Genomic DNA, 57,671 nt, shown 5'->3' with positions numbered 1-57,671 from the left:
CATGAAGCTTTATATGGAGCTATCTTCGTCGTTCTGATCATCGCGCTTTTTTTGCGCAATCTCCGAGCAACGATTATTGCCCTTATTTCCATCCCGCTTTCCATTTTAGTCACACTAACCCTAATGGAGCCAATGGGATATACATTGAATATCATGACACTAGGTGGTATGGCAGTCGCCGTGGGGCGGATTGTCGATGACAGCATCGTAGTGATTGAAAATATTTTTCGTTGGAAACAACAAAAAAGAGAAACATTATCACAAAAGCAACTTGTATTACACGCGACCAAAGAAGTGGGGACAGCAGTCGCATCTTCTACTTTTGTTACGATAGCTGTTTTTCTGCCACTCGTTTTTGTAACAGGCATGATTGGAGAGATCTTCCGTCCATTTGCTTTGACAGTGGCTATTTCCATCCTCGTATCCTTACTCGTTGCCTTTACCTTGATTCCACTACTTGGAGCATCGTTCTTTAAAAAAGTTCCACCTCATTCAGAGGACACTAGACTTTCCCGTATTTATGGAAAAATGCTGGATGGTGCACTACGTCAGAAAACGTTGGTCATCGCAGCATCACTATTTCTATTAATCGGTTCGCTTGCGATGATTCCGCGTTTAGGATTTTCGTTCCTGCCAACAGGAGATGCTGAGCTTGTAACATCTGAAATCACCTTACCTGCTGGTACAACTCTTGGAGCAACAGAAGAACTTGCCAAGAAGTTAGAGCAGAAAATAAAAGAAATGAATCTCTTTGACAAACGACAAGTTACCATTGGCATGTCCAATATGCTGCAAATCGTAGAAACAAATGAACAAAAAATAACTTTCTCATTAGAACGAAAAGAGGACATATCCCTTGATGATGCACTTACCAAACTAGAAAAAGAAATAACAAAAATCAGTCAGGGTAAGTATCCAAAAGCCAAAGTAAAAATATCGGAACAAACACAAGCAGGTCCAGGATCAGGTAACGATATCAAAGTCAATTTATATGGGAATAATCTAAAAAATCTAGCAGCGGCGTCCGGTCAAGTAGAGGATCTATTCAATCAAAACAAAGACCTGAAAAATATTTCTAACACCAGTCAAGAAACAAGAAAAGCATGGAATATTACCTTGAATCAAGAAGGGAAAGAATTAGGTCTAACACCAGAGCAAGTGATGGCAACGGTCCATGAACATCTTCAACTTTTAAAGGTAGGAACCTATAAGTTAGATGGATTAGATCAAAACATCGTACTCGAATACAATGAAAAAGTTTCAACTGAAGCAAAGTTAAAAGCAATTAAAATCCAAACTACTAAAGGTGAAAAAGCCTTATCTGATATTGCAGATATAAAATTGAGCAATGTCCCTGCTTCGATTCTTCATGAAAATGGCGAGACATACACGACAGTAAGTGCACTTATCAAAGGTGATGATCCATTAGGAGTAACGGATCAAGTCAAACAAGATATAGATGCCTTATCTCTGCCAAGTGGTGTGACCATACAAGTAGGCGGAGGAAATGAAGATATCACAGAAGGACTTACTAATCTTGGTATTTCGATTGTCATTGCCATTGGATTGGTATTTATCATTTTGAGTATCACTTATGGAGGCATACTTACTCCATTGGTCATCTTATCCTCACTCTTATTCGTCCCTATCGGCGCCATATCTGGATTATTACTGACTGGACAGCCGATATCGATGAGTGTGATGATTGGTCTACTCATGTTAGTTGGCATTGTTGTTACCAATGCAATTGTACTCTTAGACAGAGTGGAGACCAAACGAAAAGCTGGATTGGATCTAGGACAGGCCATCATGGAAGCAGCAAAAACACGTTTACGTCCTATCTTAATGACGGCACTAGCTACGATTTTTGCATTGATTCCATTAGCTATGTCTACCGATTCAAGTTTACTTATTTCACAGGGACTAGCCATCACGGTGATCGGTGGATTAACAACTTCGACCCTTCTTACCTTGTTCTTCGTCCCAGTACTGTATGCCATTGTTGGGAAGTATCGACGAATCGAAACTACTGATTCCATAAAAGAACTAGAAAAGGATAAAAAATAGGTCAAGAAATAGTAGAATCCTAAGATCTTAACATATAAAAAACCCCTTGATTCTAAGATAATACGAGAATCAAGGGGTTTTTGAATGAGATTTTGTATTTACGCACGTTTTTCCGTCTTACCAAGCAAACTCCCTAAGATACGGCTTTCTGGTCTCAGCGCCCATGAAGCCATACTGAGTGCAGCATAGAAAAGCGGAAGGATAATGTGAAATCCGTAATCACCATAATCGTTAGCAAGCACATGAGAGAAAGCCGCACCAGTCATTAAAAAGAAGATACCAGCATAAGCCCATTCTTTCAGCCGAGGAAAACCTGGCACAATGATCGCAATGACTCCAAGTATTTTCCAAATCCCGAGAACGTTCATGATGTATAACGGATAGCCAATATTCTTCACTAACTCGATATTTCCTCCTAATTGCATCAGTTGACCGACACCACTTAACGTAATGGATACTGCGAGTAATAGTGTGACTGTCCAATAAGCAATCATTTTTCCTTTTGTTTTCATCATCGATCCCGTCCTTTAATTATGATTTATTATTGCGGTAGTTCCTTACAAGCCTCACCTGTTTTAAAGGTTGGTCTTCTATAGGACACCATTTGGTTTCTTTTTTATTATAGGACACCAAACGGTGTCCTATCAACCTATTTTTATTATTAAATTCTTGCCTTAAAAAACCACTTTACATGTTATTATACTATTTTAAAATTTAATTATATTTTATTTGAATAAAAAAAAGCGACCTTCCTTATTGAAGAATCGTCTCTGTTTGTTGCATAACACTTTTATATATTTGGGATTTATGGGTTTTCTATCACTAGCTGACAAACCAGTTCTCTCTTAAAAGATGTTTTGTTTTAATCATTCTAATTTAATAATTTTGCTCAAGACATTGATAAACTGCCATCATATCTTGTTTGTTCAACTCACGAATACGATTGAAAATTGGAATGTCTTCAACAGCTTCTGTATATAAGCTTTCATCAACAACATCACTCACTTTTCCAGTTAACCATGTTTTTACGTGTACGCCTTCTACAAGTTCCTTAAGTCCATCATCATTGATACCACTTGCATAACAACTAACACATGGAATTGTTAATTTAAACACGCCATCATGCAAATTATCTTCTGATATAACTTTCTTTCCTTTACAGAATGGACATGCATGGCTTTTTTTAATTTTATTGATTTGGGTAACTAACTTTTTGTAACCAAAGGTTTCATATACATAGGTTAATTTTTTGTATTTTCCATTTGTGAAATATTTATCTATGATTGTTTCTCTTGTTTCATGGATATTAGGAAAATCACAAATGGTTACTAGATTATTGTTGCTAACGGATTCGATATTGTCTTTGATTGTATCCCAAAATGGTAATACATTTTGTAATACCATTTCATAACCCATAAAACTAGCTAGTTCTAATTCAAACATTTTCAATGCGACTTGTGTTTTTCTAGGCAGTAAAGAGACATCCTCCGTTAATAACATATCGCCCCCCACAATCGATTTCAGTTTGACCAGTGCAGGTAAATCACCTACTACTTTTAATACTTGGTCAATCGGCTGATTAATAATTTCACGAATATCTGTATCTCCAAATTTAAGCGGTTTATGGTGGTTTAACACGGTTCCCACACAAATAGGACATGTAATCATTTCTTTAGAAGCTTTTATTTGCTCTTTAATAATAGATTTTGAAACAAAAATATAAGTACCAATGATGGTATTAAAACCTACCCAAGTTCTTCGTGCCTTGCCTTTCTTATCATAAAAGGACTTTTCAAAATACCCATACCAAAATGTATGCTTTTCTTCATCAGATAGCTCATTGTAACTTTTCGTCAAGTCATGACCAAGCTCATTTTTGATTTCTTCAAATAGAAATTCTAATTTTGGATATTGATAAAATTTTAATACCTCCATTATTTCTGGATAGAATAGACCATCCCAAAATGGAAGATTTTTGTCTTGAATCACAAGATCTCTATCAAATATTTCAATCCCAAGACGTCCTGAGCATGACGGACAATGATTGTCTTGAGAAAAGAAATCAAAGCTACTCGTATCTCTATTGGTTGGATGTGATGCGATAATATGGTTGATCATTCCGCCAATTTCATAAAGAAAACTATATTGACTATACAAATGCCTTTCCAGATCAATAGCGATGACTGGTGCAATAGTTTCCGATTCGTATTCACCATAAATAAGACGGGCTATTGATGATAAGCTTTTTAAGATACCGCCCTTAAAGATATTTTCTGCATTTTTAAAATAGGCAATAGGATTTTCTTCTAAGTAGTGAATACCCTTTTGCTGCTTGAGTGCGGAAGAAATATGCAGTGGTTCCGCTTGGTCTGCACTCTGTGTTTGACGAAAATAATCATCATGATTGACAATGTCAAGATGCTTGACAGGTTCCAACTGTCTTTTACCAAAATCAATGATAAAATCTGAGCTTTCCAGCATGTAGGCGTTATGTTCAATCATCATGATGGAAACTGATTCATCTTGTAAAACACCCCTGATACTATCAATGAACTGATTTAAAATATTTTGTGATAAACCTTTTGAAGGTTCGTCGAAAATGAAAAGTGTATGTGGATTTCTAGAATTTGCAAATAGTTCTGAGACTAAATGCACACATTGAAATTCACCAGTTGATAATGTTTGCGTTTTTCTATTTAAAGTCAAATAACCGAGTCCAAGTTTGATCAATAATCCCAAACGTTTCTTTGCAATATCTTTTTCTGGTAGTTCATTAATGATATCTTCAATGGAGCGATCGAAAATATCATCTATTTCGTCACTGTATTTGGTGAGTTTCTTTTTAATATCAAGAAACGTCGCAACGGTTGAACGACTGGTAATCGATTGATTTCGGTCTTGTCCTACCATAACCAGTTTATCCTTTGGATATCGCTTTAGAAAATCTTTAGCTATACATTCATTCACAAGGGTCGATTTACCACATCCCGACTCACCTGTAACGGTTACAAGTCTATTTTGGGGAATCTGAATTTCAGCCACTTGAATATTACGGCAATACAGATCACGAAATTGGTAGTATTCGGTTGGTATTTCCTGATTTCGTTCCCAATCGATTGGTTGTGGGCGCGGGGATTCTTTGACTATTTTTCCGCCGTATTTCCCACTGCCAGGTCCAAAGAACAATTGCTCATCTGTTATATCAAGTACTGTGTCTGAATGATCAATGAGCCAAATTTGATTCTTATAACCCAATTGTTTAATCTGTTCTAAAATTTTCAATAGGGTTTGGTGATCAAGACCAACGGAGATTTCATCAATAATAATCATGGCATTTTCACTGGCTGCCATAAATTCCGCCAAGTAAAGCCGTGTTAGTTCCCCTCCAGACAATGTACCCATGATCCGATTAAATGTTAAGTAACCAATATTCATATGGATAATATTTTTAAGAATATGTTGTTTCGCTTCACTAATATGTAATTCCTCTGATAGCAAAAGAATACTTTCCATACTTAAGTTGTTTATTTCTGATATGCTATGCGGTTTGCCAAATAAGTCAATTGTATATTGCTCAACTTCTTCGTTAAAGCGCCTTCCATTACACTTAGGACATTCGACATTTTTGTTAGTTCCGCGGCCTTTACACTTAGGACACCAGCCTAATTCATTATTAAAGGAAAAGACTTCTGGAGAAAGATCATACTTTTCAGCGAGTCTTACACGAATCTCTGTAAATACGCCAGTATGCGTGCCAATTGTGGAACGCGGATTAGAAGAAATGGATGATTTACCAAGAAAAAGCACTAAAGGCATTTCTTCCATATTAATGGCACTGAAATTTGTTTCCATTATATTAGAAAATAAATACTGATATTCTGCCTTAGGCAATAAGGAAACGAGTCGCTTCTTGGATTCTTTACCAATGGTTTGACAAAAAGTAGTTTTACCAGATCCGGACAAACCAGCAATTCCTAACGATTGATCTTCTGGCAAAATTGTTTCTAAGCGGTTAATATTGTTGGCGATTAAATGATTTATTTTCATCGGATATCCTCTCCATTTAATATTTTAAGGTTGCTCATACTAAATCAACTCTCTTTCTCGTATGCTTATCATAAAGTAAAATAAAATAACGATTCAAAAATTGCGTTGTTCCATCTTACATATGAATAAAAAGAGCATTACTCCCTGCTTATAGTAATGCTCTCTTAAACGAGAAACCGATTTTAAATTTTATTATACAACCAACAATTTTTCAAGATCACCAGCCATTTTCACCCAACCATGTTTTGCACCACGGAAGGCTTGATCTTCTTTTTCGAATCCTGTTTGTTCCAGATGTAAGTAAGTTGTATCGACCTCGTGTTTTAAAGTCCATGTGATGGTAGTGTTTATCCCACTACCGACCCAAGTGTAAGATAACTTATATGGCTCATCTATTTCAAGAACTTCGGAATCAATAATCAAATTCCACTGATCGTTCCGAAACTGAAATTTGTGTCCGACGACAGGTTTAAAATCATTGTCCATAACCCATCTCGCAAGTGTACTAGCATCTGTTAATGCATGCCATACCTTTTCAATCGGGCTCTTAAAATTAAAATCTTGGGATACGGTTAAATTCATTTGTGTTCCTCCTGTAATATTTAATTCAAAAGTAATATTACCCGACTTCAGAATTGTCTGTTCTCTCAGTGGGTATGTTCAATAATTCAAAATGGATAATCATGCTTTTCAAGCAAACCAATCACATAACGATCTCGATCATTGAAATCCTTTAATATTTCGGTCTGAGTACAGTTTCGTATTCGCTTTACAAGATCAGCAACTTGTTCCCCTTGCTCATCACCAATTTCAAAAGCTATTAATTGTTTGTCAGCAGAAGGCAACTTTGCAATTTGTGCAGTGATTTCACGATAAGGATGGATTCCATCTTCGCCTCCATCTAAGGCAAGATGGGGTTCATACCTTTGTACTTCTTCATCTAACTGTTGAACCACAGTAGACGGAATATAGGGTGGATTAGAAACGAACAAATCTATTGTTTCTTGTTCCACAGGTTCTAAAAAAGAGCCCCGCAGGAAAGTGATTTTGTCCGCAACTCCATATGTTTTTGCATTTTGTTTTGCGACCCTTAGAGCATCTTCTGATAAATCAATAGTAGTAACAGACCAATGCGGACGCTCCAACTGCAAAGTGATCGAAATACAACCACTACCTGTACCTATTTCTACAACACGCACTGGCTGATCACCAAATACTTCATCCCCTTTTTTTATCACATGTTCAACCAATAATTCGGTTTCAGGTCGAGGAATGAGGACATCTGGTGTAACCAAGAAAGGCCGGCCGTAAAAATTTGCATCGCCAAATATGTATTGCAATGGTTCATGGAATGCTCTACGATTCAACCACTGTTGATATTTATCTATCTGTTCCTCTGTCAACTGCTTCTCCCAAAGGAGAAAAAAAGATGCTCGATCTATTTCTAATAACTCCCGAAGCATCCATTCTGCCTCAAATAGAGCATCTTCTATCCCATTTGTTTTTAAAAAAGAAGAAGCCTGCTCAAAGGCTTCCCGAATTGTATTATTCTGCATGCTTTAACTGCTCCGTTTGCTCATGTAAGATCAAAGAATCGATAACTTCTTCTAAGTCTCCATCTAAAATCATATCTAGCTTATGAAGGGTAAGTCCAATGCGATGATCGGTCACTCGACTTTGTGGGAAGTTATAAGTACGAATCCGTTCACTACGGTCTCCTGTTCCAACTGCTGATTTTCTCGCATCTGCATATTTGGCCATCTCTTCTTGTTGTTTCATATCATAGAGACGAGCACGTAATACACGCATAGCTTTATCTTTGTTGCTGATTTGCGATTTCTCATCTTGACAAGATACCACAATACCAGAAGGAATATGTGTAATGCGAACCGCTGATTTGGTCGTATTTACGCTCTGTCCCCCAGGGCCGCTGGAACAAAAAGTATCAATCCGCAAATCTTTGTCATGCACCTCAATTTCTACCTCTTCTGCCTCAGGCAATACTGCTACTGTAGCTGTAGAAGTGTGGATGCGACCGCCCGATTCCGTCGAAGGGACACGTTGCACACGGTGGGCTCCACTCTCATATTTAAGTCGGCTATATGCACCTTGTCCTTGGATAGAGAAAACAACTTCTTTCATTCCACCCAATCCGGTAGAGCTAGCCTCTAAAACTTCAATCTTCCAGCCATGTCTTTCAGCATAACGACCATACATCCGGTACAAAGAAGCCGCGAATAGAGCTGCTTCATCTCCACCTGCTGCTCCACGAACTTCTACGATAACGTTTTTATCATCGTTTGGATCTTTTGGAAGGAGCAAGATCTTGATTTCTTCTTCTAGCTGTTCTTTGCGCTCTGTCAACTCATCTAACTCTGCTTTGACAAGCTCACGCATTTCATCATCCAGCTTTTCTTCTAACATCGCCTTCGCTTCTTGCAGGCCTTCCATTACTTGTTTATACTCCAAGTAGGCATTGTTTTGATCTTCCAGACCACGTTGTTCTTTGGAATACGTCCGTAATTTATCAGGGCTATTTATCACATCAGGTTCACATAATAATGTACTCAGTTCTTCGTAACGATTATGAATGGACTGGAGTCGATCCAGCATATTTCTCACTCCCATTTTTTAACCATAAGTCAATTGATTGTAACATATCTATAATAGAGATGAAAGGAACAACAAATCTATCCCCAAAGGAGACACATGTGTGTTAGATATTTTATTGCAAATCGCACCTTTTTTGATCATATACTTCTTTCTCCAGTTTGGGGTCAAACAGCGAATCACACACCCACTACGATATGCGTGGATCACACGAGTCATTTGTTTAATTGTCATTTGTAGCTATGGCCTTATCGCCATTATGAATTCATCTGCTTTGCTACAGCTAGATCAGATACGAGAGAAAGAAGTTTTGCAATCCCTTGCTCTTTTTATTGTATCCATCGCTGCACTATTGGTCTTTGTCCCACCAATACGCAAGTTGATCGGGCAATCGATCCCGATTGATTCGAATGATGTAGTACATACGATCTCTCTCAGTCTTAGTTTTTTAGTATTTCATGTCTATATTCTAACCGCTTTTTCATTAGAAGAGCTGATTCAAGATTCTACACAAGGTACAACGATCGGAACTCTTTGGACACAAGATATTTTATTAGCTCTTATTGCTATCATAGGAGTAGGGTGGCTACAAAAAAGAAATACGAAGGAAACATTACAAAGGTTAGGTCTTGTTCGACCAACTTTTAAAATCGTTTTTACAGGTATCCTTTTTGCAGTTGGTTTTGTTATGGTCAATCTTATATTGGAACAATTAGCTAGCATTTCTGGATTCGGTATGGATCCAAATGTCGATAAAATTACGAATCAACAACTAGGCCCTCTCTTTGAAACTATCCCAGGAATCTTAACTTTGGGACTTGCAGCAGCACTAGGAGAAGAGCTAATCTTCCGCGGTGCTATGCTCCCAAGATTCGGCTTGATCTATACCAGTATTCTCTTTACCTTGGTTCATGCCAACTATGGTTTGAGTGTTGCTACGTTAATCGTATTTATACTTGCTATTATGCTTGGTATCCTTCGAATCCGGTATAATACAACGCTAACTATGGTCACACATGCAAGTTATAATATAATACTGGGCTTATTAGCATTACTTGGTTCCAAGCTCACCTAAAGGAAACCCGCCTACCCACAAGCCTTTTAAAGGCTTAGACAGAGGCTTAATTGCACTTATGTACCTCAGACCAGGGCACAAGTCTCGCTACGTCGCTATGCTCCTAGTCTCGCTTTGCACCTCAGACTAGGGCACAAGTCTCGCTACGTCGCTATGCTCCTAGTCTCGCTTTGCAGATAAGCTAAAATCTATACTTTCTTATCTACTAAAAAGTTGCTCTTATCCGAGCAACTTTTCTTTATTTCATTAAGTGTCCTCACCTATTATAAAAATCGCTGCCGCACTTCTGGTGTTGGTATCATACAACTTTCTTGCTGGCCAAACCAACGATACCGATTTCTAGCAAACCAGCGATAAAAAGAATCTCGGATAAATGATGGCATAATCCGGAAAACATGGAGTAAAGGCCACAAACCTGTTAATTTTCGGAATATTTTTAATATAGCTGTAGACTCTGTATAAACTTTTCCATTCTGCAATAGCACAATCGAATCCAAGGAAACTTTTTTGTCGAAATTTTGTAACAAAATTTTTGCTTCATCTGATTGTAGAGAAGCAAAGCGAATTTCCGCACTTGGGTCACGTTTGATGATAAACTGTACCCAATTGTTACATACATTACATACTCCATCGAATAACACATATGTACCAGAAGGATCTATATTGACTTCGGCTGACATCATTGTCATCCCCTTTGATTTTCTATCATTTTGATTCCCGCATGATCTATTTTTAAAACTACAGATACCTAAACTTGTCATATTCATTTTACTACTTACTTTTGCCGATTTGTGATATTTTAATATTACTCTATTTTTTAAAAAAAGGGAGAGAGAACTCCTTGTCACGGAAAATACTTGTTTTCACTACCAGTACGATACTGTCCATCGTCTTATTGATTCATTTTGCCATCACTTTTGTTTATCTTTCACCAGCTAATCAATTAAAAAGCAAAAATTGGGAATTTATTTTCTCCTATATGAACCCAGTATTCACACAAAATTGGAAACTTTTCGCACCCAATCCTTCTAGCCAACAATCGAATTTGGATATTCGTGTCCAATATGTGGACAAAGATGGTGCAACGAGACAAACAGAATGGAAAAGCATCACATTGCCTGTCATTCAAAAACTTCAATCGAATCACTTCTCTCCTAATGCTCGAATCTCTGAATTTCAAAGTGCGTTGATCAGTGATTTTGTATGGGGAGACAAAGACGATAAAGAAAGCGCTTTTCGTTCCATGCAAACATATGTGGACTATCTCTTAGATAAGAAACAATTTGAAGTACCTGGAGCTATCAATAAAATCCAGTTACGTGCAGTTGTGAACAAATTCCCCAATTATGAAAATAAGGACAAGCCTGATTCGAAAGGTAAAATCTACTATTATTTCACCAATTGGTGGGATCCATCAAGCCTGAATGCAGGAGGCACAAAAGCATGATCAATCGACTTACAAACTTTCTCACCACTCAACAAACCTTAATCGGTCTAAGTTTGGTGCGAATCATTTTTGGGATCGCTATGTTGTATGAACTGGCGATGAATATCCCAACTCGGTTCCTCCTTTGGGGTCCAAATGGAATTGTTTCCTACGAAGCCTATCAAAAAATACAAGAGTCTAATAACATCTATACATTGTTTGACTTAGGTTCCGAACTATGGGTCGTAAATGCCATTGTATTTGGCGGAATCGTCGTTTCTATTCTCTATATCATCGGTTTCCAGACAAGAATCATGGGTGTACTCATGGCGATCTTGATGTTTTCTATCTATACAAGAGACTATATGATCACACATGGCGGAGATAATATCCTTCGTTTGCTCTTTGTTTACCTGATGTTTGCAAATGTGGGAGCCTACTTTTCTGTAGATGCTTGGTGGAGAAAACGGCGTAAACGCAAATGGTTTGCCAAACTCCGTGATAACCAAGGTATACGTGACTTTGTCGCTATCATTCATAATTTTGCTTGGATTGCTTGCGTCGTTCAATTGTTCTTCATGTACTTCGCTTCAGGCAGCTATAAAATCATGGGAGAGCTCTGGCAAAATGGAACAGCCCTTTACTATGCCAGCCGTGTGCAAGAATTTTATACACCTGGCCTAAATGATTTACTCTGGAAATACGAGCCAATTCTGATCTTAGCAACCTATGCTACAACGATATTCCAAGTTGCTTTTCCATTCTTGATGCTCAATCGATATACCAAGTACTTCGCAGTCTTTTCCGCTTGTCTCCTTCACATCGGAATCGCTGTTTCCATGGGACTTGTCGATTTCTCTTGGGTGATGATCGGTTGCGAGTGTATGTTGCTATTTGATAAAGATTACCGCATCTTGGCTTCTTGGTGGAAACGTATTTTTAGCAAAAAACAAACAAAATCGGAATCTCCACCATCACAACCCGCTGTCTCAACGTAAATTAAAACCGCCGTTTAGAAAACGGCGGTTTTTGTATATCATTCAACGTATGAAAGTTTTCTTGTGTCCGTACAGCGATGAAAATGATTTCAATCACTCTACGGACATTGCTCAGAGGAATGCTCTCAGCATGTTTCCCCTCTGTTACCGGGTGCCTTTCGTCCGAGGCTTACTTGGGTTGGTAGATCCCTTGCCCGTACCTGGGTTGACAGGTCCTTTCGGCCTTTTGGGGGGACGCATCCATTTCCTCCTAACTAATGGGAACAAGACATATCACTTGTTCTTATTTATATTATATCGAACGAATCATATATGATTTAAATATGCGAACTCAAAAAATACTATTTTTTATTATGTAAAGTATTATTTAGAATAAACTGATATACCACGATGATAAAATAGCGGGAAAAAGAGTACGGATCAGATCATCTAAAACTCTCAACAATCTAAAAAGGAAAGGCGATGTTTAACGAACAGTTGGTTCTCTTCTTTATTTATAATATAATTGAACATGCAAGATTCCATTTTTTCGATCAAGGAGCAAGAATGTCTCTCTTTCGTAGGTTCCGTAGGCGTCCTCAGGGCCCTGTGACCCCTGTTCGCAGGGGTGGACGCATCATCCACTACACAGACGGCCGTAGGACCTATGACCTGGAGTTCCTGCGGTACCTCTCCAACAACGGTGAGCCGGTCTACTTCACCGAAACCGGTCACCACAGTGGAGACGTGTCCAGCAACAAGGACCACAGTGATGGCCCCGACTGCGACAGTGGCCCCAGCTNCGACAGTGGCCCCAGCTACGACAGTGGCCCCAGCTACGACAGTGGCCCCAGCTACGACAGTGGCCCCAGCTACGACAGTGGCCCCAGCTACGACAGTGGCCCCGGCTCCAGCAGTAGCTCCAGCTATGACAGTGGTTCCAGCTCCAGCAGTAGCTCCAGCTACGACAGTGGTTCCAGCTCTTCCTTCAGCTCTGACAGTGGTGGCGGCTTCTAGCCTACATCGCTTCTGAGCTGAAAGGGCTGGGCACTTTTGAAAGTGCCCAGCCCCAACCTTTTTCTAGATAATTTTTCGATTATGTCCTCCAATGAATGCTGAATAAAAAAAGGAAACCTCTCAAAAATCGACTCCAATCTTTTAAACCCAGCCTCTAGCAACCATCGCTTCTTCCACTCGCTTAATTGATTTGATATAGGCAGCTGTACGTAAATCTGTTTGATATTTCTTCGCGAGCTCACTAACTTGATGATAAGCATCGACCATGATCGTTTCTAGTTTGGAGTTAACTTCCTCTTCACTCCAATAGTAATTCATGGCGTTTTGTACACCTTCAAAATAAGAAACAGTAACACCACCAGCATTTGCTAAAATATCAGGTATGACCAATATGTCTTTTTCAAACAAAACTTTATCCGCCTCTGGCAAAGTAGGACCATTTGCTGCTTCTGCTATGATCTTGGCCTTAATCCGATTTGCATTATCCAATGTAATCACATTTTCTAAGGCGGCTGGCACTAAGATATCAACATCCAGTTCGAGCAACTTTTGTGGACCAATTTGATACTCTACCCCATAATCGAGAATGTTCCCTGCATCTTTCAGTTGCATGATGCGATCTACTTCAATCCCATTCTGATTATAAACCGCTCCTTTCGAGTCACTTATAGCAACAACTTTACTTCCTAACTCAGATAACAGTTTAGCCACATTACGTCCAGCATTCCCAAAACCTTGAATGGCTACAGTTGCATTTTTTAATGGCTTATTGAGTTGTTTCATTTCCTCCATAAGCGTAAATACAACGCCTTGTGCTGTAGCTTCACCTCGTCCTTTGGACCCACCAATGCTCACAGGCTTCCCAGTAATAACACCTGGAATATAGGATCCTTTTAATCCACTATAGGTGTCCATCATCCAACCCATGATCTGTGGATTGGTATATACGTCTGGTGCAGGGATGTCTTTATCCGGACCAATGATTTGAGCAATCGCTTCAAAAAACCTTCTACTCACTTGCTCTAATTCATTTTTGCTCAATGTTCGAGGATCTACAATCACTCCTCCTTTTCCACCGCCAAGAGGTAAGCCTACAACCCCTGATTTAAATGTCATCCACATCGATAAAGCTTTTACTTCATCTTCATTCACATCAGGGTGAAAACGAATACCGCCTTTCGTTGGACCCATTGCATCATTATGTTGGAAACGAAGTCCCTCAAAAACTCGGATCGAACCAACATCCATTTTCACAGGAAAAGTAACCTTTAAAACACGCATCAGACGCTTTAAAATTTCTATGACATGTTGAGCAAGTCCTATTTTATGTGTAGCTGTTTCAATTTGATGTTACGCGGTTAGAAAAGGGTTACTTTGCTGTGTCATTGAACATTCCTCTTTCTATTTCGTTTTTTGATAATACTATTTAGATTAATTATATTTTTACATTATATTAGAAATTAGAATAATTATATCCATGTTGATAAGACTGATCCAATAAGTGTTGAGTATGCTTAGCATCTCCGCTCAATGTTTCATATAAATACGCTACTTTTGATTTCTTAATTCCGACATATTCAGCTAATCCAACATTTAATTGATGTTCAATCATTTTATCGTAATCTCGTTTTTTGAGATCTTTTAGACCAGCTGCAGCTAAAGTCAGCCATAATACACGTTCGTGGTGAAGTTTGCTATTACCATATGCAAACCCATAATTCCATACTCGCTCGATGTATCCCCTCATCATAGCTGGCATGCTATACCACCAGAGCGGGAAAATATAGGCTAGAGCATCATGGTTCTTCATTCTGGCAATTTCTCTTTCTACTTCAGGAGAATACTTTTGTTCGACCTTGAACCAATCCGGTTCATCGGCTTCCCGCAATACTGGGTCAAACCCGATGCGATGAAGATCTACTATTTCGGTCTCATGACCTGCATCTTTTAAACCTTGCTCAAAACGCTCGGCGACTGCAAACGTTAAAGAATCTTTTCTTGGGTGAGAAACAACGGTCAACACTTTCATGCCATTCCCTGCTTTCTGTTTCTTTTTTTGTATCGTTAGCTTCAGATCGTAGAATTAGTGGAAAATACAGTAGGTTTAGTAGTCTATATATCTCCTTGGGTCAATTAATCACTATATTAAACGCATGTTTTCCATTATTATTTTTAAAAATGCTTTTAATCTAATGTTTGAGTAGTGCTTTTCTAATAACACAAGATATGTTAGTCCCAACTACCCCATATCCATCTGCTATTTAGATCTGACTTCATTTTAAAAGCTCCTCTAGAAAAACTTTCCCCTACTAACAAACTGTAGATCTATTATCAATGGTAATAATCCACCTTATACGGTTGTATTTCCAATACACTCACCTGTACAGCCATTAGACTATGTAATATAAGTTAGAAACTAGAGATGAAAATACAAATACCTTTTCATCCATACATCACCTCCCCTCAGTAAAGATCAGACATCTTCCCTGTATTATTTGCAATCTGCAACTTTTAGCCCATTAGAGCAAAAACGATTAAAAAAAAGAATAAATGCTGCCCTAGAATTGATTTGTGTCATTGGAACGTTGTTTGCTGTACACTTCCGTTATTTATTTGCAAAATGCAAGTATCTTGTCGTTAGGAAGGGATCACTTCCCTTTTAACGTTGGAGCATAGCATTCTTCTGTCTTAGTCATCGCCGAATTTAACAACTCAAGAGACCGAATTACCGTTTCTTTTTCAAATTCATTCATATGAGAAAATATTTCGATTAAATATTCATTGATCGTACAATCAACCATTGTCGTAACATACTTTCCTTCTACAGTCAGAGAAAGAATCATTACTCGTTTGTCCTCTGGAAGCGGGGTTTTCTTAACAAGATTCATCTTTACTAAAGACTGCACCTGCCTGCTAAAAGTCGTAATATCCATTCCGAGTGCATCTGCAACTTGTTGCATAGATGGTTGATGTTGACGATCAATCTCATATAAAATATGGCTTTGAGTAAGGGATAGATAAGATACTCCAGTGCTACAACTGTTTTTATCTAAAAAATGAAACCGACGAATCGTCATCTGAAATAACTCACGAATATTATCGATGAGGCATCCCACCTCTACTTTCTGCAACCCACTTTAATTATTTGCAAAATGCAACTTTTATAAACTTATAATACTTAGCATTTCACTTCTTGTCAAGGAACCATCAAAAATATATTTTGTAATTTTTAATGCATTCTAAATCTAAAAAGAATAAATGCCTTTGTCATATTCATTGTACTATTTTGAATATATTTATATAATGAATAAGTAAGTCTCCGACACACACAACAGGAGGAAAAATGGCTCGCAATGGTGGTGGAACTGGTGATGACTTCACCAGACCTCTGAATCCCACTGGGAAGGATCCTGACTTCACCAAGCCCCTGAATCCCGCTGGGGAGGATTCTGACCTCACCAAGCCCCTGAATCCCACTGGGACCGGTGGTGGAATCGAGGACTGCTAGTCCCCACTGAGTCACAAAAGCTGGGCGCTCGCAAGAGTTGCCCAGCCCCAGCTTTTTATGCATATTTCCTCATTCTATCCTCTCTTTTATCTATTCTTTCCACAATAGGACCATTCCATGGTTCTCCAAAACCATACGAAATGAAAGAATTATGCTAAAATATAGATATAAATAAAATATCTTCCGATCTTGGGAGGACCCATGGCTAGCATTCGTGAACGATCAGACGAGGATGATCTGCCCATATACCACAATGGGGAGATCGTCGGGTATACAGGATTGAGGGGTGCTTGGCTCCTGAATATCGATGCTGTATATTTGGAAGACCTTCTCAAAGGTTCGACAAAAGACGAGGAAAATCCCACTGCTGAACAAAGCGATTCCTGAGCTATAAGGCTGGGTGTTCCTTCGAACATCCAGCCAGCGATTTTTATTTTAACTCTACTTTCACCCAACCTCTCACACTATTGATCAACCAAATCGAAGTAGCATTGGATAACTCCATTTTATATATAATCCGTTCCTCTATTTCTCCTTTCTCCAAAAGTTCCTTCCGCATCGTACCTGCTAAAAGTCCAGATTCTTGAGGAGGGGTAACCAGTTTTCCATCTATCTCCACTACTACATTTCCTATTGTAAACTCTGTCAGTTCTCCTCTTTCGTTCCAAAGCAGGGTATCAAAGAAACCATCGACTCGTCGCTCTTCATATATTTGTCTCTCTGTTGTCTTATGATAAAGGAATATATCGTCACTAGAAACGAAATCTGTTGCTAACGTTACGTTAACAGGTTGTACTATTTCTTTGAGTGATTCTACCATAACCTCCAATCTTCCTAGAGAAGATAATAATAAACGTACTTTATAGATGTCACCTGGATACTGCTTTGCTAAATCTTTTAGTTGTTGCCTTATCGCTTGTTCTGAAAAGGGAAATCCAAAGTAGCTTGCACTCTCCCGCATCCTCGCTATATGCTCCTCTAACAAAGTATACGTCCCATTTTCTAGACGAATACTTTCCAATAACTGATGAGAAAACGGTTTAGACTCCAATATCTTCGCTTTGGTGATTACTTCCTCATACTCGCCACCACTCGTAGAATCCCATGTAATGCCTCCACCTACCCCATATGTTGCTTTCTTTTGTTCTTGATCTACCACGACCGTCCGAATCGCCACATTAAACACAGCTTCTCCTCCTGGTTTTAAATAGCCAATCGTTCCGCAATATGCTTCCCGCGGAGACTGCTCAAGTGATCGAATCAGTTCCATCGTTTTTCTTTTCGGAGCACCTGTGATCGATCCACAAGGAAAAAGTGCAGTGAAAATATCCGATAAAGAAGATTCGGGAGGAGTAATAGCTTCAATGGTAGATGTCATTTGCCATACAGTAGGATATTTCTCTATCGCAAACAAGGATGGTACATGAACACTTCCAGGTACAGCGATTTTTCCAAGATCGTTCCGTAGTAAATCAACAATCATCAAGTTTTCCGCACGATCTTTCGTTGAATCTAGCAACTGGGCAGCACGAAAAATATCTTCCTGCTCGGATCGACCTCGCTTAGCCGTTCCTTTCATCGGACGCGTGATCAATTTATCTTTTTCCCATCGAAAAAATAACTCTGGGGATAAGGATAAAAGTTGATGCACCCCCAAATCTAAGTAAGCATTATAGCCCGGTTGTAAACGGCTAAGATGTTGATAATACGACCATGTATCCCCTTCAAAATCAGCATGCATGCGAATAGTATGATTAACTTGGTACGTGTCTCCTCGACCGATAGCAGCATGAATGGCCCCAATCGCCTTTTCATATTCACCTTCCGTACAATCTGCTTGCCAATTTCCTACTTGATAAGCAAAGCTAGATCTTACTTTCTCGGTATCTGGTGTTTGAAATACAGCAAACCATATTAGAGGTAAACGAGGATTCGAGTGGATGATAAGATTTGGATCAAAAGCTGGGCTAGCCTCATAGGAAACATATCCTACTGCATAATATCCTCGTTGCCAGTAAGATTCCACTTCCTCTAATATGGGCTTTACTTGATCTATTGTTTTGGCAACCAGTATATGCTCTGGGAGACGCTTAGAAATGGATGTTCCTAAAAAATTAATGTCAATCATGCTAGTGAAACTCCCTATTCTAATATTTACTAATTATGAAAAATGGTCCTATCCTACGAAAAATTTCTTCCACTTCACTTCTGTAAATAAGATAACAGTTCACACACTTCTATATACAAAAAAAAGACAAGCAGTTTGTGCTTGCCTCTGATTAATCGATTTTGTATTTCTTTTTGAAACGGTCTACACGCCCACCAGCGTTAGCCATTCTTTGTTTCCCAGTATAGAAAGGATGACATTTGGAGCAAACATCAACTTTCAATTCTTCTGCGGTAGAACCAGTTTCAAAAGTAGTTCCGCATGACATGCAAGTCACTTTTGCAGTTGAGTAATTTGGGTGTATCGCTGCTTTCATCTATCGTCACCTCATTTCAATCCATCCGTATAAATCCACTGGAGTATTATAGCATGTTAAACTTCAGCCTGCAAGAACGCAGGGAAGCGATAGGTTTGAAAGATATTTATATAAATTTATTATTTTCGGTAGATACTTGATCTCTGATGAGAAAAGCACCCCTCAACACCTTAGAAGGTCTGGGTCAGCTTGCCGACGAACCTGAGCTTCCTGCGATCATCGTGTCCTGAGCAGAGTCCTAGTTCCATGGGTGTTGAAGCCGAATTCGGTGAAGCTACGCCTGAACTCAATCGAGTGATACGTACCGTCCACAATTACCGACAATCGTCATCTTTTTCTTCCAAAGCCCAGTAATGCATCTTCATACTATATGATAAGTCAAAAAATGTATAGATTCATTCTTCCCAAAAGCAATGTTTGGGAAATAATAACTTGATTGACACTCCACACGCTTGAAAGCGTGGGATTCTTGAGTCGTTAGCGTCCTCAATCCGTTTCCGTTTTGGACAACGTCCAAGTTCAGGGGTGTGCCATCACCCCGTCCCATGCAGTTAGAATGTACCCACATGGGCGGCATACCTATTACCAGTATGCTAGGATGCTAAACCTGAAATTGCCTTCGCTATATTGATCGCTCCATTGACATCAGCATGGCAGGCATGTCCGCATTCTTTGCATCGAAACTTTAGACCATTCCGATTCGCTCTAGCTTGGTGTCCGTTTTTGCAAGTTTGGCTAGTATACTCTGGGTTGACTAACTCGAAGCGAATACCAAACATCTCAGCCTTGTACTTGATAAATTCTTTGAGTTGGTAGAATGACCACGAATGTAGATTTCTGCCTTGATCCGTTTTTTTGGACTTGGCAGTATTACGAATGTCTGTCAAATCTTCCATGCGAATCACTCCAACACCGTTGGAGATAGCATAGTTGACAATTTGACGTCTGATCTTGTGGTTTTGGTCTTTCATCCAGTGTGATTCTTTATCTTTTGATTTTTTGATGGCTTGTAGCTTTTTCGCATTTCCTGCTGTGCTAACAAAGAAAGAACGTGTCCAAAGGCTGGGCAGGTGAGACAACTGTTTAAATTCTTGTCTCAATCGTCTAGAAGTCACTCCTTTTACTCTTGCCATAACATCCGATGGGGAATCAGTGGGTAGACAATTCAAGAACAAATGACAATGATCGGGCATCACTTCCATCGCTACGATAATCCAATCATTTTCTTGGCAAATCCCTGCTACTAACTGCTTAAATCTTTCTTCTACTTTGTTTATTAATACCTTTCTTCGGTAACGTGGGCAGAATACAAAATGATAGTTGATGAGAGATACAGTCGTTCGAGTTTTTCTATATTCTTGTTCCATCGTTTAAATGTATTAGTTTAACCATTATAATGCAACATCAACAAAAAAATGAAGACAAAGATTGTTGCTCTAAGCATCCCTAGAAGGGGATACTGAGCAACGCCGTCTTTCATCCCACGATTGAAACCGTGGACTTTCAGTCGGCAAAATTCTGTAAAATGAGAAGGGAAGTTATCCATGACAGAACAAAAAAACAACACTCCCACAAAAAACGAAAAAACGGGGTTTTGGGCATCCTTATCTATTTCTGATTACCTTGAACTTTTGCTATATATTGGCCTTGGGGTTGCTGTTGTATATGAGGCAATTAATTATTTCAGCTAAAACAAAAGAGACATTTGCGTCTAATTCGATTTAGCAAATGTCTCTTTTCCCTACTTACTTTAGAACTCGTAATGGATTAATAACATCCTCATTTTTATGTACCTCAAAATGCAGATGATAACCTGTTGCATTTCCGGTCTGCCCCATATAGCCTAATTTTTGCCCTGTATCTACGTATTGACCTGTACCTACGGATATACGACTTAAGTGGGCATATAAGGTCTTCCATCCTCCACCATGATCGATAATCACCATGTTTCCATAGCCACTATGATAACCTGCTTTGATTACTTTCCCACCAAGTGATGCGTCAATTGCTTGTTTTGCTTTTTTCGAGCTCCAAATATCTAACCCTTTGTGCATACGGCCATTTCGCCAGCCAAAATTACTGGTGATCATCCCAGATACTGGCCACTGAAACTCAAAGTTTCCAACAGAAACCTTATCGCGCTTACTAACCAACACTACTTTATGTTTGTTCTTTATTTTCAGATTTTTTGGTGTCGGTTGAACAACAGGAACTTTCTCCTTCTTTACGATAAATACTTTTTGCCCTGCATCGAGTGGTTCTAACAAATTCACCTTTGGATTTAATTTGAAAAATAACTGCAATGACATACGGTGCTTACGGCAAAGTTGATAGGCCATTTCCCCGCCTTTCGAAATATGATCCTTGATTGCCAATGGCATTTTTAGCTTCATACCAGCCCTTAACTTATTAGGATTAGTAATATTGTTTAGTTTTGCAACTTCTCGGTAATGAACACCATGGCGAAGTCCGATTTCATACAACGTATCCCCTTTTCTCACTTCATATGTGAGCTTATTTCCAATGGAGATGGTCAGTTGCTTTCCTGATTGATAAAGAATCTCCTTGGCATCAAGTGCCACCTTCCCACTAGGCTTACTCTGTGTGAGCAATTTCGCCACAATCGGATGGGAGTCTGTGTTTCCAGCCCACGCTACAGCTGTAGCAGCCGAAACTGTACATACACCGATACTCGAGGCTAGGAGCGTCTTCTTACCAGACATCACAACACCTCATATCCATGATATTGGGTACCCATGTTTCCAATCTATGCACAATGCCCACAACATATGAAAACATTTGCCTAGAAATATCTATATTCGACTAGAGACAAGAGTCAAAAAAACGGTATTCGCCCTTTCCTATCGCGATTTTCAAATAAATTAGGCTCTTGTCCAAACAACCAAATAACCATCTGCATAACTAGTTAAAGAGTCTTTGCTCATGATGAAGACTTTAGAAAAAACGGCTTTCACGTAGATAAGATTCTGCCTTGTCTACTCAAAAAAGGAGGAAAAAGATGGATTACATGGATGAGTATTTGAACACATTTGATAATGAGTTTGAAGATGATGATTTCGATGATTTCGAGGAGGCATATGACAATTTTTATGCTTTTGACAACCCTTTTTACTCTGATTTAGCTCAACGAGATCGTGATCGTGACCACCGTGATCGTGACCATCGTGATCATGACCATCGTGATCATGATGGACTCAGACGAAATGTGCGCTGCTGTGTTTATCGTCACCGTCGTTCTGGGAGAATAAGAAAAGTGTGTCAAAGTCGGAATTCACGTTGTGCGAATCGTCTTGGACGTGAATGGATTTTAATTGATTCCTTTACAGTAAGAAATTGTAATCGCTGCATCTAATAACAAACCCCTTGTTCTCATTCCTCCAGGCGGAGAAGAACAGGGGGTCCGTTAGGTATTAATGGGCTTTTTTTCTTTCAGGAGGACGCGACTCTAGTGTGGATAGGAACTCTTGATTGTTCTTGCTATTTTTAAGTTTACGAAGAAAAGCATCAGTAAAATCGTGGTTATCACTCAATCCTTTACGGATGGACCATAATTTATCTAGCTCGTCTTTCGAAAGTAATAATTCTTCCCGTCTTGTCCCAGATTTACGAATATCGATAGCAGGAAAGATTCGACGCTCTGCCAACTTACGGTCAAGATGAAGCTCTAAATTACCAGTCCCTTTAAACTCTTCATAAATCACATCATCCATCCGTGATCCAGTATCGACTAATGCGGTAGCCAAAATCGTTAAACTACCACCTTCTTCAATATTTCTTGCTGCTCCAAAAAATCGCTTAGGACGATGAAACGCAGCAGGGTCAATACCACCAGATAATGTTCGACCACTTGGAGGTATTACCAAATTGTAAGCACGAGCTAAACGAGTAATGCTATCTAATAAAATGACAACATCTCGTTTGTGCTCGACAAGCCGCTGAGCACGTTCCAAAACCAATTCTGCTACTTTGATATGATTCTCAGGTAATTCGTCAAAAGTAGAGCTGACTACTTCTCCTTTTACAGAACGTTGCATATCTGTAACTTCCTCAGGTCTTTCATCAATGAGCAAAACAAATAACTCTATATCTGGTCGATTCTCAGAAATACTATTGGCAATTTCTTTTAGTAACATCGTTTTCCCAGCCTTTGGCTGCGCAACGATCAAACCACGTTGTCCAAGTCCTACGGGAGCAATCAAATCCATGATTCGAGTGGATGTTTTGTGTGGTGCGGTTTCTAGTAGTAAACGCTCTTGTGGATATAGTGGGGTAAGTCCTGCAAAGTGAAGTCTTTCACCTGCTGTTTCCGGATCTGCGCCGTTTACAGCTTCTACATGAAGCAATCCATAATATCGCTCATTTTCCTTGGGAGGTCTCACTTTACCAGAAACTAAATCCCCTGCACGCAAATCAAATCGACGGATCTGCGAAGCTGAGATGTAAATATCTTCAGATGATGGGAGGAAGTTAATGGGACGAAGAAATCCATACCCTTCTGATAGGATATCTAATACCCCTTCCATAAAGAAAAATCCATCTTTTTCTGCATTTGCTTTAAGAATAGAGAAAATAAGTTCTTTCTTTTTCATCTGACCATAATAAGGTATTTGATAACGCTTGGCCAATTTATAAAGCTCTGTAAGCTTCTGATTTTCCAATTCGCTGATTGTATAATCCAATTCATTCACCACTTTTTCAGCTTAGGTCCCTAAGACCAAATTCGGTTTCTTTTCTAATCGATGAGTACCATCAATAAATCTTACCGTACCTGTTTTGGCACGCATAACCAATGATTGTGTTGTTGCAGTAGTTCCTTTGTAACGTACACCTTTTAATAATTCTCCATCTGTCACACCAGTGGCAGCAAAGATTGCATCGTCACCTTTTACCAAATCTTCCATACGAAGAATGCGTGATGGATCTTTGATCCCCATTTCTAAACAGCGTTGTCTCTGTGCTTCGTCTTCTGGTAACAATCTTCCTTGAAAATCTCCACCTAGACATTTCAATGCAACAGCAGCTAACACACCTTCAGGAGCACCGCCTGAACCAAATAAAATGTCCACACCTGTATCCGGAAATCCGGTGTTGATTGCAGCTGCTACATCACCATCTGAGATCAATTTGATCCTTGCTCCAGCTTTGCGGATATCTTCAATCAATTTAGCATGACGCGGACGATTGAGCAATGCAGCTACTAAATCTTCGACATCTTTTCCATTTGCTCTTGCTACAGCCTTTAAGTTATCTTCTACTGAAGCATCCAAGTCTACCAACCCAACTGCTTTTGGTCCTACTGCGATTTTATCCATATACATGTCAGGGGCATGTAAAAGACAGCCTTGATCTGCAATCGCGATAATGGCAAGAGCATTCCATGTGCCACTAGCAAGAATATTGGTACCTTCCAATGGATCTACAGCTACATCTACCTTTGGCTCAAGACCTGTCCCTAAAGTCTCCCCAATATAGAGCATAGGTGCTTCATCCATTTCACCTTCACCAATCACAACTGTCCCTTGCATATGAATCGTATCAAATACTTTTCTCATTGCAGAGGTCGCCGCTTCATCGGCTTCGTTTTTCTTGCCAAAACCCATCCATCTGCCAGAAGCAATAGCAGCTGCTTCCGTTACACGTACAAGCTCCATCGATAAACTTCGTTCCAATTGCTTCAACTCCTTCTTCTTCTTTGTAAGGTAACACATGCAACGCTAATTTGGAATAATCAACTAAATATATTCTTAGAAAACCTCACTTTTTTCTGTAAGCTTCACAAAGAAAACTAACCTATTGGGCCAGGCCTCCAAAAGAACGATCGAAGGCTCGCTGGGAAAGAGGAAAGTGAGGTCGACTTACTCCACTAGAAAAAAGAATTGGCCTGGCACGGTGTACCAAGCCCAGTAGTATTATTTGCGGCTCTTCCAGTCGGACTCAAACTTTTCAATACCTTGTGTAGTTAATGGATGGGAAACCAATGTTTTTACCACGCTGTAAGGCATTGTTGCAATATGTGCCCCAGCCATAGCAGCTTGTGTTACATGAATTGGATTGCGGATACTAGCGGCAATGATTTGGGTAGGCAGGGAATGGGTGCGGAACAATTCAGCTACTTGTTCAATCAAGTAAATCCCTTCTTCTCCAATGTCGTCCAATCGTCCGACGAATGGGCTTACATATGTAGCACCTGCACGTGCAGCGATCAGTGCTTGATTTACAGAAAAAATAAGCGTTACATTCGTTTTAATACCTTTTTGAGCAAAGTGATGAACAGCCTTTAAGCCTTCCCAAGTCATCGGGCATTTGATGGTGATCTGTGGTGCAATCGCAGCTAATCTTTCTCCCTCTTCGATCATACCCTGAGCATCGGGGCTCATCACTTCAGCGCTTATTGATCCATCTACCATTGTTACTAGCTCTTTTAAAACATCTTCAAATACTCGACCGGATTTAACAATAAGGGATGGATTGGTGGTAACTCCAGCAACAATACCGAGAGGCACTACTTCTTTTACTTCATCAACATGTGCAGTGTCCAAAAATATTTTCATGATAAAAATCCTTTCTTTGTTGAGTTAAGCTTTATGAGAGCTTCCAAATAAACGCATTTTCCCGCGAACAACTTCTTTAATTGCTTCACGTGCTGGCCCCAAATATTTTCGAGGATCAATCATATCAGGTTTAGAGGACAATAGCTCACGAACTACATTAACACTAGCTACTTGATTTTCCGTATTTACATTGATTTTGGCTGCTCCAAAAGAGATCGCCTTTTGAATAGATTCATCTGGTACACCAGAACCGCCGTGCAGTACAATTGGAGCCTCTATCGCTTGAGAAACTTCATCGATAATGTCATAGTGAATTTTTGGTTCCCCTTTGTACATACCATGTGCAGTTCCTACTGCTATTGCCATCGCATCTACACGGGTCTCTTGCCAAAAACGAATCGCTTCAGCAGCATTCGCAATCGATGCATCTTCTTCTGCAACATCGAGATCATCTTCTACGCCGCCAATCGTTCCTAACTCACCTTCTACAGAAATGCCAACTGCGTGTGCTGCTGCCACCACTTGTTTGGTAAGCCGAATATTTTCTTCAAGTGGATAATGAGAACCATCAAACATAACCGATGAGAAGCCTTCACGAATACATTGCATCACTACTTCGAAGCTACTGCCATGGTCGAGATGAAGTGCTACAGGTACTCCAGACTCTTCTGCAGCAATGCGAGCTAATGCTACAACATTTTTGATTCCCATGTAACGAATGGCACCTTCACTAGCACCAAAAATAAATGGTGATTGCTCTTCCTTTGCTGCTTGTGCAATACCTTGGACAAACTCCAAGTTATTCATATTAAATTGACCTACTGCAAACTTTTCTTTTTTTGCTCTAGGTAGAAATTCATTCATGGAGACAAGTGGCATTCTCATTACCCCTTTATTATATGTAATCACCAAAAAGCCAACCCCCAAAGGTTGGCCAGGCTTTCCTCTATATTAGTACAAGGACATAGTTTGGTCAAAGTTTTAGGATATTCCTCGCTTCTTTACTAGTAGAAACTGGTCTCCCTAATTCTTCTGCTATGCGAACAATCCGTTGTACCAAAGCCTGATTTGTTGCTAATTCCCCTTTGCGATAATAAATATTATCTTCTAAACCAACACGTATATGCCCACCTAATAACAATCCAAAAATTGACATGTTCAATTGATTTGCACCGATTCCTGCTACTGTCCAAGTACACCCTACTGGCAATTGTCTCACCAAAAAAAGGAGATGGTCAGGTGTTGCAGGAATCGCACCTGGAACACCCATAACCAGATCAAAATGAAGATGCCCAGTTACATATCCTTTCTTCACAAGATGCATCGCATTTGCAATCATTCCTGCATCAAAGATTTCAAATTCTGGACGCACACCAAACTTCTTCATTTCTGTGGCAAAAAAAGTTAATTGTGCTGGTGTATTTAAAAAAACTTCTCTCCCAAAATTGACAGAACCGGTTGTCAACGTTGCCATTTCAGGGGAGAGTGCAATAGGTTGTAGCCGCTCTTGATCACTCATTCCTACTGCTCCACCTGTTGAGACTTGAATGATCACATCACATTTCGCTTTTATTCGATCCATGGTTTCTTTATACAAAGCCTGATCTTGTGAAGGCTTGCCATCTTTATCTCGGACATGTATATGCACAATAGAGGCCCCAGCATCATAAACTTCTTTTGCTTGGATCGCAATTTCTTCTGGTGAGATCGGTAAATAAGGTGTATCTGCCCGCATCACTTCAGCACCAACTAGTGCTGCTGTTATGATCAGCTTATCCATCAACTCACATCCTTATTTAGGAATCACACAAGTTCCTGATGCTTTGGTCACAACCAAAGGGGAAGATAAAACGTGGGCTTTTGTTGGATTGGATATATCTCTACTTGCTTCAATTACTTTTACTGCTTGAAACGAAATCGTTCGTGAACGATTACCAATTTTCTCTAACTTGGCTGTCACTTCTAGAAAATCACCTGCATATACGGGGGCAAGAAAAAGCACCTCATCGTATGCGACAAATAACCCTTCATCCCCGTCATGTCGGATCAAAATTTCAGTGGCTGCATCTCCAAAGTAACCTAGTATTTTTGCACCAGATACTAGCCCTCCACCATAGTGAGCTTCTTGATTACTGATACGAACACGAATCATGGATTCGATAAGAACCCCTCCCTTTACGAGACAAGTTGGCGAATCACTTCTGATCGTAACTCCTCAATATCAAAAGGCTTTGTAAAATGGGCACGGGCCCCGAGCTTTGTAGCCTCATCCAACATATCCAATTCTCCATATGCCGTCATCATGATGACTTTGGAACGGCAAGAAACCAATTGCAATCTTCTCAAAAGTTCCAATCCATCCATTCCAGGCATTTTCATATCTAATAAAATTAAATCAGGATCTTCCAAAGAAATAATCTCCAATGCTTGCTTTCCATTCGCAGCTTGAAAAACTTCAAAATCATCTTTGGAAAAAACTTCTTTAATTAATATTCGGATACCAAATTGATCATCTACTACAAGTATTTTTTTAGGACTCATCTACCTGTCCGTCTCCTTTTCTCCATCTACCGATTTCCTTATATATGATCATTCTGTATTTTTCCTTATAACCATATAGTTTTCCTTCTTTTTTATCAGTGATATTATGAAAGAGCCTTCCAAATAGAGTGTGGATCTCTGTGAAATAGTTATCTATCAACGATTATCCATGATCCTTTTTTTTAATCAGTAATGATAGATTATTATTTATATATGAATTATGACTTTCTTTTTTCACAAACTATCCTATCATGTAAAATAACAATTAGAATGTAATCTCTACATAGGAGTGATAAAAAAATGCGTGTACTTTTTGTTGGTGCTGGTGCTGTTGGAGGTTACTTTGGAGGTCGCCTTGCTGAAAAAGGAGCAGATGTTACTTTTTTAGTCAGAGAGAGACGACAACAACAACTAGAGGCAAATGGATTGGTTATTCGTAGCGTCAAAGGTGATACTCGTTTATCCATTCAAAGCCTTGTCGCGGGAGATCAAGCAAAGCCATTTGATTTAGTAATTCTAACGACAAAGGCTTATCACTTAAATGAAGTCATTCCTAACATTCATCCTTATGTAGGAGAAAATACAACGATTCTCCCATTACTCAACGGAATCGCGCATTTTGATATACTCAAACAGAACTTTGGAGCGGATCGTGTGATCGGTGGGCTTTGTTTTATCGAATCTACACTCAATTCTTTAGGTGAAGTGGAGCACTACAGCTCCAATCATCGTATTATATATGGTGAATTTGATGGCCAAAAAAGCAATCGTATTGGGGCAATAGAAGAATTATTTCAAGGTGCAAACCTCGATTCAATCGCTAGCGAAAACATCAACAATGACATATGGAAAAAATACATCTTTATCAGTGCAATGGCAGGTATGACCTGTTTAACAAGAAGCAGCATCGGTCCTATCTTGGAGTCACCAAACGGGATCGAGAACTATGAGCGATTGCTACATGAAATATGTGCAATAGGGAAATCCCAAGAACCTACACTCGATCACGATGTATGGGAAAAAACAATGGGGCGAGTGAGAACGCTAGGCGGGGCCATGAAATCATCCATGTTACGCGATATGGAAAAAGGGTCCCCTATTGAAACGGACCATTTTCATGGAACACTGCTTAGACTAGCCCCAAAAGATTTAGATGTACCGATGTTAAAGACTATTTATAGTACTCTTTCCATCTATCAATCCACACAAGCGGCTAAATAATTAGCCGCTTTTCTCACATCAAAATAAGACCAACAACAGATATAACAGCGATAAACAAACCAAAACCCAGAAAAATAACAGGCATGGTGTTTCCCTTCTCATCTAAATGCATAAAGGTGTAAAGCTGCAAAAATACTTGGACAAAAGCAGCACCCAGTATAATCCAAAATGTAGTCGTCGTGTTGAACTGAGGATATGCTACTAAATAAAAGGAAAGCGCAGTAAACAAGATCATCCATAGAAAAGACCAGAAAAAACGTGATGCAGATCGTGTCTTTTTGACTGTGACATGGGATTGTTTATTTAACGACGGTTCCACTTTTTATCCTCTCCCTACTTATTGGAAGCGCTTACTCTTATTATAACTGAATTTCGAATTTTAAAAAAGATGGTGCGGATTCCTCTTTTTTTGTATAATACATGTGACATTCACACAGAGAGGCATCAAAAGTGGATTGCGAAGAACTAGAACAGTTGTTGAAGGAAAAAAAGATCAAAAAATACCGGATTCGAGAGTATCGCCGTCCTGCTAACAAACCTATTCCAGTCCGCATCTCTTCTCATGAGCCATTCCTATGGTCAACTGTAATAGGAAGAGAAAATTCCGAAATGATCTTGAAGTACACCAACCCATTTCACCCTGATAAAACAAAGAGGGTGGAATGGGTGACACGATAGATCATCACTGGGCAGTCACAAACGGAAGTTTCGTGGCTGCCCACCCCTTTCCAGAAGTTTTTTTGTCTCCATTCCATTGATGTAAATCCAGATCACCCCATAACTTCGGGGTTATTTTTATTCACTCACTAGATTATCTAAGTTCAGGAATAGGAGAAAAAAATGTCAACCAATCTAGAAAATAACAGCATTCAAAAGACGTGGTGGTTACGGGAACACAAAGGCTATGCTGTCGCACTTGCAGCCATCCTCATTATTCTTTCTATGTGTATCAGCGGAATCTTTCGAGGTTCTTTTCCTTTTGGAGATATTACACGAAGTGTCAATGACTTAGGCAATCAATTTGTACCCATACATACCTATTACTGGGATATGCTTCATGGACAAGCGGAAGGAGATCTCTTTTATAACTGGCGAAGTGCTTTTGGCACGGGATTTTATGCTGATTTTGTCACTTACTTGAGCAGTCCTTTTGAGCTGCTTGTCTATTTTTTTCCTCGTTCTGGGGTGAATCTCGCTGTCTATGTCATTACAGTAGCAAAACTAGCGGCTGCTGGAGCAGCAATGGCTTTTTATTTAACTATATGGAAGCGAGGATCGTGGGTATTTGCAGGTCTATTAGGGGCTTCTTATGCTCTTTGTGGGTGGGCCATAGATGACAGTGCATTTGTGCCTATGTGGTTGGATGGATTGATCGCATTCCCATTGATCTGCTTAGTTGGACAATGGGCATTGGAACGAAAACATATCTATCTTGGTACCTTTCTTGTTTTATTTATCTGGATTTCCAACTTTTATACTGCGTATATGGCCACTCTCGGTGCAGCAATTGTCATTCTCATCCGCATGTTCACCGAACAAATGACGTCAAAAGACAGGGGAAATGCGCTTCTGCGTGGAATTGGAATGGTCGCTCTCGGTATTGGTATGGCTATGCCACTGATCTATCCTATTTTAAAAGCGACAGGAATCGCACAACCTACCTCAACAAAACCATTTGAAGCTGTACCTTGGGCTCATTTATTCTCCAGACTTTTTCCAATCACAGAAGGCATAGGTCTAAGTCCAAGCATCTTTATAGGGACACCTGCTCTACTCTTCGCTTTTGCTTTCCTTTTTCAAAAGCAAATAGTATTAAAAGTGAGAATGATTTGGTCAATCGTAACACTGCTTGTCCTGCTTTCCTTTCAATGGAACCCTACGCAACTTTTATGGCACGCCTTTGCAGCACCAAATGGAAGTTCGTTTCGAGAAGCTTTTATTTTTTGCGGCATGATGACCATGCTCGCTTGGATGTTTATCCGTCACATTCAAAAACAAAACAAGATGACTCTTTTGGGCGCTGCTCTTTTGTTTGCCATACTGATGGTAGTTACAAGCAACAGTCCATTGCTAACGTCGGTCACGTTTCCTATTGTCAGCAGTGTCGCATTCTTGACAGTTGGTATACTGTTTATTGTTCCATTCTTATTTAAAAAACAATTGTATCACTGGGGATTCGTTGCAATTAGCTTAATCCTCCTTGCTTTTGTTGTCGAATCAGCCATTTCGACAGTTATGATAGATCAGATTCGTTACAATCGATTCACTTCTACCCCAGAATGGAACAAATGGCATGATCAAGTACATAAACAAATCGTTGCAAATAACAAGTGGCCTGTCTATCGCACAGAAACAGGCACAAACTTCATCTCCAAGAATGATCCCTTGCTGCTAGGTGGACAAGGAATTGTCTACTATAGCAGTTTAACAATGAAAGACACGACTAAACTGGTAACTGATCTCGGATTTGGTTGGGATCGCTGGGGACGGGGCTTGCTCAGTTTGGATAATGAAGTAACAGATGCTATTTTCTCGATTGGTGCTAGAATACATGCAACTACCAAACCAGATGGATCTGTATTCGTGTACACAAAAAAACAAGCAGTCCCTCAACTTGTTACCGTACATCCCAGCCTGCCTTCTGTCCCGAATACATCCAGTGTGTTCCTTAATCAAGAAAAGTTGTTAGGCAGTAAGGTATACGAGATTCCAAAGCCAATACTAACTATCTCAAAGGACACTGCTCCTCTAATCCAAACAAGTAACCGATACAAGGTATCGTCACAAACAAATAAAAAAATAGGGACGTATACTTTACAAGCGATCTGTAAACCTAATTCCATTGTCTATCTGCATGCACCTCATCTATATGGGACAGCAACATTGTTATCGGAACAAACAAAAGCACGAAAAATAGAAGGCTCGTTTACTTCGATCCTAGCTCCTATTATGAGACTAGGTAAAACACCGCCATCTGGTAAAGTAACAGTCATTATACGTACATACCGGGCTGGAAACCTAAGCAAACAACCAATTGCTTGTTTAGATCAAAAAAAATTCCAAGCTGCAATAGAACAACGAATGAAAACCGATGCTATTTCGGTTCAAGCATCTGGTCATACCATTCGTGCGACTTTACCAAAAGGAAGTACAGGGTCAGCTATTATTGCCATCCCTAATGCTCCTGGATGGATGTGCTCCAAAGGAGGAAAAACACAAGTAGAAAAACCACTAAGCTTTATGGGATTAATGCAAATTCCCCTTGATCAAAATACACGAGTTGTATCATGTGAATACCAACCACCAGGTTGGCGGGAAGGTTTACTGCTAAGTCTTATGTCCTTTGTTATCACTTTGTTTTTCGGTTGGTGGATGAAACGAAAACAATAGAGAATAAAAAGAATCCATCTGTTTTTTTTATTCTTGATCTTTATCGAAATGTATTGGATGAAATCTCATCATTGGCCTCGAAGAATAACTTATCAACCTCTCCATCTGTATTGCTATGTATGATTAATTAGAAATAAAAAACTTTGTATATCTAAATATTTATATTACTGTTAGCATGATGGAGAACTAAAATGCAAAACACTTGCGAAAGTGATAGGATTCACCTATTTGACAAAATTATCTTTAGATATATAATAAAAAAGTACAAACTTCATATGGTATCCTTCGGGGCAGGGTGAAAATCCCGACCGGCGGTGATGGTTTTTAACAAACCTCAGTCCGTGACCCGAGTTGGCACATGCCAAAGCGGTGGATTCGGTGCGATTCCGAAGCCGACAGTATAGTCTGGATGGGAGAAGGATAAAGAGACAAAACAAGAAAAGCCATTTCTCTTGTTTCTGTTTCCGTGTGCTTATTTCTAATATGAAAAAAGCCTATTTCGTTATGAAATCAAACCCCCGAAAATTTATGTTTTTGGGGGTTTTTTATGTCCCCGAAAACCAGCTGATAGTTAAGAAAAAAGGAGATGTTTCATGTGAGTAAATCATCCTCACAAACTCGCAAGCTGGTCCTATTATCTGTTCTAACTGGAATTGCTTTGTTAATGCAGTATTTAAATTTCCCGTTACCCATGTTTCCATCCTTTTTGAAAATTGATTTTAGTGAAATTCCAGCTTTAATTGGCGCATTTCTATTTGGGCCTTTGTCTGGAGTCCTGATTGAATTTCTCAAAAATGTTCTACACTTCTTGTTATCTGGTAGTGAAACAGGAGCTATTCCACTAGGACAAATGGCTAACTTTGTCGCTGGCAGTCTTTTTGTCATCACTTCAGTATGGATTAGCAACAAAATAAAAGGTGTCAAAGGGATGGTTATTGGTACAGCAATTGCTACCATTTTCATGACCACCTTACTGACGGTAGCCAACTACTTTGTAATTTTCCCTTTGTACAGCTATTTGATCAATTGGACGGTTACAGGAGAAGCAAAAGATGCACTGATCTTCTACGGAGTTGCACCATTTAATCTTTTGAAGGGCATCTTGATTGGTGTTTTATTTATTCCTCTTTACCAAAAACTATTTCCAATCTTGACATTACAAGTGAAAAGATAACAAAAAATAGAGGTCGTCTCGAATGGACCAACTCTTAGATACCTCTATGGTATTTGAGGGTCGGTCGCGATTTACGTTTTTTTATGTAGCAAGTATCGTGTTTAAAATTTTTTTAAATACTTAAAAATAAAAACGATACCTGAGTTGCATTTCTAACTCCTATTAATAATGAATACATTATGTATTCAACAAGCAAAGAGACGAACTTTAAACTAAAAGAGTCTATTCGAAATTTAAAATATATAAATGTTCTTTCGAAGGGGAACCGATGATATACTAATTTCAAGCAGTACCATCCACCTCGACATACGCAGGGAGCCTGTCATGAAGCGTAGCCTGTACACCCCTCCGTCCCTCGAGGTCCTTGTGTACCCCGGGCAGATGTGGAAGACCAATGAGAGTCAGCTCGAGATCAAAGTCGGGTTCATCGGTGACCTGCCCAAGGTCACGGGTCCCTACGTCTCGGACGACGACGTCGCGATGCACTTGCAGATGAAGGAAGCGTTCAAGAAGGTCATGGACGCCCTCGAGCAGCACCTCGGGGACATCGTGAAGCAGCACGACGTGCAGCACTACTTCTCCTTCAACGAAGAGGAAGTGAAGCTGATCAAACCGATCGTGAGCCCGGTCACCACTCGAGAGGAAGCCGTTCAGTGGATGCAACTGATCCGGCAGGCCGCGGGTGAAGCGCAGAAGTTCCTCAAGGAGGCTTGGCCCCCGCTGGAGACCTCCTTCGAGACGGTCTGAGGTGGATCTCTGATTTTAGAAGGTAAGTCGACCTCACATGTCGACACCATCTAAGATCAGAGCCACCAATATCCCAATTCAAACATATATAAAAACAGAACCAGATCTGGTTCTGTTTTTTCTTTCATAAAGGAAGCATATTTATCAAAATTCGAGTAGTAGTGAAGAACAACAACAAATTTGATATTCGATACTATGTCGTAGACGTAAAGACGAAGAAAAGAGTTTTGAGAGAGAGCGGACAGACCAGTGCTGGTCAGAAAACTCACATCATAACTGGACTTTATGGAAAATACCAGTTGCGATTGTATTGTGCGGATAACTACGGTTGGGATGACAACAGTAAAAAATGTAACGCAGCAGCAACTGTATATAACTATTAAAATTAACAGGATGTTCGTTTATCAGCAGAGCATCCTGTTTTTCTATTATTTCATGAATGATTCCAGTTTTAAGTACTGAGAAAACGACCAACATAAGAGAATTAGTACTGCTGCTTTAAAAACTCTCCAACATACAAACCACAAGCTGCTGCCTGTGATAAAGAATGGGAGATACCGGAACAATCTCCGACGACAAACAATCCGTTCACTTCCGTTTGCATATATGGATCGGTCGGGATGACTGGAGCATAAAATTTTGCATCCATCCCATAAAGCAGAGTATCAGGATGAATAGGTTCTTGGATAAAGTGCTCTAATCTTGTAAAAAATGTTTGGAGCATAGCAATATATAAACCAGGTACCTCTTCCAGTAGGTCGCCACAATCTGCTTCTAATGTCGGTTTCACTTCATTCCTAACTAACATCTCCATACAAGTCGGCATGCCATTACATAAATCTTCCCAACGCTGTACCACGATACGAGCCTTATCTCGATTGATCTTTTCAATTATCGCATGTGCATACTGATCAGCAGCTTGTTGTGTAGAAAAATAGGTCGGAGTAAACAAAGTAAAGTTCAAGTTAGCTGTACCAATTGATCCTTTTTCTCGATAGTTTTGCCCGTCTGGCATCACTAATCCATCTTGGTATTTCCTCACTATCCTTCCTCTTGGATTCATACAGTACGTAGTTGTTACTTTCTCTCCATGATGAAAGGAGAGTTTGGTTTCAAATGCACGTTGCAAAACAGATCGAAATTGTTCTGCTTTCATCTCTACTCTTATACCAAGATCAAGCCGGGTCTTTGATGGAGAGATTCCAAAAGAATCCCATATTTTAGTTAACCAGTCTGATCCAGAGCGTCCAGTTGCTAGTACAACTTGTTTGGAAGATATTACTTCTTGTTTCGTCCGAATGGAGAAGTAATCATATTGGCAATCCATACTTGCTATTTCGCATTCAAATTTCATATCGATTTTATCCAACAGGTACAAATAAAGTTCTTGAAGAACTTGAATCGATTTAACCGTGCCCAAATGCCTCACGTCGGTATGAATCATATTTAATCCAGCTTCTTCTGCACGTTTAGAAAGATTTGGCTGGAAAGTGGAATACACAGGTATCGTATCAGCTCCAAAGCGGCATAGAACATCATCTACTCTGCGCATCAAATTTTTAAATGTATGTGCTCCGACTTTTTGCTCTAACTCCCCTCCAAAACCATTGGAATAATTAAACTTACCTTCTGATTTTCCTAGTCCACCAAAACCAAAATAGGTGTCACATGCATTACATTCACATGTATTGGCTTGATCCAATGGACAGGGATGTCTATCTTCTAAACGCTTCCCCCTATCCAACAACAAAATCTTTTGACCACTATCCGCCAGTTCATATGCTAAAAAAACGCCTGCTATTCCTGCACCAACAATCGTTATATCGTACAACAAACACACCCTCCCTTCTCTTCTGCTTACATAGAAAAAACCATCTATCACCTAGACAGATGGCTCCTTTTATCCTTACTTGCTTTGAATCATTTCCTTTTCACCAAGCTTGCATTTCAAAGCCGCAGCTACAAAATCACGGAACAAGGGCTGTGGACGATTTGGACGGGATGTGAATTCTGGATGGAACTGTGAAGCCACAAACCAAGGATGATTTTTGTATTCTACGATTTCAACTAGACGGCCATCCGGAGAAGTACCAGAGAAAACATAGCCTGCTTGTTCCATTTGTTCCCGATATTGATTGTTAAATTCATAGCGATGACGATGGCGTTCATAGATCAAATCATCACTATAGGCGGATGCTGCTAACGTTTCTGGTAATAATTTGCAAGGATATAAACCAAGACGCATGGTCCCACCTAAATCTTCAATATCTTTTTGCTCAGGCAGAAGGTCTATGATTGGATAGGCAGTATCTGAGTCAATCTCCGAACTATGTGCACCAGTTAAATTCAGAACATTTCTTGCACCTTCCACACACATTAACTGCATTCCTAAACAGATACCAAGGTAAGGAATTTGTTGTTCTCTTGCAAATCGAGTTGCAGTGATTTTCCCATCGATTCCACGATCACCAAATCCACCTGGAATGAGGATTCCATCTACATCTCCTAGCAGCTTTGCTACATTTTCCTCTGTCACTTCTTCTGAATCAACCCACTTGATAGCTATATCGCTGTTGCTTTCAAAACCAGCATGTCGCAAAGCTTCAGCAACACTTAAATAAGCATCAGGCAAAGAAACATATTTACCAACAATCGCAATACTTGTCTCATGCTTTAAATTTTTCACTTTCTGAACGAGTGCTTCCCATTCCGTCATATCCGCAGGACCTGCTTCTAATCCCAAATGGCGAATAACAATTTCATCTAATTTTTCTTCTTGAAGCATGAGAGGTACTTCATATAATGTATCTGCATCTAAAGCTTCTACCACAGCTTCTCTATCAATATCACAGAACAATGCTATTTTTCTCTTCATCTCTTCCGAAAGCGAATGCTCGGAACGACAAACAATCACATTTGGCTGAATACCAATGCTGCGTAGTTCTTTTACACTGTGTTGGGTAGGTTTGGTCTTCAGTTCACCGCTCGCGCGCAGCATCGGTACCAATGTACAGTGAATATACATAACATGTTCACGACCAACGTCACTTTTAATTTGGCGTATTGCCTCGAGGAATGGCAAACTCTCGATATCTCCAACCGTACCGCCAATCTCAGTGATCAATACATCTGCACCAGATTCTTTGGCAGCACGAAAAGCACGTTCCTTAATGGCATTGGTGATATGAGGAATCACTTGTACCGTAGCTCCCAAATAATCTCCACGGCGCTCTTTATTAATGACACTGGAATATATTTTCCCAGTCGTTACATTGCTATTTTTACTTAGATTAATATCAATAAAACGTTCATAATGGCCTAAATCTAAATCTGTTTCTGCTCCATCATCTGTAACAAAAACTTCCCCATGCTGATAAGGACTCATGGTTCCTGGATCGACATTTAAGTATGGATCAAACTTTTGAATCGTCACTTTCAAACCGCGATTTTTGAGCAGTCGACCTAAAGAAGAAGCAGTGATACCTTTTCCTAAGGAAGAAGCTACTCCACCAGTTACAAAAATATACTTGGTCATGTTTTATATCCTCCCATTTAGCTATGATTCCCAATAAAATAGAAAAAACGCCCTCAATATGAGAGGCGTTTCGTATTTCCACAGTTTATCGCTCTTGTGGAGCCCAACAAGTATTTTATAGAAGGAACTATGCTTTGTCAATAAAGCATTTCTTCATGGCTTAATAATCTTCGTCCTCTTCTTCTTCCTCTTCGTCCTCTTCATCGTTCTCAAACCCGTTGACATCTTCCTCTTCTTCTTGATCATCATCATCAAAATCATTGCTGCTCTCTAAATCGTCGATTTCATCTGTGAAGTCATCATCATCAGAGCCAAATAGATCTTCATCATCTAAGTCATGGTCATAATCATCTTTCACGTTTGCAACAATAGCAGAATCAGTAGATTGTTCGATCGGATACCAGTGCTTTAATCCCCATAGGCTTCTTCCTACACAAACAAATCTCCCATCAATATTGATCGCAGTATAGAGTTGAGCAATATATTGTTCAGTTTCTTGTTTTGTAAAGCCCTTTTTTTTCGATATAACATCCATAATGACACGATAGAGCTGTGGTTCACCATTTGATTTTAAATATTCATATGCTAAGTCGACCATAGCCGTTTCACGAATTTCTTCTGTCACTTGCGCATTTGCCATTCTCCGTCATCCCCTCTAAATAAAGCTTGTACCACCTATTGTATCCAAATTAGGAACCAAGTCAAACTAGATGTCAGGAAAATCTCTTGAATTCAAACAGAGCAAATAAAAACGAAGTCACCTCTATCAAAATATATACCTACTCTCCACTTTGAAACAAAAGCTTGGAAGTATGGATATATCCTATTCATACATCAATACAATTAGAGAAAAGTTTTTCTGTACTGATGAACGACTTAGAAACTCCAAATTTCATAAGGGATTCTTGAAGCAAATTCAACTCAACCATTGAATTTGTTTGGATGGTGAGCAAAAAGTTATATTCTCCACTAATGCGATGGAGATCCGTCACCCACTTTGAACGTTTGCATATTGCTTCAAATTCGCGACAATGTTCTGTTTTGAACAGAAGAAAAGTAGTCATTCCTCGATCTAATTCATCCATATTTAGAGATACATGATACCCTTTTATTATTCCCTTTTCCTCTAATTTGACGATTCTCTCTTTCACAGAAGGAGCAGACATCGTGATTCGTTTACCGATTGTTGCAATAGATGTTCGCGCATTCTCTTGCAACAATCGTATAATTTGACGATCTATTTCGTCTATATGATTCCTACCCACTTCCCACACTCCTTTTTTTGAAAGGAAATAACACATAATATCCATCTAAACCCCAACTATTTTACCATGATCTCCTTTCTTTTGTTATTTCTCTACGATGCGAAAAATTTTTATAATAAAAAAACATAAAGAAAGGGGATATTCATGAGTATAAAGGGATTAGCACACATTGCGATTCAAGCGATAAATTACAACCAAACCATCGATTTTTACAAACAGGTATTTGAATTCAAAGCAGGCCATACTTGGAGCTTCCCTGAATTTAAAATCAAGGAAGCATCCATGCTTGTCTCCCCTGATGGAAGAACTTGTTTGGAGATTTTTGATAACGAAGCAGTTATCGCTGCACAAGGAAAAAAAGCAGCATCACCTGAGCAAATTGCTCATGGGGCTTTGTTACATTTTGCTTTTTATGTAGAAGACGTAGATAAAACGTACCAAAATGCACTAGATAATGGAGCACAACCTTATATCGAACCTAGTACATTAGTACTTGGTGATCCACCTTTAAAAGTGAGGAACGCCTTGATCTACAGCCCCAATGGAGAAGTGGTGGAATTAATAGAGAAAGTAAACTTTGATTTATCAGCAAAAACAGAATCAAAATAACCAGAAAAGAAAGCAGCCATGATGTAAGAGAGGCTGCTTTCTTTTATTGGGCATTAAAATCTATATCCAATTTATAAGATTAATATATCATTTCAATATTTTATGATAGATTTATAACAAGGAAAACGATTCGCCTTCTACGAGATGGGACGGAGCCATGTCGCTGATCAAATTCGCACCTGCCCTAGCACCTATGCTGGCAGTCATCTTCGGAGCCTTCAAAATCATCACGATCGTGAAAGAAGGACAAGCAGCGATCAAGATGCGAAGGGGACGCGCCGTCTTGGGCAAGGATGGAAAACAGCCCAAGATATACGAACCTGGCCTCTACTTCAACTGGCCGTTTGTAGAGAGCTTGAAAAAGCTTCCTACCAGTGAGCAAATGGTCCCTTGTGATCTGCCGGAAGTCTTTCTGAAGGACTTCACCCTGTTTCGCGTAAGTGCTGCCGTGTTCTTCCAAATCACGGATGTGTACAAGGCTCAGGTGAAGATCCAGAAGGATGATCTTCGTGAGTTGATCAAGGAGCGTTGTAGGGCTGGAATGAACGAAGTGCTTTCCGAGCTCAGCACCAATGAAATCAGGAAATCGAAGGAACTGTCGGACAAATTGGCTGCTTCTGTCAAAGATCACTTGGGTGACTGGGGAGTAGAGATCACTCACTTCCACCTCACGACACTCACACCTGATCGAGCTACGCAAGTGGTCCTTCTGGCGAAGCGACGTGCACAAGCGCTCAAGGACGAAGTTCCGGATCTCGACCTGGCTAAGCACATCGGAACGCTTGGACCCGCTCTTCTCGGCCTTCCCTCCTTGGGATATGTAGCAGGAACTGAACAAGCTCCCAGCTCTTCCAAGGGACTGGCAGAAGGCGAACTGGGCAAGGAGTAGAACATTCACTCATTTGCCAAAAATGACCTGATCTCTGTTCTCAAGGATAGAGGTCAGGTCGTCGCTTTGTATGATCTCCACACGTTTCTCCGATCTCCTCCTCTTATGCTTGTTATGGTCATATGTCAGCTACTGTACTTACACTTCTCTATCATTTCTACCGTATATTTCTGTTGGAAGGTCTTGCTTACTTACTAAAAAATCGCACTTTTCTTCCTATCATCCAAAAGTTCCAAAAATTTGATAAATGAATAGGTGAAAATTGGGTTTTCCTAATTTGGTTATTTTTGCCCAGCCCCCGAAAAAGTACATTAGGGGTAGAGAGAATGAACGGAGACCCCTCTTCCTTTGGCGTCGAAGATACCGACGAGTTGAACCCCGGTATATACCAGGACTAACTAAACGGAAACGCTTTTTTAGATTTGCTGGGATGTATTGGGTTGTGGCCAAACAACTCACTCCGTGCCCGCTTTCAACACCTCGCTCATGGATATTTTCGCGAGCTTCCTCCCGCACAGCCACTTAGTCACTTCGTACACAGCGAAAATCATTACAAAACTTATCAGAACATACCATGGGTTCACAATCATGGGCATCACCATGTTGATCTGTTCCCCAAGATAACCGTACAGAGTGTTCCCTACAGCAAGCATCAAGGGCAGTCCAAGCCAAAAACCAATAAACACTACTGGCGTGGAACTATTGAGAATCAACTTCGCAACCTCTTTTCCGCGATAGCCAAATACCTTCATGAGAGATATCGTACTGCGGCTTTCCTCAATCATCATCGACGTTACAAGAAAGATAATGATTGCCCCAGTAAGACTTGAGACGATGGTGATAAGCACTACCGATCCCGTCATTGTCATGGATGTAGATGTATCAGCCATTTCATCGAGTTTACTCATGTCTTTTACCCCAGCAAGCAGATTTCTATCAATATCAAGCTTGTTTTTGCTTAGCACCCCGATATAGCTTCCCGGCTTATTACCACTTATGCGGTTGAGCTCATCGAGGGGCATATAGATATATTGACCAGAGTAGGTATCGGCGATCCCGCCTATCTTCAGACTGAATGATTTTCCATCCACTTTGCTAACGATGTTAAGCCTATCACCCACCTTTAGCCCCAGCCTGTTTGCTAGGAGATACGTGATATTTACCTGATTCTTTGGTAAATTGTTACCGTTCGAGTCATGCATCGTAATTCCGATGGAGTCTGATTCCAAGCCTACAACGTAAAACTCCGCCCTTTCGTTTCCTTTGGGATAACTGCGAATTGCATTGAACTGCTCACTGCCTTTCGGAACAGCTCCATGCTGTATTTCTTTGAAAGCATACTCCAAGGGAAAATACCTGTCAGTCCCCGCGCTGTCCATCAAAACATTAAACGAGTTGTTAACAGTGAAGCCAAACAGCAGCAGCATCGATGCAGCGCTAACGCCCAGCAGCAAAAACAACAAACGCGGTATGCTGCGTATCTGCTCGCGCAGTTTGAATTTAGCAGCAAATTTGAACCGCTCCAATCGAAGTCCACGTTCAAGGAGACTTACCTTCGTTTTTTGCTCATCGCCTTTCATTAACTCTGCCGCAGATTTCCTTAGCACTCTGCTTAGAACGAAATAGCTTGAGAGACTCAGCAGAGCCATAGGCATCAGCACTCCCAATGCCACGCTCAATGGAGGGAATGATAAGCCTGTTACGGGCACATTGTAAGAAGACGTCAGAAGATCGATGACGGGTCCTACAATCGGCAGAGCAAGCAGTGTACCTGCAAGACCGCCTGCAGCGGACAGCAGAACCGGGATTGCTATATAGTGCCGGGTCAGTTCACCCCGACGATATCCCTGTGCGTATAGCGTACCAATGACTACGCCATCTGATTTGACCATACGCAGGATCATCACACCGAGAATAAGACAGCACAGCAGGAAAACAGACACTGCCACGGGAGCGCCCAAGGTATTTGCACCTTCAATGCTCCCTCGCACCATAGCGATGCGTGCGTTAGTATCAGCGTTCAACCATTCGGAAAGAGAATATCCTTTTTTGGTTAAGAGCCCATACAGATTGGCGGCCTTTGCTTTTACATTCTCCCTATCTTTCATGTATGCCGAGTATACTGTGGTCGCCTCCGGGAACGCCTTAAAATCCGTATCGGAAATAAGACCGATGCCAAAACCGTTGGGAGGATATGTGTCATAAACGTTCTTTAGTATATAAATGTAATTGGGTATGGCTACCGTGCCAACTATATTGAATATTTTTCCGTTCAGCTTCATTTGATCGCCTATCTTCAACTTATGCATCTGGAAAAATTTCGGATCGAGCAAAATGTCCCCCGGATTTTTAAGACCGCGTCCTGATGTTACCGACGAGATATTGACTTTCATGCTAGGGCTGAGAAGACGCAATTCCCCGTTAGACACTTTTACGTCGTATAGCCGGTAAACGTCGATCAGCGCATCAGATTCTCTTTCCAGCTCCGAAATATTTTCCAGTGGTTTGTTTGACTTAAACGTAATGTCTTCCTGCTTGTTTTTTTCGGTAAAGTCGGTGACCAGATTTCCTAGGCTGCTGCCCACTCCCGAAGCTCCGATAAAATAAAAGCTCCCCAAAAATATCAAGATAAAGATACCAATATACCGACCTTTGTTTTCCTTTATGATACGCCATACGCGTTTTCGCAGTGCCATTACCATTCAATCCTTTCCGCCGGGATAAGCTCGGAATTGTGCCCAACTTCCGCAACCTCGCCGCTTCTCAGCCGGAACACGGCGTGCGCCATACCGGCGATAGCGCTGTTGTGGGTAATCATCAGGATGGTTGTGCCAAACTGCACGTTTACTTTTTGGAGCAATGACAACACGCTCCTCGAGGTCTCGAGGTCCAGCGCTCCAGTGGGTTCATCGCAGAGCAGAAGCTTTGGATTTTTGACGATGGCTCGTGCGATCGACACGCGCTGCTGCTCGCCGCCGGAGAGTTCCCGGGGGAAACGGTTCTTTTTATCGGAAAGTCCGACAGCAGACAGCACCTCATCTGTTTGAAACGGGTTTTTACTGATGTTCGACACAACCTCGATGTTTTCGGCTACTGTGAGATTCGGCACAAGGTTGTAGAACTGGAAGACAAAGCCCACGCTCTCCCGACGGTATTCAACCAGTTGGTTGTCATTTAAATCCGTAATACGCTCACCGTCCACTTCGATCGTACCACTATCCGTCCAATCCACTCCTCCTATAATGTTCATCAGCGTAGATTTACCCGAACCGGAGGGGCCTAATATTACTCCGATTTGTCCTCTTTCCATCTCCAGATCCACACCCTTGAGTACATGAGTAATAATCCCCATGTTATAGCTTTTCGTAAGGTTTGATACTGATAAAAACATCCTAACACCCCATTTTGCTTTTTTATTTACTTCAAACATAATGAAAAATAGCACTTCATTTTTTTGAGGGCTTCCATGATTTCGTCAATGGTTGCCCTGCATGTAAAAACCTCCTATGTGATAGCAAATGCGTTCATCGCAGCAGTTGAATGTTATCCTTTAATGAAATCCTTATCCTAAATGGCGCTTAAATTGTTTACTGGCGAAGAAATAAGCAATGACCATGATGCTGACGCACCAGACAAGCGCGATCCAGATGCCGTTGCCAACAGGTCCTCCATACAAAAGGGCACGAATCGTATTCACGATTGAAGTCACTGGCTGATTCTCAGCAAACACACGGACAATTTTAGGCATGGTTCCGGTGGGAACAAAGGCAGAGCTGATAAACGGCAAGAAAATCAGCGGGTACGAGTAGGCTGTAGCTCCTTCCATAGACTTCGCTGTCAATCCAGGAATAACCGCCAGCCATGTCAGTGCCAGTGTAAACAGCCCGAGAATCCCAGCTACCGCGAGCCAATCTAGGATATCAGCGTTGGAGCGGAAGCCCATTAAGAGAGCGATGAGAATAACCACCACGACAGTAAGTGCATTGGAAACAAGTGAGGTTAACACGTGAGCCCACAAAATCGACGAGCGTTTGATGGGCATGGTAATGAAACGCGCCATTAGACCACTCTTTACATCGTTAAACAGCCGCAAGGAAGTGTACGCGACACCGGACGCGATAGCCATCAATAAGATTCCTGGCAATAAATAATTGACGTAGTTGTCTGTACCTGTCTTTATGGCTCCTCCAAATACATAGACAAACAGCAGCATCATCATAATCGGCGTAATTGCCACCGTGATAATCGTATCCGGGCTTCGCATGATGTTGCGCATTAAACGCCCTAGTAAAACCCCTGTTTTGCTTTTCATTTACATCTCCTCCTTTTTGCTGATGATCGCGAGAAAAATCTCTTCCAATGTCGGCTGCTTCTCGATGTACTCCACTTTCGCTGGTGGGAACATCTCTTTGAGTTCGGTAAGGGTACCGATCGCTATGATTTTTCCGCCATGCAGGATGGCGATACGGTCCGCCAGTTGTTCGGCTTCTTCCAGGTACTGGGTCGTCAGCAAGATGGTCGTGCCGCCGCCAGCAAGCTCCTTGACAGTATTCCAGACTTCAATCCGAGCTTCAGGGTCAAGCCCTGTGGTCGGTTCGTCGAGAAAAATGACTTCTGGCGTCCCGATCAGACTCATGGCGATGTCAAGCCGGCGCTTCATCCCGCCGGAATAATTGTCCGCCCTCCGGTTGGCCGCATCCGTCAAACTGAATCTTGCAAGCAGATTGTCGGCGACTTGTGCGGGGTTGGAAACTCCCCGTAACTTGGCGATCATCATGAGGTTTTCTCGTCCAGTGAGCATGCCATCTAAAGCTGCGAACTGCCCAGTCAAGCTGATGCTCTGACGAATATCATCCGGTTGACGCTGGACGTCAAAGCCGCAAATACCTGCTTCGCCACCATCAGGCTTCATTAGTGTCGAGAGGATATTGACCGTAGTCGTCTTGCCTGCTCCATTTGAGCCCAGCAGTGCGAAAATTTCGCCACGCCGTACCTCAAAATCCACTCCCTTTAAAACCTCCTTGTCCTTAAAGGATTTTTTTAACCCTTTTACAGAAATTGCTGCATTGCTCATACTTATTTCCTCCTTATTAAAGGCGCAACAAGGCGCTAGATTACCTATACATCCCTATTCAGTCTGGCTGATAATCAGTATTACTTACTACTAGGTTAAAATTATAACTGAATAGTGAAGGTGGCACATCCACATTTGTAGCCAGGCTATTCAGTCGGAATTAGTTATTGTATTTACTTTTTTTCCAATCGCTTCGTGATACTCTGATTCAAATCTTCATTTCTCATCCTTCACTAGATCGTCGCAGAAAGCAGCAACATCTGTCCCTGTGACTTCAAGCACACCTTTTCCAGCAGCTGCGCCATCTTCAAAGAAGCTGAGAATTTCCGAGAGCAGTCCAATACCTTCGTTTTGCTCAAAAGGAGCGACTTTGAAGAGATATTTTTGGATTTCTTTATAGACAATTTGGTAATCTTGTGGAAGCGCTTTGACACGCGAAACATGGGCTCTCCATTCTTTTTTTCCTTCAATAATTTCTTTGATACTCATTTCAGTCCTCCTAATTTTCTTGCTATGTTCTTATTCAGTTGGTCACGCCATTTATCTTGATAAGTTTTTGCACCTTCGTCACCAACAAGCGCTGCACAGAAGCCTTTGATATCATCTCCTAATACTTCTTCGACACTCTGACCGTCTGCTGATGTAACTTCAAGCAGTTCAAGAGCACTGTCAAGAATCGGCATCAGATTACGACCTGTGAAATCTCCTTGAATCCAGAGATTACTATTAATTTCTTTCCAAACAGTTTGATATTCAGCTGGCAAGACTTTTGCTCGTGCTTCAAAATCTTTCATTTCCTTAGCCATATCGCTGCCGGTTATTTTTTCTAAGAAGTTCATTGTAGTCTCCTTTAAGATACTAAGCTGTTCAGCAAAGTTCTTTTATTTAATCGAATCGTTGAGTTTTTGACGTTGCTTATCAACCCACGATTTTGCATCAATGACAAGATCATCGCAGAAGGCTGCTACGTCATTTCCAGTAACTTCTTTAACTTGCTTGCCATTGGCTGCGGCTTCTTCAAGAAGGTCGATGATGTGATTAAAGACGAATTTCGTTTCTTGCCAATCCATTACGCCGCCAGTGTTCCAGAGATATTTTTGCATCGCTTTGTAGGCGTTGTGGTAGTCTTCAGGTAAGGTTTTTGCGCGTTTTTCCATTTCACGCCATTCTTTCTTTTCACTAAAAACTCCAAAGATTTTTTCAAAAATACTCATGTTCATTCTCCTTTATTTTGTTTTTAATTCGCTTAGTTTGTTTGAGATGAAATTCCATTTATCCCAGAAATTTTCCAATTTATCTCGTCCAGCTTCATTGAGCCGATAAAATTTGCGTGGTGGGCCTATCGTGGATGGCTTTTTCTCAATGTCCACCAGATTGTGTTTCTCAAGTCGCATAGTAATCGTATAAACGGTTCCTTCCACCACATCGGTGAAGCCAAGTTTTCGCAGGTGCTGCGTGATTTCATATCCGTAAGTTTCTCCACGGCTGATGATCTCAAGTACACAACCCTCAAGCACCCCTTTCAACATTTCCGTGATGTTTTCCATGTATTTCCCGCCTTTTGTTTTTGACTTTTATTTTCAGTACTCTGTATCACAGGTATTTTGTATTACTGATTACTTGTATATAGTAACACCGAATAGCGGAGGGTGTCAACTTTTTTCTTGAAATATTTTGCACTAACGAAAACAACCTTTGTTATTGGAGTGACTACAAAAGGTTGTTTTCGTTAAAGATTCGATTCATATTCTTTTACCCTTCTGTAAAAAGTGTTACTTTTCATTCCGATCTTTTTCATGGCTTCTACAACCGATATCCTCTTTTGCTTCCAGTCCCTATAAACGGATTGAAAGGTTTCGTTAATCTCGATTTTCTTCACTCGTTTGAGCTGGTAAGTACCAATATACAAAAGAACTAAAAACAAATGCATTTAAAAGCTTCTGATAAACACTGTCTGTCTACACATACTGTAAAGGCGGCCCTGATCAAAAGATTCATTTTCAAGAATATAAAAATGGAAAATGGGTTACCGTCAAAGATGCAAGTGGTAAAGTTTATTGATCAACATCAAAAGAAAAAGAAACATATGATAGAACCCCTGCAAAAAAAGGGAATCCATACAGGAAAATCCTAGATACAAATGAAAGTTGAATTCATTGATGGTAATGTTGCTTCATCAAAGATAGAAAGTATGAAAAGCCTTCGAAACGAAGGCTTTTCATTTATTTTTTTATATTATAAAGAAAGACATAGCAATATATTGTAATCTCAAAGAAAAAAACAATATGATAGAAATTTTCTTTCCTACTTCGAAATCGCTACATATTTCTCCGATACTGCCCCCCCACTTCATAAAGAGCAGAAGTGATCTGCCCAAGGCTTGCGACTTTTACTGTCTCCATCAGTTCGGCAAAAATATTCCCATTTGACTGGGCAACTTGCTTTAACTTTTCCAAAGCCAAACTAGATTCATTTTGATGGTTTTTTTGAAAAGCGATGACATGTTCAATTTGTGTTCTTTTCTCTTCGTCTGCCGCCCTCGTTAACTCCAACTGCTCATTCTCTACTGGGTTTTGATTTTCAAATGTATTTACTCCGATGATCGGCAGTTCTCCTGTATGTTTTTTCATCTCATACAACATGGATTCTTCTTGAATTTTACTTCTTTGATACTGGGTTTCCATCGCTCCCAATACACCGCCTCGATCACTGATACGTTCAAATTCTTGTAAAACTGCCTCTTCCACAAGATCTGTTAACTCATCAATGATAAAGGAACCTTGTAAAGGATTTTCATTTTTGGCTAAGCCTAGTTCTTTCGTGATAATAAGCTGGATTGCCATTGCTCGTCTTACTGACTCTTCTGTCGGAGTCGTGATTGCCTCATCATATGCGTTCGTATGAAGAGAATTACACTGATCATAGAGCGCCAGCAAGGCTTGAAGGGTCGTGCGGATATCGTTAAAGTCAATTTCTTGGGCATGTAAAGATCGACCAGAGGTTTGGATATGGTATTTGAGTTTTTGGCTGCGATCGTTTGCTTTATACAGTCGTTTCATCACAATCGCCCAAATGCGACGAGCGACTCTCCCAATCACCGCATACTCTGCATCTAAACCATTACTAAAGAAAAACGAAAGGTTAGGAGCAAATTCATCGATTTTCATCCCTCTACTCAAATAATATTCTACATAAGTAAAAGCATTAGCTAGCGTAAAAGCGAGTTGCGTAATAGGGTTTGCTCCTGCTTCTGCGATATGATAACCACTGATGCTAACAGAATAATAGTTACGAATATGATGTTGGATGAAATAGTCTTGCATATCCCCCATCATTTTCAGCGCAAACTCTGTGGAAAAAATACAGGTATTTTGACCTTGATCTTCCTTCAAAATATCAGCTTGGACGGTACCACGTACCGCTTGCAGAGTAGATGCCATAATGTTTTGATCTTCTTCCAAAGACGGGGCGCGTCCATTTTCTTGGAAAAATCCCTCGCGTTGTTGATCCATTGCCACATTGAGATACATCGCAAGTATAATGGGGGCAGGTCCATTGATCGTCAGGGAGACACTTGTATGGGGAGCACAAAGGTCAAATCCTTGAAATAAGGTTCGCATATTTTCTATCGTACAAATACTAACCCCAGACTCCCCTATTTTCCCATACACATCTGGTCGTTCGGCAGGGTCTTCCCCATAAAGCGTAACGCTGTCAAACGCCGTAGATAAGCGCTTTGCTTGATCATTTTTTGATAAATAATGAAAACGCCGATTGGTTCTTTCTGGTGTTCCTTCCCCTGCAAACTGTCTTTTTGGATCTTCATCCTGACGTTTGAGTGGAAAAACTCCAGCCGTAAACGGGAAATAACCAGGAAGATTTTCTTTGTACAACCAGCGTAACTGTTCCCCCAAATCCCGATATTTCGGAAGGGATATTCTCGGAATTTTGCTACCTGAAAGTGTTTCAGTAAACAAAGGCGCGGTGATTTTTCGATTTCTCACTTGCGAAATGAGTTCTTCCTGTTGATATAACTTGATTAATTTTTGCCACTGAGCAAGTAATTGCTTACTAGATGGATACAGTTGCTCCCATAATTCTTTTTTCTTCTCTTCCACTTGGTCGATATGCGGAAGCAGTGCTTGGACTCCTTCCAGTTGGTATATTTTCGTAGCTATGTCCGCTTGTTCCTCTACCTCTTTATCGTAATTGCGGATCGTGGAAGATATATCTCGCAGATAATGTACTCGTTCAGGAGGAATAATAGAGGATTTTTGATAGTTATCGTCGATTTGAATACTCGTTGACATCCAATTATTGGCCTGGTTTTGATTCATCAGTTGAATAATTTCAAGGTAAAGTTGGTTTACACCTTGATCATGGAAATGACTAGCCATCGTAAGAAAAACAGGCATTTTTTCCACGTCAACATCAAATTGCTCACGGTTTCGTTGCACTTGTTTTTTTACATCTCGCAGTGCATCTTCGGAACCTTTGTGGTCTGCTTTGTTAATCGCAATGATATCTGCATAATCCAACATCTCAATTTTTTCCAATTGAGAAGGAGAGCCATACTCCGATGTCATGACATAAACGGAAACATCACTGACAGATACAATATCCGCATTTCCTTGACCAATTCCGCTTGTCTCTACAAGTATGAGATCAAAATCTGCATGTTGGAGCACTTCAATAGCAGCTTCAACTGCATCACTTAACTCCGAACGTGCTTGTCGAGTGGCAAGACTTCGTAAAAAAATATGGGGATGATAAATAGCGTTCATTCGGATACGATCACCGAGCAAAGCACCACCTGTCTTTTGCTTGGATGGATCAATCGAAAGTATGCCGATTCTTTTATTTGGGAAATCTTGTACAAAACGACGGACGATCTCATCCGTTAGCGAGCTTTTCCCTGCACCACCTGTACCCGTAATCCCAACAACAAGGGAATGTTTCCCTGCCTTTGGAATTTTCCCGCCCTGTTCTACATAGGTTATTGCCTGGGAAATAGCGTAATCATCCAAAATGGATTGTTCCTTCCAACTCTTCCCTCGATTAATGGATTGATCAGTCTTTTCGACCATCCAGTTGATCATACCTTGCAAACCTAATTCACGCCCATCTTGGGGCGAAAAAATTTTGGAAACGCCATAGTTATGAAGAAACTCGATCTCCGAGGGAATGATGACGCCTCCCCCTCCACCAAATACGTGAATATCTTCTGCTCCCTTTTCTCGAAGCAAATCCATCAAATAAGTAAAAAACGAAATATGTCCACCTTGATAAGAAGAAACAGCAATACCTTGAACGTCTTCTTGAATAGCAGCAGTAACAATTTCATGGACAGAGCGATTGTGTCCTAGATGAATAACTTCTACACCAGATGCTTGGAGCATTCTACGAAATAAATTAATAGAAGCATCATGACCATCATACAAACTTGCAGCAGTAATAAAACGGATTGCATGCTTTGGATATCGTTTAACCATACACTGTCCCATCCTTCCACTGCACTCTTATTCACTTTCCATACCAAATAAGCGATCTGCTACTTCCTTTGCAATCTCTTGGGGGGTAACGGTTTTCTTTTCTAACATCGTCAAACGTTTTTCAAAATCTTGCTGTTGCCATACTTCTTTGCATTTTTGTTCTAAGATCAACCACAGTTCTTCTTCCACTTCGTGATAGAGCTGTTTTATACGCTGTTTTTCTCCTATTCCCGTATGTTTTAAATATTGTTTATGTTTTTGTAGCAGAGTCCACAAACCTTCTATACCTTGGTGCGCAGAAGCGTTGGTAGCAATGACTTTAGGAGCCCAATCTGCTTTGCCCCCGCTTATCTCCAGCATATCCTCAATCTCGGCAATCAGGCGTGAGGCACCTATGAGATCTGCTTTGTTCACTACATATATATCAGCAATCTCCATAACGCCTGCCTTGGTCACTTGAATCATATCTCCAGCGCCCGGATGGAGAACAACACAAATGGAGTCTGTCATATGCATAATCGAAAGTTCAGACTGACCGACACCAACTGTCTCTATCAGGATCACATCAAAACCGGCTGCATCCAATACACGTACACTGTCTTTTGTAAACCTAGATATGCCGCCAACTTTACCTCGATTGGCCATACTTCGCAAGTAAATCCCATCATCCATTGCATATCGATTCATGCGAATACGATCTCCTAAAATCGCTCCACCCGAATAAGGACTTGATGGATCAATGGCAATGACTCCTATGGTTAAGTCTTGTTTTCTTAAAAAAGCTAGAAGAGAGGCTATTAATGTGCTCTTCCCTGCACCAGGAGGACCCGTAATCCCGATGACATGGGCTCCTCCAGTAAAGGGAAGCAACTGTTGTAATATTGCAAGGGCATCGGGATCTCGATTTTCTAATTTGGTGATGGTTTGCGCAATAGTACGTTTATCTTTTTGACGCAAACTAGTAAGCCAATCTTTCAACTTCCAGCCTCCTAGCTATTTCGTTAAATATTTCGCTATAACTAATCGTTGAATTTCATTGGTTCCCTCGTAGATTTGCGTTATTTTAGCATCTCTCATCATACGTTCTACTGGATAATCACGAGTATACCCATATCCGCCAAAGACTTGAACTGCTTCTGTCGTGACTTGCATCGCTGTGTCTCCTGCAAATAATTTTGCCATAGCAGATGCCTTTCCATAGTCCAACCCTTTGCTTTCTAACCACGCTGCTTGATAGGTTAGCAATCGGGCTGCTTCGATTTGTGTTGCCATATCTGCCAATTTAAACTGAATCGCTTGTTGATCAGCCAATGTCTTGCCAAACTGCCTTCTCTCTTTCGCATAAGCTAAAGCCGCATCTAATGCACCTTGAGCAATGCCTACAGCTTGAGCTGCAATACCATTTCTTCCACCATCTAGGGTACGCATTGCAATGGTGAATCCTTCTCCCTCAGCTCCCAGTCGTTGCTGAACAGGAATACGACAATCTTCCATTATAATTTCCAAAGTAGGGGAGGAACGAATGCCTAGCTTTTTTTCCTTTTTGCCAAACGAAAATCCGGGTGTGCCTTTTTCGATAATAAATGCACTGATACCGCGATGCTTTTTCGCAGAGTCTGTCACAGCAAAAACCAAATAAATTTCTGCTTCTCCACCATTGGTAATAAAGATTTTATTTCCATTTAGGACATAGTGATCCCCATCAAGTGTTGCGGTTGTTTTCATATTCGCTGCATCTGAGCCTGATCCGGGTTCCGTCAACCCATAGGCACCTAATTTTTTACCTTCAGCCAAAGGACGAAGATACTGTTCCTTTTGATCAGGAGAGCCATAAGCAAAAAGTGGCCAACTCGCCAAAGAGATATGAGCGGATAAGGTAACTCCCATGGATGCACAAACGCGAGAAAGTTCTTCCACAGTTATCACATAACTGAGGAAATCACTGCCTGCGCCCCCTAGTTCTTCTGTCCATGGTATACCCGTCAAACCTAACTCACCCATCTGATCAAATAAGCCTCGATCAAATCGCTCTTCTTCATCACGAATACTGGCTGTAGGCGCTATCATTTCCTCCGCAAACTGACGAACCATCTTTCGCATCATCTCATGCTCTTCATCCAACTTAAAATTCATTTCAGTCTGCCCCTCTCCTGTGTCAACGTGTTTGCCACGACCAACCGTTGAATTTCATTTGTACCTTCGTAAATTTGCGTTACTTTGGCATCGCGAAACAATCGTTCCACTGGGTAATCCCGAATGTAGCCATTGCCGCCAAAAATCTGCACTGCTTCGGTGGTCACTTTCATCGCTACATCGGATGCAAATAATTTTGCCATTGATGCTTCTTGCTTACATGCTTTACCTTCTTGTTTATAAGAAGCAGCTCGATAAATCATCAATCTAGCAGCTTCAACCAGTGTAGCCATATCTGCAAGTTTAAACTGGATCGCTTGAAAATTTGCGATTGATTTACCAAACTGTTGCCGTTGTTTCACATATTGCAAACAATGATCAAGTGCGCTTTGAGCGATACCAAGTGCTTGTGCCCCTATTCCGATTCTTCCTCCAGCAAGATGCGCTAGTGCGATTTCGTAACCTTGTCCTTCTGCTCCTAACAATTGACTCATGGGTACTTCGGCTTGATCAAAGATTAGCTCTCCTGTATTGGAACCATTCAAGCCCATCTTTTTCTCTTTTTTACCAAATGTAAAACCAGGGGTTCCTTTGTCGACAATAAAGGCACTGATTCCTTTTGTCCCTTTGGATGGGTCCGTTACAGCAAAAACGATATAAACGTCTGCAACTTCTGCATTTGTAATAAATATTTTATTCCCTGTTAGAATGTATTTATCTTTTTCCCTAACTGCCCGCGTTTGAATCTTACTCGCATCAGACCCTGCATGGGATTCGGTTAAAGCAAAAGCTCCAATTTTCCGACCCCAGCACAGATCTTCTAAGTATTTTCGCTTTTGCTCCTCTGTACCAAAGTTCATAATAGGCATCGTAGCAACAGAAGTATGCACTGCTAATATCACTCCTACCGTTGCACTGACACGCGATATTTCCTCCAGTGCAATAATATAAGTGATAAAATCAGCACCCGCTCCTCCAAGGTTAGCAGGAATCGGAATACCCATAAAACCCATTTCCCCCATTTTTCGAATTACGGCAGCTGGAAATTCTTCGTTTTCTTCCATTTTGGGTATATGCGGTGGGATATGTTCCTCTGCAAATCGTCTGACCAATGTTTGCATCATTTTTTGTTCTGCAGTAAAAGTAAACTCCATCAAACCCCACTCCTGTACTCATAAAATCCCCGACCACTCTTTTTTCCTAGCCATCCTGCTGCTACATATTTTTTTAACAGGGGACATGGCCGATATTTGCTGTCTGCAAACCCTTCATGCAACGTTTCCATAATAGAAAGGCATGTATCCAATCCAATGAAATCAGCCAATTCTAATGGCCCCATTGGATGGTTCATTCCCAATTTCATCACCTCATCAATCGCTTTGGGTGATGCTACACCTTCATAAACAGCATAGATTGCTTCATTAATCATTGGCATCAGAATGCGATTGGAAACAAATCCAGGAAAATCATGGACTTCGACGATTTCTTTTCTTAATCTTTGGGAAACTTCTATTACACGCTGATAAGTCTCTTCGCTTGTTGCCAAACCACGAATCACTTCTACCAGTTTCATCACAGGAACTGGATTCATAAAATGCATACCAATCACGCGATCAGCACGATTGGTTACCGCAGCTAGAGACGTAATTGATATAGAGGAGGTATTGCTAGCGAAAATAGTAGCAGGAGGAGCAATCACATCCAATTGAGCAAACAGTTCCTCTTTCACTTGTTTTTGCTCGACGATTGCTTCTATGACTAAATCCGCATTTTGTACTTCATTTAAATTTGTCGTTGGCAAAAGTTTGTCTAGGCATGTTTGTTTTTCTTCTGTCGTTAATCTTCCTTTGGAAATTTGTCTGTCTAGGTTTTGTTCGATCTTTGCGACCCCACGATGAACCAAATCCACTGTCTGATCGATCAGCATAACAGAGAATCCCGCACGAATACATACTTCTGCTATTCCGCTTCCCATCTGACCTGCGCCAATTACCGCAATACGATCCAATTCCTTCTCCTCCTAATCTGCTTATACTTCAATCAATACAGCATCACCTTGTCCTGCACCGCTGCAAATAGCCGCTATACCAAGTCCTCCACCACGTCGCCGAAGTTCATAAGCAAGTGTAAGCAAGATACGAGCACCACTTGCTCCAATCGGATGACCAAGTGCCACAGCACCACCATTTACGTTTATTCTAGACTTACTTATTCCAAGCATTTTTGCAGTAGCTAATGTAACGGCAGCAAATGCTTCATTTATCTCAAATAAATCGATATCCGATAGTTGTAAAGAGTGTTGACTCAAAAGTTTTTGGATTGCATAGGCTGGAGTGATGGGAAAATGGGACGGTTCCATCGCAACCGAAGCATGACCAAGAATAGATGCAAGCGGTTTCAATTCGAGTTGTTCTGCCTTGTTTCGTGAGCTAATAACCATGGCAGCTGCACCATCATTCACACCTGGAGCATTTCCTGCTGTGATCGTACCATCAGTTGTGAATGCAGCTTTTAGTTGTGCCAATTTATCTATGCTGCTATCCGAGCGAACGGATTCATCTTTGGAAATGGTGATATTTGCTTTCTTGTTCTTCAGCCCTACTGGAACAATCTCTTCTGACATAACTCCAGTGACAATTGCTTTTGTCGCTAACTGATGGCTTCGAAATGCCCATGCATCTTGTTCTTCCCTACTTATTTGATGTTCTTTTGCAGATGTATTTCCATGTAAAATCATATGGACATCCTCAAAAGCACACCACAAACCATCATGTATCATCAAATCGAGTACTTCTCCATGGCCCATTCGTTGTCCAAATCGAGCTTTCGGCAACACATAAGGAGCATGGCTCATGCTTTCCATTCCGCCTGCTATGATCAATTGACTGCCGCCAGCACGAATAATTTGATCGGCTAAAGTGACACTGCGTATACCAGAGGCGCACACTTTATTGATCGTTTCCGTTGGTACATGCCAAGGCACTCCTGCCAGATGGGCTGCTTGACGCGATGGTATCTGTCCTGCGCCACCCTGAAGGACCATGCCCATGATCACTTCTTCTACCACATCAGCATCTATACTCGATCGTTTCAATGCTTCTTTGATCGCAATCGCCCCGAGTTCTACGGCCGATAAAGTCTGTAAACTTCCACCCAGTTTTCCAACAGGTGTTCTTGCTCCATCTACAATCACCACTTCACTCATCCATCCCACCCCCAATAAATGAAAAGGATTACTTTTAAAGTAAAAATGAAAACGCTAACAATACTAAGAATACCTTATAAAGATGACTTTTACAATTAGATCAAAGAGTAGGAGAGTAAGAGACAAAAGATACTATATACTATGTGAGTCCAAGCTTGACATCCTCCCCTACCTAAAATCCTGACGGATTTTTGAGGAAGGAGATTCCAACGGATTTCCACTGTGTAGGAAACAGTCAGTGCCGAAGGTGGTTACCGTTACCTCCTCACAGTCCGTTCTCCGTTTCCAAAAACGAAAACCGGTAGTGAATCATTGGCTAGGTGTACAGCTCAGTCAGGAGCCTTACAAAAGACATGGAATCTTTTGCAGCGGGGTTAAGCCGCAGTGAAAGGAATAGGTGGTCTTGTGGAGATAACAAAACTGGCATTGACATCCGCATTTTGTTTNTGNCCACAAGNGCATTTATATAAGGAACCCCTGCGGTTCCTTTTTTCCGTATGACCACAATTCGAACATTCTTGGCTTGTTTTGTAGGGATTTACTTTTTGTACCTCTAGCTCGGCTAGCTGCGCTTTGTAATTAAGTTTTATTTCTAAGTCAAAAAAAGCCCAAGA

Annotated in this window: 56 protein-coding genes and 1 riboswitch (1 of these 57 running past the window's edge); of the genes, 15 read left to right on the top strand and 41 right to left on the bottom strand. The window is 40.6% G+C overall.

All coding sequences use genetic code 11. From position 1 onward, the window contains the following. A protein-coding gene (locus A3GQ_RS0107665; protein WP_051271373.1) for an efflux RND transporter permease subunit crosses the window boundary here: on the top strand, positions 1–2,067 show its 3' portion. The gene continues 1,002 nt to the left of window position 1, outside the view; 2,067 of the gene's 3,069 nt are visible here — the last part of the coding sequence; its start codon lies beyond the left edge, outside the window; its stop codon occupies positions 2,065–2,067. A 98-nt stretch (positions 2,068–2,165) separates the two neighbouring features. Here A3GQ_RS0107665 and A3GQ_RS23725 read toward each other — a convergent pair whose 3' ends face one another. The 5 genes from A3GQ_RS23725 to prfA form a co-directional block, all read right to left on the bottom strand. After that, a complete protein-coding gene (locus A3GQ_RS23725; protein ID WP_051271370.1) occupies positions 2,166–2,582 on the bottom strand; it encodes a DoxX family protein in 417 nt (138 codons plus the stop codon). A gap of 361 nt (positions 2,583–2,943) precedes the next feature. Next, positions 2,944–6,114 carry an ATP-binding cassette domain-containing protein gene (locus A3GQ_RS0107655; RefSeq protein WP_028776555.1) on the bottom strand — a complete coding sequence of 1,057 codons (3,171 nt, stop codon included), beginning with the start codon at positions 6,112–6,114 and terminating at the stop codon, positions 2,944–2,946. 192 nt (positions 6,115–6,306) lie between these two features. After that, positions 6,307–6,696 (bottom strand): SRPBCC family protein, encoded by a 390-nt coding sequence (locus tag A3GQ_RS0107650; protein WP_028776554.1) that lies wholly within the window; start codon positions 6,694–6,696, stop codon positions 6,307–6,309. A gap of 86 nt (positions 6,697–6,782) precedes the next feature. Beyond that, entirely contained in the window at positions 6,783–7,670 is an 888-nt protein-coding gene (gene prmC, locus A3GQ_RS0107645; RefSeq protein WP_028776553.1) for a peptide chain release factor N(5)-glutamine methyltransferase, read from the bottom strand. Further along, positions 7,660–8,727: a peptide chain release factor 1 gene (gene prfA, locus A3GQ_RS0107640; RefSeq protein WP_028776552.1), complete on the bottom strand. Its 1,068-nt coding sequence runs from the start codon at positions 8,725–8,727 to the stop codon at positions 7,660–7,662. Before prfA ends, prmC begins: the two co-directional genes overlap by 11 nt. Before the next feature lie 100 nt (positions 8,728–8,827). Between prfA and A3GQ_RS25615 the strand changes: the two genes are divergently transcribed. Beyond that, positions 8,828–9,799 (top strand): CPBP family intramembrane glutamic endopeptidase, encoded by a 972-nt coding sequence (locus tag A3GQ_RS25615; RefSeq protein ID WP_051271368.1) that lies wholly within the window; start codon positions 8,828–8,830, stop codon positions 9,797–9,799. Positions 9,800–10,062: 263 nt separating this feature from the next. Here the strand turns inward: A3GQ_RS25615 and A3GQ_RS0107630 are convergent, their stop codons facing one another. After that, positions 10,063–10,479 carry a thiol-disulfide oxidoreductase DCC family protein gene (locus A3GQ_RS0107630; RefSeq protein ID WP_037464310.1) on the bottom strand — a complete coding sequence of 139 codons (417 nt, stop codon included), beginning with the start codon at positions 10,477–10,479 and terminating at the stop codon, positions 10,063–10,065. Positions 10,480–10,640: 161 nt separating this feature from the next. Here A3GQ_RS0107630 and A3GQ_RS0107625 point away from each other — a divergent pair, with 161 nt between their 5' ends. Then, positions 10,641–11,246, top strand: a complete 606-nt coding sequence (locus tag A3GQ_RS0107625) for a DUF5819 family protein (RefSeq protein ID WP_028776550.1) — start codon at positions 10,641–10,643, stop codon at positions 11,244–11,246. Continuing rightward, a complete protein-coding gene (locus tag A3GQ_RS23715; RefSeq protein WP_051271365.1) occupies positions 11,243–12,223 on the top strand; it encodes an HTTM domain-containing protein in 981 nt (326 codons plus the stop codon). The genes A3GQ_RS0107625 and A3GQ_RS23715 overlap by 4 nt, the downstream gene beginning before the upstream one ends. 1,137 nt (positions 12,224–13,360) lie before the next feature. On the opposite strand, the gene A3GQ_RS23705 is transcribed toward A3GQ_RS23715, so the two are convergent. From A3GQ_RS23705 to A3GQ_RS0107590, 3 genes are all read right to left on the bottom strand, one after another. After that, entirely contained in the window at positions 13,361–14,563 is a 1,203-nt protein-coding gene (locus A3GQ_RS23705) for a Glu/Leu/Phe/Val family dehydrogenase (RefSeq protein WP_051271362.1), read from the bottom strand. A 109-nt stretch (positions 14,564–14,672) separates the two neighbouring features. After that, complete coding sequence (locus A3GQ_RS0107595; protein ID WP_028776547.1) at positions 14,673–15,248, bottom strand: NAD(P)H oxidoreductase; 576 nt, start codon at positions 15,246–15,248, stop codon at positions 14,673–14,675. Positions 15,249–15,867: 619 nt separating this feature from the next. Further along, entirely contained in the window at positions 15,868–16,323 is a 456-nt protein-coding gene (locus A3GQ_RS0107590; protein ID WP_028776546.1) for a MarR family winged helix-turn-helix transcriptional regulator, read from the bottom strand. Positions 16,324–16,928: 605 nt separating this feature from the next. On the opposite strand from A3GQ_RS0107590, the gene A3GQ_RS0107580 reads away from it, so the two are divergent. After that, positions 16,929–17,114, top strand: coding sequence for a hypothetical protein (locus tag A3GQ_RS0107580; RefSeq protein WP_028776545.1), 186 nt, complete (start codon positions 16,929–16,931; stop codon positions 17,112–17,114). Positions 17,115–17,157: 43 nt separating this feature from the next. Here the strand turns inward: A3GQ_RS0107580 and pabB are convergent, their stop codons facing one another. The 3 genes from pabB to tnpA all read right to left on the bottom strand — a co-directional run bounded on the left by pabB (position 17,158) and on the right by tnpA (position 20,577). Continuing rightward, positions 17,158–18,855: an aminodeoxychorismate synthase component I gene (pabB, locus tag A3GQ_RS0107575; RefSeq protein WP_028776544.1), complete on the bottom strand. Its 1,698-nt coding sequence runs from the start codon at positions 18,853–18,855 to the stop codon at positions 17,158–17,160. Positions 18,856–19,006: 151 nt separating this feature from the next. Beyond that, a complete protein-coding gene (rpmE, locus tag A3GQ_RS0107570; protein WP_028776543.1) occupies positions 19,007–19,210 on the bottom strand; it encodes a 50S ribosomal protein L31 in 204 nt (67 codons plus the stop codon). 593 nt (positions 19,211–19,803) lie between these two features. Then, on the bottom strand, positions 19,804–20,577 hold the full coding sequence (gene tnpA, locus A3GQ_RS27665; RefSeq protein WP_169818262.1) for an IS200/IS605 family transposase: 774 nt from the start codon (positions 20,575–20,577) through the stop codon (positions 19,804–19,806). Between the two features lie 177 nt (positions 20,578–20,754). Here tnpA and A3GQ_RS26790 point away from each other — a divergent pair, with 177 nt between their 5' ends. Beyond that, positions 20,755–20,901 carry a hypothetical protein gene (locus tag A3GQ_RS26790; protein ID WP_156877602.1) on the top strand — a complete coding sequence of 49 codons (147 nt, stop codon included), beginning with the start codon at positions 20,755–20,757 and terminating at the stop codon, positions 20,899–20,901. A 54-nt stretch (positions 20,902–20,955) separates the two neighbouring features. On the opposite strand, the gene A3GQ_RS23690 is transcribed toward A3GQ_RS26790, so the two are convergent. Then, the gene (locus A3GQ_RS23690) at positions 20,956–21,933 is read right to left on the bottom strand and encodes a M23 family metallopeptidase (protein WP_051271359.1); all 978 of its coding nucleotides are present in this window, start codon (positions 21,931–21,933) and stop codon (positions 20,956–20,958) included. A 296-nt stretch (positions 21,934–22,229) separates the two neighbouring features. Here A3GQ_RS23690 and A3GQ_RS0107545 point away from each other — a divergent pair, with 296 nt between their 5' ends. Next, entirely contained in the window at positions 22,230–22,583 is a 354-nt protein-coding gene (locus A3GQ_RS0107545; protein ID WP_028776542.1) for a hypothetical protein, read from the top strand. A gap of 58 nt (positions 22,584–22,641) precedes the next feature. Here the strand turns inward: A3GQ_RS0107545 and rho are convergent, their stop codons facing one another. The 7 genes from rho to A3GQ_RS0107510 form a co-directional block, all read right to left on the bottom strand. Then, positions 22,642–23,910, bottom strand: a complete 1,269-nt coding sequence (gene rho, locus A3GQ_RS0107540; protein ID WP_028776541.1) for a transcription termination factor Rho — start codon at positions 23,908–23,910, stop codon at positions 22,642–22,644. Positions 23,911–23,931: 21 nt separating this feature from the next. Then, on the bottom strand, positions 23,932–24,900 hold the full coding sequence (gene glpX, locus A3GQ_RS0107535; RefSeq protein ID WP_028776540.1) for a class II fructose-bisphosphatase: 969 nt from the start codon (positions 24,898–24,900) through the stop codon (positions 23,932–23,934). Positions 24,901–25,140: 240 nt separating this feature from the next. After that, positions 25,141–25,782: a fructose-6-phosphate aldolase gene (fsa, locus tag A3GQ_RS0107530; RefSeq protein ID WP_028776539.1), complete on the bottom strand. Its 642-nt coding sequence runs from the start codon at positions 25,780–25,782 to the stop codon at positions 25,141–25,143. Positions 25,783–25,806: 24 nt separating this feature from the next. After that, positions 25,807–26,661: a class II fructose-1,6-bisphosphate aldolase gene (fba, locus tag A3GQ_RS0107525; RefSeq protein WP_028776538.1), complete on the bottom strand. Its 855-nt coding sequence runs from the start codon at positions 26,659–26,661 to the stop codon at positions 25,807–25,809. Between the two features lie 94 nt (positions 26,662–26,755). Continuing rightward, complete coding sequence (gene kce / locus A3GQ_RS0107520; RefSeq protein WP_028776537.1) at positions 26,756–27,562, bottom strand: 3-keto-5-aminohexanoate cleavage enzyme; 807 nt, start codon at positions 27,560–27,562, stop codon at positions 26,756–26,758. Between the two features lie 12 nt (positions 27,563–27,574). Next, the gene (kal, locus tag A3GQ_RS0107515) at positions 27,575–27,934 is read right to left on the bottom strand and encodes a 3-aminobutyryl-CoA ammonia lyase (protein WP_211227716.1); all 360 of its coding nucleotides are present in this window, start codon (positions 27,932–27,934) and stop codon (positions 27,575–27,577) included. Positions 27,935–27,957: 23 nt separating this feature from the next. Continuing rightward, a complete protein-coding gene (locus tag A3GQ_RS0107510; RefSeq protein WP_028776535.1) occupies positions 27,958–28,323 on the bottom strand; it encodes a response regulator in 366 nt (121 codons plus the stop codon). Positions 28,324–28,623: 300 nt separating this feature from the next. On the opposite strand from A3GQ_RS0107510, the gene A3GQ_RS0107500 reads away from it, so the two are divergent. Then, on the top strand, positions 28,624–29,544 hold the full coding sequence (locus A3GQ_RS0107500) for a ketopantoate reductase family protein (protein WP_028776534.1): 921 nt from the start codon (positions 28,624–28,626) through the stop codon (positions 29,542–29,544). A gap of 13 nt (positions 29,545–29,557) precedes the next feature. Here the strand turns inward: A3GQ_RS0107500 and A3GQ_RS23685 are convergent, their stop codons facing one another. Then, entirely contained in the window at positions 29,558–29,863 is a 306-nt protein-coding gene (locus A3GQ_RS23685) for a cytochrome C oxidase subunit IV family protein (RefSeq protein ID WP_051271355.1), read from the bottom strand. Positions 29,864–29,994: 131 nt separating this feature from the next. Between A3GQ_RS23685 and A3GQ_RS0107490 the strand changes: the two genes are divergently transcribed. The 5 genes from A3GQ_RS0107490 to A3GQ_RS0107470 all read left to right on the top strand — a co-directional run bounded on the left by A3GQ_RS0107490 (position 29,995) and on the right by A3GQ_RS0107470 (position 35,238). Beyond that, complete coding sequence (locus A3GQ_RS0107490; protein ID WP_028776533.1) at positions 29,995–30,222, top strand: hypothetical protein; 228 nt, start codon at positions 29,995–29,997, stop codon at positions 30,220–30,222. 162 nt (positions 30,223–30,384) lie between these two features. After that, a complete protein-coding gene (locus A3GQ_RS23680; RefSeq protein ID WP_051271352.1) occupies positions 30,385–32,934 on the top strand; it encodes a YfhO family protein in 2,550 nt (849 codons plus the stop codon). Positions 32,935–33,211: 277 nt separating this feature from the next. Further along, positions 33,212–33,359: riboswitch (FMN riboswitch) on the top strand. 170 nt (positions 33,360–33,529) lie between these two features. Continuing rightward, on the top strand, positions 33,530–34,108 hold the full coding sequence (locus A3GQ_RS0107480) for an ECF transporter S component (RefSeq protein WP_028776532.1): 579 nt from the start codon (positions 33,530–33,532) through the stop codon (positions 34,106–34,108). Between the two features lie 324 nt (positions 34,109–34,432). Next, the gene (locus A3GQ_RS0107475; protein ID WP_028776531.1) at positions 34,433–34,855 is read left to right on the top strand and encodes a hypothetical protein; all 423 of its coding nucleotides are present in this window, start codon (positions 34,433–34,435) and stop codon (positions 34,853–34,855) included. Positions 34,856–35,016: 161 nt separating this feature from the next. Further along, positions 35,017–35,238 (top strand): hypothetical protein, encoded by a 222-nt coding sequence (locus tag A3GQ_RS0107470; protein WP_028776530.1) that lies wholly within the window; start codon positions 35,017–35,019, stop codon positions 35,236–35,238. 101 nt (positions 35,239–35,339) lie between these two features. Here A3GQ_RS0107470 and A3GQ_RS0107465 read toward each other — a convergent pair whose 3' ends face one another. From A3GQ_RS0107465 to A3GQ_RS0107450, 4 genes are all read right to left on the bottom strand, one after another. After that, positions 35,340–36,686 (bottom strand): NAD(P)/FAD-dependent oxidoreductase, encoded by a 1,347-nt coding sequence (locus A3GQ_RS0107465; protein WP_028776529.1) that lies wholly within the window; start codon positions 36,684–36,686, stop codon positions 35,340–35,342. Between the two features lie 75 nt (positions 36,687–36,761). After that, on the bottom strand, positions 36,762–38,390 hold the full coding sequence (locus tag A3GQ_RS0107460; protein WP_028776528.1) for a CTP synthase: 1,629 nt from the start codon (positions 38,388–38,390) through the stop codon (positions 36,762–36,764). 160 nt (positions 38,391–38,550) lie between these two features. Next, positions 38,551–39,030: a DNA-directed RNA polymerase subunit delta gene (gene rpoE, locus A3GQ_RS0107455; RefSeq protein ID WP_028776527.1), complete on the bottom strand. Its 480-nt coding sequence runs from the start codon at positions 39,028–39,030 to the stop codon at positions 38,551–38,553. Positions 39,031–39,217: 187 nt separating this feature from the next. Next, positions 39,218–39,655: an Lrp/AsnC family transcriptional regulator gene (locus tag A3GQ_RS0107450; RefSeq protein ID WP_037464357.1), complete on the bottom strand. Its 438-nt coding sequence runs from the start codon at positions 39,653–39,655 to the stop codon at positions 39,218–39,220. 144 nt (positions 39,656–39,799) lie between these two features. Between A3GQ_RS0107450 and A3GQ_RS0107445 the strand changes: the two genes are divergently transcribed. Together A3GQ_RS0107445 and A3GQ_RS0107440 are read left to right on the top strand one after the other, a co-directional pair. Then, on the top strand, positions 39,800–40,264 hold the full coding sequence (locus tag A3GQ_RS0107445; RefSeq protein ID WP_028776525.1) for a VOC family protein: 465 nt from the start codon (positions 39,800–39,802) through the stop codon (positions 40,262–40,264). Positions 40,265–40,421: 157 nt separating this feature from the next. Then, a complete protein-coding gene (locus A3GQ_RS0107440) occupies positions 40,422–41,153 on the top strand; it encodes an SPFH domain-containing protein (protein WP_028776524.1) in 732 nt (243 codons plus the stop codon). 455 nt (positions 41,154–41,608) lie between these two features. On the opposite strand, the gene A3GQ_RS0107435 is transcribed toward A3GQ_RS0107440, so the two are convergent. The 16 genes from A3GQ_RS0107435 to A3GQ_RS23670 form a co-directional block, all read right to left on the bottom strand. Further along, the gene (locus A3GQ_RS0107435) at positions 41,609–43,849 is read right to left on the bottom strand and encodes an ABC transporter permease (RefSeq protein WP_028776523.1); all 2,241 of its coding nucleotides are present in this window, start codon (positions 43,847–43,849) and stop codon (positions 41,609–41,611) included. Next, positions 43,849–44,544, bottom strand: coding sequence for an ABC transporter ATP-binding protein (locus A3GQ_RS0107430; RefSeq protein WP_028776522.1), 696 nt, complete (start codon positions 44,542–44,544; stop codon positions 43,849–43,851). Before A3GQ_RS0107430 ends, A3GQ_RS0107435 begins: the two co-directional genes overlap by 1 nt. Positions 44,545–44,715: 171 nt before the next feature. Continuing rightward, entirely contained in the window at positions 44,716–45,465 is a 750-nt protein-coding gene (locus A3GQ_RS0107425; protein WP_028776521.1) for an ABC transporter permease, read from the bottom strand. Then, entirely contained in the window at positions 45,466–46,227 is a 762-nt protein-coding gene (locus tag A3GQ_RS0107420) for an ABC transporter ATP-binding protein (protein WP_028776520.1), read from the bottom strand. 216 nt (positions 46,228–46,443) lie between these two features. Beyond that, entirely contained in the window at positions 46,444–46,716 is a 273-nt protein-coding gene (locus tag A3GQ_RS23675) for a DUF1048 domain-containing protein (RefSeq protein WP_051271349.1), read from the bottom strand. Next, positions 46,713–47,066 carry a DUF1048 domain-containing protein gene (locus A3GQ_RS0107410; RefSeq protein WP_028776519.1) on the bottom strand — a complete coding sequence of 118 codons (354 nt, stop codon included), beginning with the start codon at positions 47,064–47,066 and terminating at the stop codon, positions 46,713–46,715. The genes A3GQ_RS23675 and A3GQ_RS0107410 overlap by 4 nt, the downstream gene beginning before the upstream one ends. Positions 47,067–47,108: 42 nt before the next feature. Then, a complete protein-coding gene (locus A3GQ_RS0107405; RefSeq protein WP_028776518.1) occupies positions 47,109–47,441 on the bottom strand; it encodes a DUF1048 domain-containing protein in 333 nt (110 codons plus the stop codon). 12 nt (positions 47,442–47,453) lie between these two features. Further along, positions 47,454–47,774 (bottom strand): PadR family transcriptional regulator, encoded by a 321-nt coding sequence (locus A3GQ_RS0107400; RefSeq protein ID WP_028776517.1) that lies wholly within the window; start codon positions 47,772–47,774, stop codon positions 47,454–47,456. Positions 47,775–47,956: 182 nt separating this feature from the next. Beyond that, on the bottom strand, positions 47,957–48,157 hold the full coding sequence (locus tag A3GQ_RS27660; protein ID WP_028776516.1) for a hypothetical protein: 201 nt from the start codon (positions 48,155–48,157) through the stop codon (positions 47,957–47,959). A 388-nt stretch (positions 48,158–48,545) separates the two neighbouring features. Next, positions 48,546–51,719: a fused isobutyryl-CoA mutase/GTPase IcmF gene (icmF, locus tag A3GQ_RS0107385; protein WP_028776514.1), complete on the bottom strand. Its 3,174-nt coding sequence runs from the start codon at positions 51,717–51,719 to the stop codon at positions 48,546–48,548. A 27-nt stretch (positions 51,720–51,746) separates the two neighbouring features. After that, positions 51,747–52,697: a methylmalonyl Co-A mutase-associated GTPase MeaB gene (gene meaB, locus A3GQ_RS0107380; RefSeq protein ID WP_028776513.1), complete on the bottom strand. Its 951-nt coding sequence runs from the start codon at positions 52,695–52,697 to the stop codon at positions 51,747–51,749. A 15-nt stretch (positions 52,698–52,712) separates the two neighbouring features. Next, on the bottom strand, positions 52,713–53,852 hold the full coding sequence (locus A3GQ_RS0107375; RefSeq protein ID WP_028776512.1) for an acyl-CoA dehydrogenase: 1,140 nt from the start codon (positions 53,850–53,852) through the stop codon (positions 52,713–52,715). After that, positions 53,849–55,006: an acyl-CoA dehydrogenase gene (locus A3GQ_RS0107370; protein ID WP_028776511.1), complete on the bottom strand. Its 1,158-nt coding sequence runs from the start codon at positions 55,004–55,006 to the stop codon at positions 53,849–53,851. The genes A3GQ_RS0107375 and A3GQ_RS0107370 overlap by 4 nt, the downstream gene beginning before the upstream one ends. Continuing rightward, on the bottom strand, positions 55,006–55,860 hold the full coding sequence (locus tag A3GQ_RS0107365) for a 3-hydroxybutyryl-CoA dehydrogenase (protein ID WP_028776510.1): 855 nt from the start codon (positions 55,858–55,860) through the stop codon (positions 55,006–55,008). Before A3GQ_RS0107365 ends, A3GQ_RS0107370 begins: the two co-directional genes overlap by 1 nt. 21 nt (positions 55,861–55,881) lie before the next feature. After that, positions 55,882–57,057: an acetyl-CoA C-acetyltransferase gene (locus tag A3GQ_RS0107360; protein ID WP_028776509.1), complete on the bottom strand. Its 1,176-nt coding sequence runs from the start codon at positions 57,055–57,057 to the stop codon at positions 55,882–55,884. Positions 57,058–57,431: 374 nt separating this feature from the next. After that, entirely contained in the window at positions 57,432–57,647 is a 216-nt protein-coding gene (locus A3GQ_RS23670) for a zinc ribbon domain-containing protein (RefSeq protein WP_425423367.1), read from the bottom strand. Positions 57,648–57,671 lie beyond the last annotated feature (24 nt).

The organism is Shimazuella kribbensis DSM 45090 (genome assembly GCF_000428065.1).
Taxonomy (GTDB): domain Bacteria; phylum Bacillota; class Bacilli; order Thermoactinomycetales; family Thermoactinomycetaceae; genus Shimazuella; species Shimazuella kribbensis.
Note: the sequence above shows the minus strand (reverse complement) of the source record. Positions and strands in the feature narration are given on the sequence as shown.

Coding starts and splice junctions, on each gene's coding strand:
- A3GQ_RS0107510 (WP_028776535.1), bottom strand. CDS start 28,323: ATGAGTCCTAAAAAAATACTTGTAGTAGATGATCAATTTGGTATCCGA.
- fsa (WP_028776539.1), bottom strand. CDS start 25,782: ATGAAAATATTTTTGGACACTGCACATGTTGATGAAGTAAAAGAAGTA.
- A3GQ_RS0107595 (WP_028776547.1), bottom strand. CDS start 15,248: ATGAAAGTGTTGACCGTTGTTTCTCACCCAAGAAAAGATTCTTTAACG.
- fba (WP_028776538.1), bottom strand. CDS start 26,661: ATGCCACTTGTCTCCATGAATGAATTTCTACCTAGAGCAAAAAAAGAA.
- A3GQ_RS0107650 (WP_028776554.1), bottom strand. CDS start 6,696: ATGAATTTAACCGTATCCCAAGATTTTAATTTTAAGAGCCCGATTGAA.
- kal (WP_211227716.1), bottom strand. CDS start 27,934: ATGATTCGTGTTCGTATCAGTAATCAAGAAGCTCACTATGGTGGAGGG.
- A3GQ_RS27660 (WP_028776516.1), bottom strand. CDS start 48,157: ATGCATTTGTTTTTAGTTCTTTTGTATATTGGTACTTACCAGCTCAAA.
- rpoE (WP_028776527.1), bottom strand. CDS start 39,030: ATGGCAAATGCGCAAGTGACAGAAGAAATTCGTGAAACGGCTATGGTC.
- A3GQ_RS0107420 (WP_028776520.1), bottom strand. CDS start 46,227: ATGAGCAATGCAGCAATTTCTGTAAAAGGGTTAAAAAAATCCTTTAAG.
- kce (WP_028776537.1), bottom strand. CDS start 27,562: ATGGATAAGCTGATCATAACAGCAGCACTAGTTGGTGCTGAAGTGATG.
- A3GQ_RS0107430 (WP_028776522.1), bottom strand. CDS start 44,544: ATGTTTTTATCAGTATCAAACCTTACGAAAAGCTATAACATGGGGATT.
- A3GQ_RS0107445 (WP_028776525.1), top strand. CDS start 39,800: ATGAGTATAAAGGGATTAGCACACATTGCGATTCAAGCGATAAATTAC.
- A3GQ_RS0107360 (WP_028776509.1), bottom strand. CDS start 57,057: ATGAGTGAAGTGGTGATTGTAGATGGAGCAAGAACACCTGTTGGAAAA.
- A3GQ_RS0107500 (WP_028776534.1), top strand. CDS start 28,624: ATGCGTGTACTTTTTGTTGGTGCTGGTGCTGTTGGAGGTTACTTTGGA.
- A3GQ_RS0107410 (WP_028776519.1), bottom strand. CDS start 47,066: ATGAACTTCTTAGAAAAAATAACCGGCAGCGATATGGCTAAGGAAATG.
- A3GQ_RS0107405 (WP_028776518.1), bottom strand. CDS start 47,441: ATGAGTATTTTTGAAAAAATCTTTGGAGTTTTTAGTGAAAAGAAAGAA.
- A3GQ_RS0107435 (WP_028776523.1), bottom strand. CDS start 43,849: ATGGCACTGCGAAAACGCGTATGGCGTATCATAAAGGAAAACAAAGGT.
- A3GQ_RS0107545 (WP_028776542.1), top strand. CDS start 22,230: ATGGATTACATGGATGAGTATTTGAACACATTTGATAATGAGTTTGAA.
- A3GQ_RS23690 (WP_051271359.1), bottom strand. CDS start 21,933: ATGTCTGGTAAGAAGACGCTCCTAGCCTCGAGTATCGGTGTATGTACA.
- prmC (WP_028776553.1), bottom strand. CDS start 7,670: ATGCAGAATAATACAATTCGGGAAGCCTTTGAGCAGGCTTCTTCTTTT.
- A3GQ_RS0107655 (WP_028776555.1), bottom strand. CDS start 6,114: ATGAAAATAAATCATTTAATCGCCAACAATATTAACCGCTTAGAAACA.
- A3GQ_RS23680 (WP_051271352.1), top strand. CDS start 30,385: ATGTCAACCAATCTAGAAAATAACAGCATTCAAAAGACGTGGTGGTTA.
- A3GQ_RS0107440 (WP_028776524.1), top strand. CDS start 40,422: ATGTCGCTGATCAAATTCGCACCTGCCCTAGCACCTATGCTGGCAGTC.
- A3GQ_RS0107425 (WP_028776521.1), bottom strand. CDS start 45,465: ATGAAAAGCAAAACAGGGGTTTTACTAGGGCGTTTAATGCGCAACATC.
- A3GQ_RS0107375 (WP_028776512.1), bottom strand. CDS start 53,852: ATGAATTTTAAGTTGGATGAAGAGCATGAGATGATGCGAAAGATGGTT.
- A3GQ_RS0107630 (WP_037464310.1), bottom strand. CDS start 10,479: ATGTCAGCCGAAGTCAATATAGATCCTTCTGGTACATATGTGTTATTC.
- A3GQ_RS23675 (WP_051271349.1), bottom strand. CDS start 46,716: ATGAGTATCAAAGAAATTATTGAAGGAAAAAAAGAATGGAGAGCCCAT.
- A3GQ_RS0107400 (WP_028776517.1), bottom strand. CDS start 47,774: ATGGAAAACATCACGGAAATGTTGAAAGGGGTGCTTGAGGGTTGTGTA.
- A3GQ_RS26790 (WP_156877602.1), top strand. CDS start 20,755: ATGACAGAACAAAAAAACAACACTCCCACAAAAAACGAAAAAACGGGG.
- A3GQ_RS0107580 (WP_028776545.1), top strand. CDS start 16,929: ATGGCTAGCATTCGTGAACGATCAGACGAGGATGATCTGCCCATATAC.
- icmF (WP_028776514.1), bottom strand. CDS start 51,719: ATGGTTAAACGATATCCAAAGCATGCAATCCGTTTTATTACTGCTGCA.
- A3GQ_RS0107370 (WP_028776511.1), bottom strand. CDS start 55,006: ATGGAGTTTACTTTTACTGCAGAACAAAAAATGATGCAAACATTGGTC.
- prfA (WP_028776552.1), bottom strand. CDS start 8,727: ATGCTGGATCGACTCCAGTCCATTCATAATCGTTACGAAGAACTGAGT.
- pabB (WP_028776544.1), bottom strand. CDS start 18,855: ATGATTGACATTAATTTTTTAGGAACATCCATTTCTAAGCGTCTCCCA.
- A3GQ_RS0107460 (WP_028776528.1), bottom strand. CDS start 38,390: ATGACCAAGTATATTTTTGTAACTGGTGGAGTAGCTTCTTCCTTAGGA.
- A3GQ_RS0107475 (WP_028776531.1), top strand. CDS start 34,433: ATGAAGCGTAGCCTGTACACCCCTCCGTCCCTCGAGGTCCTTGTGTAC.
- A3GQ_RS23725 (WP_051271370.1), bottom strand. CDS start 2,582: ATGATGAAAACAAAAGGAAAAATGATTGCTTATTGGACAGTCACACTA.
- A3GQ_RS23715 (WP_051271365.1), top strand. CDS start 11,243: ATGATCAATCGACTTACAAACTTTCTCACCACTCAACAAACCTTAATC.
- tnpA (WP_169818262.1), bottom strand. CDS start 20,577: ATGGAACAAGAATATAGAAAAACTCGAACGACTGTATCTCTCATCAAC.
- rpmE (WP_028776543.1), bottom strand. CDS start 19,210: ATGAAAGCAGCGATACACCCAAATTACTCAACTGCAAAAGTGACTTGC.